Raw genomic sequence first — 57,264 nt, forward strand, 5'->3', positions numbered from 1 at the left:
GGTAATGACTCCAACTTATTGATAGTGTTTTATGTTCAGATAATGCCCGATGACTTTGTCATGCAGCTCCACCGATTTTGAGAACGACAGCGACTTCCGTCCCAGCCGTGCCAGGTGCTGCCTCAGATTCAGGTTATGCCGCTCAATTCGCTGCGTATATCGCTTGCTGATTACGTGCAGCTTTCCCTTCAGGCGGGATTCATACAGCGGCCAGCCATCCGTCATCCATATCACCACGTCAAAGGGTGACAGCAGGCTCATAAGACGCCCCAGCGTCGCCATAGTGCGTTCACCGAATACGTGCGCAACAACCGTCTTCCGGAGCCTGTCATACGCGTAAAACAGCCAGCGCTGGCGCGATTTAGCCCCGACGTATCCCCACTGTTCGTCCATTTCCGCGCAGACGATGACGTCACTGCCCGGCTGTATGCGCGAGGTTACCGACTGCGGCCTGAGTTTTTTAAATGGCGGAAAATCGTGTTGAGGCCAACGCCCATAATGCGGGCGGTTGCCCGGCATCCAACGCCATTCATGGCCATATCAATGATTTTCTGGTGCGTACCGGGTTGAGAAGCGGTGTAAGTGAACTGCAGTTGCCATGTTTTACGGCAGTGAGAGCAGAGATAGCGCTGATGTCCGGCAGTGCTTTTGCCGTTACGCACCACCCCGTCAGTAGCTGAACAGGAGGGACAGCTGATAGAAACAGAAGCCACTGGAGCACCTCAAAAACACCATCATACACTAAATCAGTAAGTTGGCAGCATCACCCATATTTTATTCTCGTGTATGACCAATGCTCTGGTACTTCCCCCAACCACTCAACACCAGAATCTTTCATCGGTACATCAGGATTTAGCCCTTTGGTCACCACATGGCTAATCACTGCGTGACGTTTTTCATTTAGCAGTTCAATCAGTTGCTGCTGCTTCTCGATCAGGTTGTCGATTTTTGCGGTTTCGTGATCAAGGAACGTCGCGATATTTAATTGTTCATGTAATGTACAGTTAGGAATTGGGATATTAACTAAATCTGATGAATTAATTGCGGGGTAACTTATTCCTACTGAGCGAGATACTACTTCTTTTATAAAACCACTTGCGCGTAAGCAATATGAGGCAAATCTGTTATCAAGATTAGAAGATGGTCTGATTACGGCAAATCCAGTGGATACAACCATATTAGCTGGCGGTTTAATGATAGGAGCGATAGCTTCTAGGTATGTTCTAACTGTCGAGATAATTATATCGCCATCTTTTACCAAGCGTCTTGCCCTTGATGGAGCCTTTGAAAACGACATGTTCTCTGTAGTTGTTATCCCCAGAGAAGAAGACACACTGCCTATGTCAACATACTCGATCTCGTAATCTTTGTCTGTTGAATCAGAAATAACTTGATCATTACAGGTGCAAAGAAATTTCAGTGGTACTGTGCTCCAGCGAGCGGGTAACGTTTGTAGCCACTCCACCCCAGAATCCTTATATTCTGAATACGCCTTATATTTAGCCATCAGGAATGTACCTCCCGCAGCAGTTGCATAATCTCGATGCTGACCGCATCTAAATCCGCATCAATCTCCTCCAGTGGGCGCGGCGGCTGATAAATATAAAAATGACGGTTAAATGGAATTTCATAACCGATAATCCCGATATCGCCGTCTTTCGCATCACGCTTATCGGCGTTGATCCACGCATCCGCCACGTGCGGCAGGACTTCCGCTTTGAAGTAGCTCTCGATTAGCTCGCTGGTGGAAATAGCCGGATTCAGCGGCACATTCTCGTTATCGCGCAGGTCGCCATCCTGCTCAAACTCAACAACTTTTCCTTGGTAATCAAACGCGCCGTACAGCGGCTGAGCGGCCTCTTTCAGCACCTTTTTCACCACCGGTTCGGCATTCGGATTTTTGCGGGTGATGGCGTCGATAAGCTGCTTGTTCTCTTTGGCATCCAGCTTCACGCCTGCGGTGTTGAGCGCGCCCTTCAGCGTCAGCTGGAACTGGTTAAAGTCGTTGCTGATGACCTCTTTTCCCCCCGCCTGAGCGCCTACCGCTGCCCGAATACGCCGCGCTTTTTCCATTAACTCTCGCTGGAATTGCCACAGTTTGCTGTCGAACAGGTCTTTGATTTGCTTCTCTTTCAGCTCGGCAAACTCAGCTTTGATAATGGCGCGGGCTTCGGTTGCCAGTGTGGTGAAATCACCATAATTCTCATCCCGCCACTGCGAGGCAAATACTTCGCACAGGCGTTCCATCGGCGCGTTAAACGGCTTCGGCGCGAAGCGCAAAGTAGCAATGGCCTCATCGGTAATCTGTGTCGACAGGCGTAGCGGACGCTCAATGGTTAACCGGCGGTAACCAAAATCGGTGTTGTTGAAGATTTTGCTGGCGAAAGTTTTTGGCGCTTCGCTTTTCGCGGTAGCAGACTGGCGACCGCGGCTGGATTTTTGCTCTGGTGCTTTTCCCAGACCCAATACGTCCAGCGTGGTCGCACTAACTGACTCAATATTCCCGAAGGTTCGGGTAATCAGCCGGATATCCTCATCGCCCATTTGATGACGCTTCGACCCCAGCGATTTGCGCATCTTGTCGCACAGGTTGCTGCCGTCAATCAATTGAACCTTGCCCTTACGTTCTGCGATCTTTTTGTTGGATAAAATCCATATATAGGTGGCGATGCCGGTGTTGTAGAACATGTCCGTTGGCAGGGCGATAATCCCTTCCAGCAGGTCGGCTTCAAGGATGTAGCGTCGGATGTCGCTCTCACCGCTGCCTGCGCCGCCGGTAAACAGCGGCGAGCCGTTGAGGATAATGCCGATGCGTCCACCGCCGTTTTGCGCATCGCGCATTTTGCCGATCAGGTGCAGCAGGAACAGCAGTGAACCGTCGGAAACGCGCGGCAGGCCGGGGCCGAAACGACCGCTAAAGCCTTTCTGTAGATGCTCGTCGTTGATCTCCCCTTCAATCTTTTTCCAGTCCACGCCGAACGGCGGATTAGAAAGCATGTAATCAAACCGATCGGCCGGAAGCTGATCGTTAGAGAGGGTGTTGCCGAGCTTAATGCGGCTGACATCCTGACCTTTGATCAGCATATCGGCTTTACAGATGGCGTAAGACTCCGGGTTTAACTCCTGTCCGAAAGCACGCATGACCGCATTCGGGTTTAGTTCGTGCAAGTATTCCATACCCGATGAGAGAAACCCGCCAGTACCGGCGGTCGGGTCGTAAATCGTGCGGATAATACCGTCTTTGGTTAACGCATCATCGTCTTCCATAAACACCAGTGAGGTGGTCAGGCGCACGATATCGCGGGGGGTAAAGTGTTCTCCCGCTGTCTCATTTGAGCTTTCAGCAAAGCGACGGATCAACTCTTCAAACACAAAGCCCATTTCATGGTTGGAAATCGCTTCAGGGCTCAGATCGGTGGCCGCGAATTTTTGTACCACTTTATACAGTAGATTCGCGTCTTCCAGTTGCCCAACAAACTCGCTGAACTTGAAGTGATCGAAGATCTCGCGGGCATCCGTGGAGAACGATTGAACATATTTCTCCAGGTTGGCCTTGATACCGTTTTGCCCCATTTTGCTGAGGTCCATCGGTGAGGTGTTGAAGAATGTCAGATTGTCCGCCGCTCGCAGGATCATTTTCTCTTGTGCTTCTTCCGGCAGGTTCATTGACTGGATTTTTTCGACCTGAGCAAGCACGGATGGTTTGCTGCTTTCGAGTACGCACTCCAGGCGGCGCAGAAGAGTGAAAGGGAGAATGATGCGGCCATATTGTGACTGTTTGAAATCGCCGCGCAGCAGGTCTGCTACCGACCAGAGAAAGGCGGCCGTCTGGGAAAAACTTCCTGATGTCATAAATACAATCCTGGCCTCTGCTGTGAGGCTTTTTTTCAATGGTTAGATAGTCTCCTTTTTACCAGAAATTCGTAAGTTGATCATTTATAAAGGTTTTTTATAATTTTCGGTGATTTTTGGGCATTAATGATCATCCTAATGAATGTTTTATGAGGGGGGAGAAAAAATAGCGTTCTCCGTCGGTAAGAGTGCGACAAACGGTTGGGAATATATGCCGGATGGCGGCTGCACCTTGTCCGGCCTGTGGGCGTAGGTTTTGAGACATGGTGGGGAATTGTAGGCCCGAAAGCTGCGCGCCATCGGGCAATCCAGAATGAGGGTTACTTCTTCAACCCCGCAAACGCTGCTCGGATCTCGTCTTCCGGCAGATTAATGCCGATAAACACCAGCAGGCTGTGCGGTTGTTCGTCGCCCCACGGGCGATCCCAGTCGGCGCTGTACAGACGCTGAACGCCCTGGAACAGCAGGCGGTTTGGCTCGTCTTCAATCCACAGCATGCCTTTGTAGCGCAGCAGCTTCTCGGCGGATTCCAGCAGCAGATTTTCCATTACCCGCGACACGTCACTGATGTTTACCGGGTAATCTAGCTCGACGACGATCGAGGAGATATCGTTTTGCTTGTCGGCGATAAAGTGGAAGCGTGGTTTGGCGCTGACCACGTTCTCCTCAAGCATGAAACCGTTGGTATCGAACAGCAGGGAGAGGTCGATATCACCATGCGTGACGGTATACACCGGGGCGCGGGCGTTGATGCGCGCCAGGCGCTCACGCAGTTTCTCGCTTTCACCCGCCACGTCGGTTTTGGTCAGCAGGATGCGGTCAGCGTAGCCCACCTGCGACTGGGCTATGGTGAACTGGTTCATCTGCTCGTCGGCATGTACCGCGTCAACCAGCGCAATCACACCGTCCAACAGGTAGCGTTCGCAAATCACTTCATGGGAGAAAAAGGTCTGGATAATCGGGCCGGGGTCGGCCATGCCGGTGCACTCGATCACCAAACGGTCGAAATGGATGGCGCCTTTGTCGAGGTTGTCGAGCAGATCTAACAGTGTGTCTTCCAGCTCACTGGAGCGTGTACAGCAAATGCAGCCGTTGGTCAGGGTTTTGATCTGCGTGGCGCGGTCGCCAATTAGCTGATCGTCCACCGAGACTTCGCCGAATTCGTTTTCGATAACGGCAATCTTATAGCCGTGCTGCTCGTTGAGAATATGGCGCAGCAGGGTGGTTTTACCCGCGCCAAGAAAACCGGTGAGTAGGGTAACTGCAATCGGGGTCATTCATTTCTCCTTCTAACAGCAACTGCTTCCGCCGCTACCGTAGCGGGCTTCCTGGCGCTCGCGGAAGAATTCTTCGTAGGTCATGTACGGCTTATCGGGATGGTTGGTCTTCATGTGCTCGACGTAGTTGTCGTAGTCCGGAATGCCAATCAGCATCTTTGCCGCCTGACCGAGGTATTTTTTTGCCTGACCTAAAGTACCAAACATAAACAATCCTGATAAGCGAAAAGCCCCGCCGAAGCGGGGCTGAATACGGTTAGTGATGTGAAGAGGTCTTCACGCCGCCTTCCGGCACCGGTACATACGGCGTCTCTTTATCAGAGCGACCGTTGATGGCGCGGGCTTTCTGCCAGGTACGGAACCCGTAGAAAATGATGCTGTACACCACCACCAGGAACAGAATACTCAGGCCTGCGTTGGTGTAGTTGTTGACGACGATGTGGTTCATGTTGGCAATCTGCTGAGCGGTCAGTTCGCCGCCGTTAGCAATCTTCTCTTTGTACTGATTCGCCATGAAGAAGAAGCCTTCCATCTGCGGGTTTGTGCTGAACAGTTTCAGACCCAGCGCCCAGGTGGTGCAGATAAGCAGCCATACAGCCGGAACAACGGTAACCCAGATGTATTTGGTGCGCTGCATTTTAACCAGTACCACGGTGCCGAGAACCAGCGCCACGGCAGCCAGCATCTGGTTAGAGATACCGAACAGCGGCCACAGGCTCTTAACGCCGCCCAGCGGGTCAACAACGCCTTGATACAGCAGGTAACCCCACAGGCCAACACAGCCCGCAGTACCGATGATACCCGCAACCAGAGAGTCGGTTTTCTTCAGGAACGGAACGAAGTTCCCCAGTAAATCCTGCAGCATAAAGCGGCCAGAACGGGTACCGGCATCCAGTGCGGTCAGGATGAACAGTGCTTCAAACAGAATACCGAAGTGGTACCAGAAGCCCATATCAGCCATCGGCAGCACTTTGTGGAACACGTGAGCGATACCAACGGCCAGCGTCGGCGCGCCACCTGCGCGGTTCAGAACGGACGGTTCACCGATGTCTTTCGCGGTCTGCAGGATCTGCTCAGGCGAAATGACGAAGCCCCAGGAACTGACGGTCGCCGCCGCATGTGCGGTTACGTCTTTCAACTGCGCCATAATCAACGGGGCGTTCTCGCCGCTCATTTCATGCAGGTTCGGCATGGTGATGCCAAGGCCCGCAGGCGGGGTGTTCATTGCGAAGTACAGACCCGGTTCGATGATGGACGCGGCAACCAGCGCCATAATCGCCACGAAGGATTCCATCAGCATGGCGCCGTAACCGATAAAGCGCGCGTCGGTTTCACAGGCCAGCAGCTTCGGTGTGGTACCAGAAGCGATCAGCGCGTGGAAGCCAGATACCGCACCACACGCGATGGTGATGAACAGGAACGGGAACAGAGCGCCTTTCCACAGCGGACCAGTACCATCAACGTACTGAGTCATTGCCGGCATTTTCAGTTCCGGGTTGAGGATAACAATCCCCACCGCCAGACCGACGATAACGCCGATTTTCAGGAAGGTAGCCAGATAGTCGCGCGGCGCGAGGATCAGCCATACCGGCAGCAGCGCAGAGATAAACGCGTAGCCGATCAGGGTAAAGGTAATGGTGGTGTCTTTAAAGGTCAGCGCCGGGCCCCAGTACGGATCGTGAGCAATCACGCCGCCGAAGTAGATAGACGCAACCAGCAGCACAATACCAATCACCGACACTTCGCCCACACGACCCGGTCGCAGGAATCGCATGTAGATCCCCATGAATAGCGCGATAGGTACGGTTGAGCAGACGGTGAACACACCCCACGGGCTTTCAGCCAGCGCTTTCACCACGATCAGCGCCAGTACCGCAAGGATGATGATCATAATTAAGAAGCAGCCGAACAGCGCAATGGTTCCCGGGATCGGGCCCATCTCTTCTTTGATCATCTCACCCAGAGATGCGCCGTTACGGCGTGAAGAGATAAACAGCACCATGAAGTCCTGCACCGCACCGGCCAGCACGACACCCGCCAGCAGCCACAGCGTACCGGGCAGATAGCCCATCTGCGCGGCCAGTACCGGCCCAACCAGCGGACCCGCACCTGCGATAGCGGCAAAGTGGTGGCCAAACAATACGTTACGGTTGGTTGGAACGTAGTTCAGACCGTCATTGTTGATGACCGCCGGCGTGGCACGCGTCGGGTCAAGTTTCATCACCTTTTGGGCGATGTACAGACTGTAGTAACGATAGGCCACCAGATAAACAGAAACTGAGGCGACCACGATCCACAGGGCACTGATGTGCTCACCCCGACGTAATGCCACTACCGAGAGGCAGAATGCACCGATGATTCCGAGAATCACCCAGGGTATGTGCTTGAATATCTTTTTCGTATCCATAGTAAAACCTGGTATCTAATTAATAATTGGCCGAAGCCGCGTGGGTTTGATCTTGTGTTTGAGGAGGTAAATTGACTGCTATGTTGGGGGGATCTTGCCAGAGAAATACGCGCGTAAAGTAAGGTAAATAAGTGAGCGGTTATATGTCAGCTTAAGCGGTCCCAAGTGTCAGTGAGCGGTAAGCAATGGGGGAGAGTGGGGGAATTTATGTGATTGAGATCACTAATAAACCCGCTTAGCGCTTTGGCAGACGGCGTGGATCGACGAATCGTCGATGCTGAGATCGATTCAACTAGCACAAATTTCATAAAGTTTTCCCTTTCCAGGCCGAAAATTCTGACATCTGTCTAGCGGAAAGAGAAAACATGTTAAAACGAATGAAGATTGTTACCAGCTTACTGCTGGTATTGGCGCTATTTGGCCTTTTACAGCTCGCCTCCGGCGGCTTGTTTTTTAACTCACTTAAGAATGACAAAGAGAACTTTACCGTTCTGCAAACCATTCGCCAGCAGCAGTCTGCGCTGAACGCCACCTGGGTTGAGCTGCTGCAAACGCGTAATACCCTGAACCGGGCGGGTATTCGCTACATGATGGATCAGAACAATATCGGCAGCGGTGCGACCGTTGCTGAGCTGATGCAGGTAGCCAGCACGGCGCTGAAATTGACGGAAAAAAACTGGGCGATTTACGAGTCGCTCCCGCGCGATCCGCGTCAAAGCGAAGCCGCGTTCCAGGAGATCAACCGCACCTATGACATCTATCACGGCGCGCTGGCGGAGCTGATCCAGTTACTGGGTGACGGGAAGATCAACGCGTTCTTTGATCAACCCACGCAGAGCTATCAGGATGGTTTTGAGAAGACATACATCAACTACATGCAGCAGAACGATCACCTGTATGACATTGCGGTAGCAGATAACAACAGCTCTTACAGTCAGGCGATGTGGGTACTGGTCTGTGTGCTGATTACCGTACTGGCGGCAATTATTGCGGTCTGGTTCGGCATCAAACTGACTCTTATCTCCCCAATGAACCGTCTGATCGACAGCATTCGTCATATCGCCAGCGGCGACCTGGTGAAGCGTATTGAGGTGGAAGGTTCCAACGAGATTGGCCAACTGGCGGAAAGCCTGCGTCATATGCAGGGTGAGCTGATGAACACCGTGGGTGATGTGCGTAACGGTGCCAACGCGATTTATAGCGGGGCCAGCGAGATTGCGATGGGCAACAACGATCTCTCCTCGCGTACCGAGCAGCAGGCTGCATCTCTGGAAGAAACCGCAGCCAGCATGGAACAGCTGACGGCGACCGTGAAGCAGAACGCCGAAAACGCGCGTCAGGCTAGCCATCTGGCCCTGAGCGCTTCTGAAACCGCGCAGAAAGGCGGGAAAGTGGTGGATAACGTGGTGCAAACCATGCGTGACATCGCTTCCAGTTCGCAGAAAATCGCCGACATTATCAGCGTCATCGACGGCATTGCCTTCCAGACCAACATTCTGGCGCTCAACGCCGCGGTAGAAGCTGCGCGTGCGGGCGAGCAGGGCCGTGGTTTTGCGGTGGTTGCGGGTGAAGTTCGTAACCTGGCCCAGCGTAGTGCGCAGGCCGCGCGCGAGATCAAGAGCCTGATTGAAGACTCGGTCAGTCGTGTGGATGTGGGTTCAACGCTGGTAGAAAGCGCTGGTGAAACCATGGATGAGATCGTCAATGCGGTAACCCGCGTGACCGATATCATGGGTGAAATTGCCTCTGCTTCTGATGAACAGAGCCGCGGTATCGACCAGGTTGGTTTGGCCGTTGCTGAGATGGATCGTGTGACGCAGCAGAACGCCTCGTTGGTGGAAGAATCCGCCGCCGCCGCTGCGGCGCTGGAAGAGCAGGCCAGCCGTCTGACCCAGGCCGTTGCCGTGTTCCGTATTCAGCATGACCAACAGCGCGCGCGTGACGTTGCTGCTGCTAAAACAGTTTCAACGGTCCAGCCGCGTAAAGCTGCGGCAACGGATGCCGGGGATAACTGGGAAACGTTCTAAGAGCCAGGCCCATCAGGCGATTTTTGCGCTCACTCTGTGTGCCCTCTGCTGAGGGCACTTTTACAAACTGGGTAAAAAAGTGGTGAGGGCCGGAATAAACGTCACCATCAAGAGTACGACCAGGAGCGCAATAAATAACGGTATCACTTCGCGAATAAATTCTGAAATTTTGGTTCCGGTGATCGACGTTGCCACAAACATAACCGTACCCATAGGCGGTGTCAGGCATCCCACGGCTAAATTTAGGATCATCATGACACCAAATTGAATAGGATCGATTCCCAGCATTTTTACTGTGGGCATCAGGAGCGGCACCAGGACGATAATCGCCGCATTCCCTTCGATGAACATACCAAGAAATAACAGTACCGCATTAACGATCAGAAGAAACAGATAAGGATTATCTGAGAATCCTGTCATCAGGACAGCAACATTCTGCGCAATTTGCTCATTGGTCAAAATCCATGCTAATGCAGAACAGGTCATAATGATGAGCATTACGCTTGCCGTTGAGCGTGCTGTTTCCAGTACAGAAGCAACGATATCTTTTAAGGTCATTTCCCGATAGAAAAGGGTACCGACGATAATGACAAAAAGTACGGCGATAGCACCCGCTTCTGTCGGTGTGAATATACCAAAACGAATCCCGCCAATAATCACCAGGATAAGTACCAGCGCTGATGTTGCGCCTTTTCCCGCCTCCCAAAGTTCACGGACGGTTGGGCCGTGGCTTCTCGCGGGCAAATAACCGCGCTTTTTCGATATCAGGTAGATGGCAGTCATCAATGCGACACAGCACAGCAGGCCGGGAATAATCGCCGCCATAAACATCTTGCCGATAGAAACATCGGCGACAAAGCCATAAATAATTAAAGCAATGCCAGGGGGAATAATCGGCGTTATTAACGATCCTGCGGCCGTTACTGCGGTAGAGAATCCTTTGCTGTATCCCAGTTTCGTCATTTCGGGTACCAGCATTTTTGACAACATCGCACAGTCGGCGAGGTTTGAGGCTGATAGCCCTCCCATCATGGTACTCAGCAGGACGTTGGATTGCGCCAGTCCGCCAGGGTAATGACCTGAGAGAACTCCCGTAAACTTTAACATCCGGTGAGTAATTCCCGTATAGTTGAGGAGATTACCCAGCAGAATGAAAAAGGGAATTGCCAATAGCGTGACGTTTTCACCTGCGCCGATGATGCGCTGAATCGCAATTAAGGGCGATATATCACCTGCCATGAAGAAATAAATCAGAATCGCAACCAGAACGCTGATGAAAATTGGCGTGTTCAATATGAACAGAAATAGTAAAACAATACAGGCAATGGCTACTGACATGCGACCTCCCTGTTTTTCATTTTTTTAATATCTTGCCAAAGATGTTGTAGACAGAAAATGACCATGATCCCAGCTCCGGTTGGCACGGCAAAGTCAATGTATAAATAAGAAACCCCGAGGATAGGGGTTATCTTATCCTCTGCGATTAAAGACAGCTCATAGCCCAAATAACCGAATGTAGATAGCGCTATAATAGAAATAATGTGCGTGAAGAGGGTGCAGATAAGCTGTAATTTTTCGGGTAGCATTGCAGTTAATGCATCGATACTCACATGCATACGCAACCGCATGGCAGAAGCGGCACCTAACATAATGAGCCATATATAACAAATAATGAGTACTTCTTCTCCCCAGATTAGCGGAGAGTTTAGCAACCAGCGCATGAAAACGGCCAGGATTGTTATCAGTACAATTCCGCTGGTTGCAACACCGGCTAATATATCGCTAAATCTGTTGAAAAAACCGAACATAGCAATTCCTTTAAAATGACATGTTTATCAGATAGGCGCGGTATCTCTTCGACCGCCTCTCTGTCAGTTTTATCCCGGTTCTTTGGGGGTTGCGCAGGTGATAAACCTGCGCAACCTGACGGTTATTTAGCAATGATTTCTTGCGTTTTCTCGTATAGAGCGGGGGTCCATTCCGGAAATTTCGTGTAGAAAGATTTTGAAGCGTTGCGGAATAACGTGCGATCGACTTCAACAACGGTAACACCCTCGTTTTTCATTTTTTCTATCAGGCTCTTCTCTTCTTTCAGGACCAGATTTGTCAGATACTGACCTGCTTTATTACCCGAGTCGATCAACGCGATTTGAATGTCAGGTGGCAGCTTTTTGTATGTGCGACTTCCCATGACCAGATTCGTCACATTTTCGACATGCCCTGTCAGGATAAGGTATTTGGCCGCTTCATAGTGTTTTTGTCCATATAACACGGGAATTGGATTTTCTGCGCCATCAATAATTTTTAAATTTAACGAGGTATAAACTTCTGCCAGTGGGAGTGGCGTTGGCGTTGCGCCCATCGCTTTCATCCCTTCAATCTGAATACGGTTATTCGGTACCCGGATTTTCAGCCCTTGCAGATCTTCCGGCTTATTAACCATTTTGTTGGTTAACATGTGACGGGAACCATATAACCAGTCTTTCGTGATGATATGGAGTCCCTTCGCATCCAGTTTGCTTTCCAAATCCTTGTACCAGTCCGACTGATTCAACTTGAAAATATCCTGGTAATCATTACCCAGATAAGGGCCAAACATGATGCCGAAATCCGGCACATAGTCAGAGAAGAAGGCACCATCGGCCAAGGTTATCAACGGGCTTCCCAGCTTCATTTGTTCAATTACATCTTTCTTCGAACCTAACTGAGAGCTGGGATAAGGGACTAATTCACCTTTTCCGGCAGTTTGTTCACTGAACAGGCGCGCCCATTCATGAATGGCTTGATCAAAAGGTTCTCCTGGGTTGTTTTCATAAGCGACTTTTAATGTATATTCAGCCGCGGCAAAGGCAGAACCCGTAAGGGAGGCTGTTGCGATTATTGAACCCATTGCAAATGCCAGTAACTTATTTCCTTTTTTTATCATTTTACTCATCATTGCTCTCCAGTTTCGTGGGAACTGCGGAATTAATTCACATTACGATAGGGGAATGATAGTCCGGTCAGGTTGATGCTTATTTTGTTATACTGCCCAACTCGCAGGTCTATTTTCTATGTGAAGATTTAGAGCCTATTATCTCATCACCACCAGGTGGCGTTTTTTGGGTGATTTTGTGGTAGTGGTAATGCTTTATTGTTTTTAATCGGTATTTAACCAGAGGTATTAATCGAGTGAACCATGGTCTGTCTGGCTGTTTGCAGATGTTGGCGTAAAGCGGTGGTGGCACCAAAATCATTACGGCAGATTAACGCGCTAAGAATGGTCATATGCTCATTGACCGCAATAATATTCCTCTGTTTAAGATCGCTTTCATCCCATTGATAATGAAAATGAAAAATAACCGAGATTATCTCCAGCGACTGGTCAAAGAAAACATTTTCTGCCGCGCTCAGCAGTAGCGTGTGAAACTCTCTGTCCAGTGAGGAAAACATACGATAGTTGTCACCAATCGTGTCTCGCAGGGTGCGATGATGGTCAAGAAGATCGCGGGCTTTCTGCCAGCGAATGTCATCGGCTGGAAGGTTAAGGAAACGTTGTAACGCGTGCGTTTCCAGCATTTCACGTAGTTCGAACAGTTGCTCGGCATAGGTCTGATCAAACTTTTTCATGCTCCACTGACCACGTTTTTCACTTTGGATTAGATTGTAACGTCCAAATTTTAAAAGAAACTCCCGGACAACGACTGGGCTTACGCCAGCCGCGCGGGAAAGCTGTAGTTCGGAGAAACTCTCGCCTGCGCGTAGCTGACGCTGGTTGATCATGGTGAAAAAAGCCTGCTCAAAAATCCGGTTTTGCTCAGTCATGGAGGCGGTGGTACAGGCGAAGCCATCATCATGATCGGGTTTACGGGCAATGACGTAATCGCTGCCGACCTGCGTCAGCACACCGCATTCGCTGAGATGGCTCAGCATGTGGCGTACCGTGGTGCGACTGATGTTGTACATCTCGGCCAGCGCACTTTGCGATGGCAACGGTGAAGGAATATGACCGCGTGCCATATCGTCAATCATCTGGTTAATCACATTGTGACGTAAGTTCTGCGAACGACTCATGGCTCCCTCCTTTTTGAGCATTAAAACCCGATTTAAAACATTTTAATGCGTTGAGTTTCACAAGTTATGTCACCCGTTTATTTTTAGAGGCTTTTTCCAGGATATCTGTTGCAACAGAAAATATGGGAGAGAATATGATGGCAACAATGAATGTCCTGGTGTGTCAGGAACCCAAAAAAATGCACTGGGAAACGCGTGAAATACCTATTCCGGGTGAGGGTGAAGCATTAATAAAAATTAAATCAGTCGGGATTTGCGGTACCGATATTCATGCCTGGGGCGGCAATCAGCCATTTTTCAGCTATCCACGTGTGCTGGGTCATGAAATATGTGGGGAAATTGTCGGGCTGGGCAAAAATATACAGAATCTGAAAAATGGTCAGCAGGTGGCGGTTATTCCTTACGTGGCCTGCCAGCAGTGTCCGGCCTGTCTGAGCGGGCGCACTAACTGCTGCGAGAAGATTTCGGTGATTGGCGTGCATCAGGATGGCGGCTTCAGCGAATACCTGTCCGTACCGGTCACCAACCTGTTGGATGCGCAGGGAATTGATCCGCAGGCGGCGGCGCTGATTGAGCCTTATGCCATTAGTGCGCATGCGGTACGCCGGGCGGTGGTGGCTCCGGGTGAGCAGGTGCTGGTGGTCGGTGCCGGTCCGATTGGTCTGGGCGCGGCGGCGATTGCCAAAGCCGATGGCGCACAGGTGGTGGTCGCCGATACCAGTCCGGCTCGCCGGGAGCATGTGGTTTCCCGGTTGGGGCTCCCGGTTATCGATCCGTCTGCAGAAGATTTTGATGCGCAGTTGCGTGACCAGTTTGGCGGTTCGCTGGCGCAAAAGGTCATTGATGCCACGGGCAATCAGCATGCGATGAACAACACGGTGAATTTGATTCGCCATGGCGGCAGCATTGTTTTCGTTGGGCTATTCAAAGGCGATTTGCAGTTCTCCGATCCGGAGTTCCACAAGAAAGAGACCACCATGATGGGCAGTCGCAACGCCACACCGGAAGATTTCGCCAAAGTGGGCCGCCTGATGTCGGAAGGCAAACTGACCGCCGACATGATGCTCACGCACCGTTACGCGTTTGCCACACTGGCAGAAATCTACGAACGGGATGTGATTAACAACCGTGAGCTGATTAAAGGCGTGATCACGTTCTGAGAGGGTAAATGCGATGAAGACATTGAATCGACGTGATTTTCCGGGGGCAAGCTACCCAACGCGCGTGATCCAGTTTGGTGAGGGGAATTTCCTGCGAGCGTTTGTCGACTGGCAACTGGATATCCTCAACGAGCAAACCTTTCTGAACGCTGGCGTGACCATCGTTCGCCCGATCAATAGTGATTTTCCACCGTCGCTGAATACCCAGGACGGGCTGTATACCACGCTTATTCGCGGTCTAAACTCGCAGGGCGAAGCGGTGAGCGAGGCGCGGCTGATCCGTTCGGTGAATAACGAAATCAATCCGTATCAGGACTTCGCGGCGTATCTGGCGCTGGCCCACAATGCGGATATTCGCTTTGTGTTTTCAAATACCACCGAAGCCGGAATTAGCTATCACGCGGCAGACCGGGTCGATGATGCGCCGCCGGTAAGCTTTCCGGCTAAACTGACGCGTCTGCTGCTGGAGCGTTTTAATCATTTTGAGGGCGCAGTGGATAAGGGGTGGGTCATTATCCCGTGCGAGCTTATCGACTATAACGGCGAGGCGCTCAAAACGCTGGTACTGCAGTATGCGCAGGAGTGGCAGCTTCCCCCGGCGTTTGCCGACTGGGTGGCGACGGCAAACACCTTCTGTTCCACGCTGGTCGACCGCATTGTCACCGGCTACCCGCGAGAAGAAGCCGCCGCGCTGGAAGCTACGCTTGGCTATCACGATGCGTTTCTCGATACCGCGGAGCATTTTTACCTGTTTGTGATTCAGGGGCCGCAGTGGCTGGCCGAGGAGCTGAATCTGGCGCAGTGCCCGCTGAACATTCGGGTAGTGAGCGATATTAAACCGTACAAAGAGCGTAAGGTCGCCATTCTCAATGGCGCGCATACGGCGTTGGTGCCGGTGGCCTGGCTGTGTGGCCTGGAGACCGTCGGCGAAGCGATGCAGGATGCCGATGTCCGTCACTTTATCGAGCGGGCGATTAGCGAGGAAATTATACCGGTATTGGATCTCCCGGCGGATGAACTGCGTGAATTTGCCGACGCGGTGAGCGGGCGTTTTCAAAACCCCTACATCCGTCACCAGTTGCTTTCCATTGCGCTTAACGGGATGACCAAATTCCGTACCCGAATTTTGCCGCAACTGCTGGCGGGCCAGCAAAATGGGCGCTGGCCCGTGCGGTTAACGTTCGCCCTCGCGGCGCTGCTGGCGTTTTATCGCGCAGAGCGGGAGGGAGAACGCTATCCGATACAGGATGATGAGCAGTGGGTTAGCCTGTATGCCAGTCTGTGGCCGCGAGTTGGCAAAGATTTAACGCTGCGTGAACTGGTGGATACTGTGCTCGGCGATGCGGCGCACTGGGGTGAAGATTTGACGTTGCTGCCGGGGCTTGCCGGGCAGGTGACGGCAAACCTGGAAATGATTCTGGTGCAGGGTATGCGCCAGACAGTGAAAAGTCTGGAATAAGGTTGCCATGCAGCGCCCGGTGTGGTGTTGGGCGCTGTTTTTTTTCAGACAATAAATGCGGCTGGCTGTAAGGCTGATAAGCGAAGCGCCATCAGCCATTTCATGTTACGAGCCCTGAGCGACCACTTTGATTTCAACCATCCCGATCCCCAGCTTACGCGGCGAGTGGCCGAGAATATTGCCCTCGTTGGTGGCGACCGGATCGGGCGGGACAATCACCAGCGTATCGGCATCTGCCGGGTTATCAAAATGCAAGGTTGTGGTAGTGACATCATGGCCTAACACCAGCGTCTGTTCCTCGCGGCCAACGCGCACGGGAATAGGACGATTGGCATTGTCGCCGAAGGCTTTCGCGGTGATGACCAGATCGAATTTCTTCGGCAGCGGGGCCTTGTACTCGATGGTCACCTCTTTGCTGAGCTGCGCATTGGACCAGCGCCCCCAGGATTCGGGGCGTGATATGCCGCTAAACTGTTTAACCTCTTCCGGCGCGCCCGCCACGTTGAAGACGAAGCTGTCGGCTTTGTAGCGAATGTCGTTATCGACAATTTTCAGCGTATCAACGTTACCTTTGTAGCGCTCCATGTCGATCACCGTGTCTTTAAACACGGTTTTACTTTTCCATTTAGCTTTGTCGACGTGCTGCACGATTTGCTGTCCGCCTAACTGGCCTTGCGATACGCACCAGTCGGTGGAGAGCGCCAGCTCCGGGGCCCATAGCTGCGCCATTTTGTAGCAGCGATCAACCCAGACAAAGTTATCTCGCGGCGCGAAATCTGCCAGTTGGAAGCGCAGCGGGGCCGAGTATTCGCTTTCCGGCAGCGGCTCGACGCGTTTGTCCGATACGCGCAGCAACAACGGCAGGCGGAAATGGCTGCCGGAGAAAGAGATCATGTTTTTGTCCTGGTCGACGGTGAACTCTTTCATCTCTTTCGGGAAATTCCACAGGCGGATGATATCGGGCTTCCACGCCAGCATTTTTTCTTTGATGTTCAGGAACACTTCAGACACGGATTCGCTCGACAAACTGCTGCGGCCAAGACCGATAAAGTTATCGCCACCGAGAATATCCAGTACCGTTGCCCCGTTATCCATCGTGTTACGCTTCACCGCCAGCGTCTCCTGCTGTGGCTGGTCGCCGCGCAGCACGAAGAACAGGTTGTTGCGATCCTGCTTGTTCAGATACTTCCATGCGGTGTTGTTCATCGCCAGATGATCGGAAGAAACCACGATAACGGTATCTTTGAACCACGGTGAGGCTTTGATCTTATTGATAAATTCGGCAATGTTTTCCTGGCTGCAGCTGACTGCGCTGAAGGACTGGTTGGCCTTCCCGTCGATGTCATAACGTTTACGGTTGCAGCTACGTGAGATAAATCCATCTGGATGATGGGTATCCACAGTCAGCGTAAACAGTGAAAAGCGTTGGCCCGAACGTGAAAGCTCTTCGAATTTTTTCCATGCTTCATCCAGCACGGTATCGTCGTAGAAGCCCCAGTCGTTGCGATAGGCTGGGTCCGCAACCACGCTTTTTAACTCTTCCGCACCGTAGAGATGATCAAAACCGTGAGATTTCAGGAACACGTCTTTGCCGGCAAAGCGCAGGTTGGCTCCCTGCACAAAGTAGTTTTGATAGCCGGAGTTTTTCAGGATATCGCCCAGACAGATATTGTTGGGGAAGAAGCTGGAGACCGACGCCGAGGCGTTGCCTTCAAACGGCGCAAATAGCGGAATACCACACTGGGAGGCGACCATGCCAGCGATGGTGTAATCGGTACCCGGCAGTTGCATGGTATTGCTGAAATCCAGACCTTCGTTTTTCAACGCACCGAGTTCCGGGGTCAGATCCGGGAACGCGTCGTTGTTAAAATAGGTGCGCTCGAGGCTTTCGCCATAGATATAAACCAGATTCAGCTTCGGGTTGGGAATCGTTTTTGACGGCTCTTTATAATAGGTTGGGAAATCCGGATCGCCATCGCGCGACTGCGACTTTACCAGTTCGGTTATTTGGTGAAACGCCGGGCTGGCATCTACGGAGGCCAGCGCCAGCAGCAGGGCCAGCAGACTGTAACCCACATGATGCGGATGATGGCGACGGCGGCGCAGAATCCAGCCGAGAGCGACAAAAACGGTCGTCAGGACCAGCGCAATCCCGACGCCAGGTAAGATATATTTTCCAATTCCCGCGCCGGTCAGGCTGTTGGTCAGCGTGTACAGAACTGCGTCATTGATACCGTCGCCGGTGAAATAGTCACTGGCATACAGCGTGATATTCAAGACAATAAAAATCCCCAGCACCGTTAACGTGGCAGCAAACCACCAGGTGTTGCGACCCGCTTTCCAGGCGTAAATCAGCACTGAAGCGAGAAACAGAGTAATGGAGATGAGTTCTGACAACGATCGATCCTCAGTAAACCGGGCAAACGCCAGGCAGGCTAATGATTTTGGGAAAGCACAATGTAATAGCGATGTTGCATTGCTGCAATTGTAGTGACATTAAATTACGTTGTTATTCAGAATTGGTTTAGATATGCGTGTTTTTTGCGGGGGATTTACTGATTATTTGACGTGTGAATTTTATGGGGAGCAGGTTGATGCCGCGCAGGGTATACGCGGCATGTCGTGCGTCAGGAAATGAAGTTCATACCCTGTTTTAACACCAGATCGCAGGCCTTGGTTTTTACCTGCTTCGCCAGCGAGCTGTTGCCAATTGTGTTCAGGTCCAGTTGTTGACCATCTTTGGCGTTGAGCAGCCCCTGAATGCCGTCCATATAGTTGGTGTCTTGTTTTTGCTCCGGAGCACTGAGGCCCAGTTTATCCAGCACCTGGTTTTTGACGTTCTGCGTGTCGGTGACCGAGGCCAGTTTCTGTTTCGCGCAATATTCCAGGATCCCGGCGGCGTTATTCATGCTGCTGGAGGTCAGCGACTGATTGCTGCCATTCAGTAGACTGGTCAGGGAAGAGAGCGACGAGCCGCCCTGCGAGCCGGAGCTTTGTTTGCTTAGTTCGCTGGCCGCGCTGGAGAGCGAATCCTGCCAGGAGGCGGCGAAAACGCTGGTCGAGATGAGCGTGCTGGCGGCAAGCGCACAGCACAGCAGACGTTTGGTTGTTTTCATCATTATATGCAACTCGTGTTATGCCTTTTCAGCGCAGTATAGCGCCGGCAGTCTTAGGAGTGGTCCTAATACGTTAATACTCTTTACCGGTTACCCGACTACGGTAGCTTTCCCAGTTAAAAATCACCCACAGGCTGTTGCCAAGGCGCATACGGTCCATTACCCGCTCGCCCAGCAGTTTGTTCATTTCATCCATATTGCTGTTGGTCAACATACCGGTCGGGCGTTTTGAAGACGAGCGGCGATCGACGATCTGGTTGATGATCACCTTTTCATAGCGGGATTCGGTCTGCACGCCGATTTCGTCGATCACCAGCAAATCGACATTGCTGAGATCGTTGAGTAGCTGTTCTTCGCTGGTTTCACGGTTGCTGAAGGTATCTTTCATGGCTGACATAATGTCCGCAACGGTGATAATCAGCACCGACTTGCCGCGCAGCAGCAGTTCGTTGCAGATAGCGGCGGCCAGATGGTTTTTGCCGGTGCCGGGCTTGCCAGAGAAAATAAAGCTGGCGATGTTGCCGTCAAACTCTTCAACGTACTGGCGAGCTTTGCTCAGGGCGTTCATCTGACCTTCGCATTCCACCCGATAGTTATCGAACGAACAGTTCTGATGCAGTGGACGAATACCGGAACGGTTGAATGTGCGCTGCATTTTCATAGCCCGGTTTTCACGGGCCAGCGCTGCGGCGCGAATTTCACCTTGCTCTTTTTGCCATGCCAGCAGCTCCTCGCCCGTTTTAAAGGCTGGCTCGACATTAGCCGGCATCATTTTTTGCAGACGTTTCATCAGGTCGCCAACGTTTTTCATCGTTATCCTCTAAAACCCGGTGGAATATGGTTGTCAGGCTCGCTGACACTGTTCACATCGCGCTTCGGCATTCCGCCATTGCTGGCCCGGCCAATCTGGATGCTGCGTGCCAGTTTTTGCTGCCACTGAATATGGTGAAAGACTTTGCCTTCGGCCTGCCAGTAGGCGACAAATGAGGCCAGTTCCTCGGCGGTGACCGGTTCTCTTAACGCCACGCCCCACAGGGCGGCCTGGCGCTGAAAGTCGGCATCGGGCTGCCAGTCAGCGTACATCGCAAATTTCCCCATTGGCACGACAACGGGAGCGGTTTGCGGCTCTTCATAAAATTGTGCATCCAGCGTCACATCGCTACCCGGGTGTGACAGTTTCTCTTCAAGCGCCAACAACTCGGCCAGTCGTGCAGGCGTCACCGCGTAAAATGCTGGCGCGTTATTGGCGAATACGGCTACGGCGCCGCCCGCAGACCTGGCCAGCACCGTATGGTGATCGTGTAGTAAGGCGTCAATGCTAGTGACGTCCGGCGTCAAAATTTTGCTGGGCATAATGTTTCTCAATACTGAACAACAACCGAGAAGGGGACTGCTTTTATAGTAACACAGAGAAGAAGGAGAGCAGCAGATGAGGGGGCGATTCCCCTCTCTGCGAGGGCTAACAAAGCGTGCCGCTAAACGCGCGGGCGTTTGCGATACAGCCATAATCCCGGTACGGATAGCCCGATGGAGAGCGCTCCGACAATCGATGAGGCTTTCAGGAAATTGGTCAACAGCGTGATCATCAGCGCTTCGCTGTAACCAAAATGGCCGATTTTTACCGCCGAGATCATGGCGGTATAGGCAGAGATCCCAGGGAACATGGGGATTACTGCCGCAACGGTGAAGACTTTCGGATGCGCCAGATACCAGCGTGACCACTGGATCCCAATGCAGCCCACCAGTAGCGACGCCATAAAGGTTGACCATTCGATATTAAATCCTGCGCTCATCATCACCATTCGTGAACCGTGGCCGAGTGCGCCGAGTAACGCGCACCAGGGGAGCGCCCGATGTGGTACGTTAAATACCATGGCAAAACCAAGCGCAGGTATTGCCGACAGGATCATGTCCTGCATTAGCGCCAAAATGAAATCGATCACGCCCATCCGCGCAGCCCCCATAAGGTCATCGACATGACTACGCCAATGCAGGTCGCCAGCGTCAGCAGACTGGCAATAGCCCAGCGAGCGAGCCCAGTATTAATGTGTCCCTTAAACATATCCGCGACGGAGTTGATCAACGGAAACCCCGGAACCAACAGCAGCACGCTGGCGGCCATGGCGATGGTTGGTGTGTGGTTAAACGTCGGCAAGGTCAGCAGCAGACCAGAAATCGAGGTTGCCACAAACGCAGTAATGCAGAAGTTGATTTGCGGGTGCAAATGCCGGGACGCCAGAATCTGGCGAATATACATTGCCACCATACTGGCGAAAAAGGTGATCACCGCGCCATCCCATCCGCCATTATTGAGTTTACAAAAGCAGGCGCAGGACAAGCCGACCATAAAGGCGACCAACCATCTTGGATAGCGCAGCGGCTTAATCTGGCTAAAGCGTTTCTCAACGCCTTTAACATCCAGCAGTTTGTGTTCCGCCAGAATAACGATGTGCTGCACCTCCGTCACGACGTGCATGTTAATTCCGCGATCCTGATTTTTTCGCGTTGAAGTCAGGCACTGCCCGTCTTTAATGGTGGTCAGGACGATGGCGTTAGAGGAGATAGCGCTTTCTACGCTATCCATGCCAAGCGCCAGCCCGAGGCGGGTGGATAGCTCGTCAACCAGCGCACTTTCTGCCCCATGCTGCAGTAAAAAAAGACCGCATTGAATACATAACCGTGTAACCGTTCGCTGTGACGACTGCTCTGTTTGCATGACTCGCTCTGACTGAAAAGGATCTCTTTGCGTGGCGGATGTCTTCTTTTTATCATGAAGCATGATCCTGTTGGCTCTGGCTAAGATCAATCTTTGCGTCGAAAAAAGATGCAGATTGTACGTCTGATGCGTTTGCATACCTCACTTGCTTATCAATAAAGACAGCGCTTATGAAAATGTAGTGCTATTTATCAGGATGGAAAATACGTAAGCAACGCTAACGATCTATTGTAGTTCTTTTAATTGTACAAAGAGTGTATTTATGAGTAATTATTGGCATGATGGTTCAATAGTTTGATGCTACTGGGATTGTAGCGGTGTAACTTTATTTATAAATAAAAGCCAAGGATAAACAATTCACCTCGTCTATTGTTTAGGGTTTCCTGTTAATTAATGTTTTTAATTTATCAGGGGATTTTTAATACGTGCGAATACGGACTGGTGAATGTGGAGGAGATATGTTGCCAGGACGCTGCAAAAACGCAATTATTATTAGTAAATTACCGATCGTACAAACCGGACTTAAAGGTGTAATGCAGGGGCAGTTCGCTGATTATGAACTTACCTACTGCCGCTCCGTCGAAGAACTGACGTTGCTGCAGCTGCGTTGTGCTGATTTGGTGATTGCTGATTTATCCGGAGACTGTAATCATCCACGTTCAGTCTGCGAACAGTATTATTCTTTATTATCTCAATACCGCGATATTCACTGGGTATTTCTCGTTTCTCGTGTTTTTTATCCGCTGGCCATTGAATTGCTGATGTGCCCTGTCAGTTCGCTGTTATCTGATGCCGAGACGATTGAAAGTTTGGTGAATGTTATTCACGCAGGAAATAGCCGTGCCGAGAGAATTAGCAAGTCGCTGCTCTCTCCGCCCGTGATGCCAGAATTAGCAGACCATAGCGCCCGCTCAATTGTACTTACCCTCTCGGAGAGGAAAGTGCTGAGACTCCTGGGAAAAGGTTGGGGAATTAATCAGATTGCGACATTGCTGAAGAAAAGCAATAAAACGATTAGCGCCCAAAAGAACAGTGCTATGCGCCGCTTGTCGATACATAGCAATGCAGAAATGTACGCCTGGATAAACAGTTCTCAAGGATCGCGAGAATTGAATTTACCTTCAGTTTATGGAGAAACCACGGAATGGAAAGCCGAAGCATCAAAAGAAACGTTGCGCTGGTAGAGAAGTGCGCGATGAGTAGCGTCGGTATTAAGAGCCTGTTTAATACCATGCCGGATAACCAATACGAACTTCATATCTTTTCGAGCCAGCCTGCATTTAGTCAGGTGATGTTAAAAACGTCGTTTTCGGCGGTTATTTTCTCCCTCTCTGCAATCAGAACCGATCGCAGGGCCGGGTTAGCTTATCTGACGGAATTGGCGGTAAATTTTCCGCGTATTCGCCGGGTGGTGATTGCTGATGATGACGCTGAAGCGCGATTAATCGGCTCTTTGTCGCCGTTGCCGTTAGATGGCGTTGTGAGCAAATCTTCTTCATTAACGGTACTGCAGGACGCGTTATTTACGGTATTGAACGGTCCCAACCGGGGAACCGAAGGTTCTAAAAACCATTGGTATATCAATCAAAGCCGTATGCTCAGTCCAACAGAACGAGAAATACTGCGCTTTATGTCGAATGGCTATTCAATGCCGCAGATCGCTGCTCAGTTAGAGCGGAATATTAAAACCATTCGGGCACATAAATTTAATGTGATGTCCAAGCTGGGCGTGAGCTCAGATGCCGGACTGCTGGATGCTGCAGATATCCTGCTGTACCTGCGTGCAGGTGAACCTGCACCTTTTCTACAGGCGGCTTCTTAACGGGTAATGTTAGATCGTTTCGTGCCGGGTTTCGTTATCGGCACGGAACGTGAATCATCCCTGACACACATCCACCCAGGTGGCGGAAGTCAGCTCAGCCATCCTTTCTGGCGTGATACGAACGGCGCTGTGGATGGCGCCTGCGGCGGGAAGCACTTCAGCGTAATGCTTCAACGAAACGTCGCAGTACACCGAAATCGGCGTTTCCAGTCCGAAAGGGCAAACACCGCCAACGGGATGGCCCGTCGCGTTAACCACTTCATCGCTACTCAACATCCGGGCTTTGGCACCGAAAGTGCTCTTTAGCTTTTTGTTATCCAGTCGGGCATCACCTTTGGCGACGACCAGAATAATGTCGTTCTTGACCTTCAGAGAAAGCGTTTTCGCGATCTGGCCAGGTTCGACGTTATGGGCTTTCGCTGCCAGATCGACGGTAGCTGTGCTCTGATCTAATTCGATAATCTCAATATCTGGTGCATATTGCGCTAAAAATTGGCGTACTGATTGCAAACTCATTCTTCTCTCCAAATCGCCTACAGGCAGCTCCATCCAGCAGAAAACCGCATGGCGTAATTTGTCATAGGGGCAAGCTCGCTGTAAATATTTTAATATAACAACATGGCAACATTGGCAGTTTTTCGATCATCTTCACAATCAAAGAAACCGGTTACAGTAACCGGTTGCAGAATGCTCAAATGGCGATTAATACTGAAGTTGTCACTTCCTCTGTATTACATAATAAGAGCCATCTATGAAACTGAACTCAAAATACAGTAGCGCTGGCGTTCCTCCCGGCACGGTTGCGAAAAGCAGTAATGGGCTTTACGTGGTGGTGTTGATACCAGCACGGTTGCAGGGTTTTGCACAACGGGAGAACGGCTATGTCTACTAATCATGCTGTGTTTAATGCGATTTTCCGCTTCGTTGAAAATTACGTCAGCCCTGTTGCCGGGCGCATCTCTTCACAACGTCATGTGATGGCTATCCGTGATGGGTTTATTTCGGCGATGCCCTTCATGATCGTAGGCTCGTTTCTGCTGGTTTTCGCCTATCCGCCTTTTTCTCCGGATACCACCTGGGGGTTTGCACGTGCGTGGCTGGATATGGCGAAACAGTTTGAAGGCCAAATCCTCACACCGTTTGATATGACGATGGGGATCATGTCAGTCTACATATGTGCGGCTATCGCTTATAACCTGGGCAAGCACTATGTGAAGTCGCATCAGCTAGATCCCTTCATGTGCGCGATGCTATCGATCATGGCTTTTTTGCTGATTGCTGCACCGAAAACTAAAGGCACGATGCCGGTTGATAGCCTTGGCGGTACGGGGATTTTCACTGCCATCCTGGTGGCTATTTACTGCGTTGAAATGATGCGCTTCCTGAAGGCGCACAACATCGGCATTCGTTTACCCGATCAGGTGCCGCCGATGATCAAAAACTCCTTCGATCTGCTGATCCCTGTGCTGGTGGTGGTACTGACGCTGTACCCGCTGAGTCTGGTGATTCAGTCGCAGTTTGACATGCTGATCCCGCAGGCCATCATGGCCATCTTTAAACCACTGGTGTCTGCAGCGGATTCTCTGCCAGCGATACTGCTGGCGGTGCTGATCGGCCATCTGCTGTGGTTTGCCGGTATTCATGGCGCGGCAATTGTGTCGGGAATGCTGCAAATGTTCTGGCTCACCAATCTCGGGATGAACCAGTCGGCGCTGGCGCAGGGCGCGCCTTTACCGCATATCTTTATGGAGGCGTTCTGGACGTTCTTTATTGTGGTTGGAGGTTCCGGCGCGACGATGGGGCTGGTGATTTGCTATCTGCGTAGCCGTTCGGCCCATCTACGATCGATCGGGCGTTTGAGCGTTGTCCCGAGCATTTTTAATATTAACGAACCGGTGATTTTTGGTACGCCGATTGTCATGAACCCGGTGTTCTTCATTCCCTTCCTGCTGGCCCCGATGGTGAACGCGGTGCTGGCCTGGGCGGCGATGAAGCTGGATTTAATTGGGCGGGTGATTTCAGTGGTTCCCTGGACGGCCCCAGCACCGGTTGGCGCTGCATGGGCGTTAGGCTGGGATTATCGTGCGGCCATTCTGGTTGTCCTGCTGGCACTGGTGTCTGCCGTCATCTACTTCCCATTCTTTAAGGTTTACGAAAAGCAGCTATTAGCGCAGGAAAAAGAAGAAGCACAGCGTATAGAAGAAGAAAATCAGCAGGTTGCATAACTGACGGGCGAGGGGCTACGGCTCCTCGCTTACTTCAGCGTGCAGTCACCGCATTGCTGGACATCGGGCAGGCGATAGCGCTGGCAGCAGGTTCTGCGCACTAACAGTCCCTCGCGCGGAACAACGGTACGCCACAGGGGATTATCCTGACCGCAGGAGAGTTGCTTCTCAAAAAAACAGGTCTGGCGCAGTGTGGTCAGCAGTTCTTCACCTAATAACGGCTTCATTTCCGTTAAATACCAGTGAATTAAATATCCGGTGTTGCTCCAGATAAGCTTCGCATTGATCTCGCCCGTCGCTTCCAGCGCCTGCACAACCGGCGTCAGCGCCGAGAGAATCAGTGTTTCCATGCGTTGCTGAGGAGACTGGGCCGTGACCTGGTGATCCTGATGCACGTCGATCCAGAAGCAGGCAGCACGGCCTGTTTCGTGGAATTCTACGTGCATGTGTTCAGGAGAGACGTCGATGGCCTCTTTTTGCGTCAGCAGGGCCACCATGAGCGGAGGCATCATCAGGCCGATATACCACTGCGCCCAGAGAGAAATCAGCGGCTTATTTTCGCGTGGCAGCGTGGGCTGATTGCGATAAATATGGTCTGAATAGACAGCCAGCAATGAACTTAGCGTCGTTGATTGCGTCCATTCATGTAGCGTCATCGCACCTGGCACGGGTGTTTCGTCAAGACGAATGAAGTCCAGCAGGTGCTCACGGGTGTTGGCTATCGTTGCGCGTACGGCAGCAGCCAGCGAGGGTATCTTTGCAGGCAGAGGGCTACGCCAGATGACATCTTCAACGATCGGTGCGGAACGATAAGCCATGTCGATATAAGGATGTTAATCTTAATGATAATGATTGCTAATCCTATAATTGACATTGAGCGATGGCAAGATCTTTGTCGCCATCCCGGGCGACACCGCACAGATAGCTCAGGCAGAAGGGCAGTTTACTCGCAGGTCATCGCTGACCAGCGTACTGTTGCGCCCAAGGCTCTTGGCCTCATAAAGGGCTTTATCCGCTCGGGCAACAGCGGCATCAATATCCTGCTCGACCAGAGGCGCAATACCAATACTCACGGTTACGTTGGTTGCCACGCTCTCGTTAAACATGTGAGGAATTTTAAGGTCGTACACCTTCTGGCGAATACGTTCGGCGGCAGCCTGGGCCTGCTGGGGATCGACCGCGGTCAGCAAAACCATAAACTCTTCCCCACCAAAGCGCGCCACCACGTCCCGGGAGCGCACGGAGTCACGAATCGCGGCAGAGACGCGGATCAGCGCCTGATCTCCCATCATATGACCGTAGTGATCGTTATAGGCTTTGAAATGGTCGATATCCAGCAGCAAGACGTAGTGCTTCGCGTTGCTCAAGGCCAACAGTGTATCGAGTCGGTGTTGCAGCCCCCGACGATTGTACAAACCGGTTAGCGGGTCGAGCATGCTGAGCCCGTTCAGGGTTTCCCGTTCTTCCAGCAGTTTATACATCAGCTGCTGGGCGAAGCCATCGTAGCGCTTTTGTATCACATGCTGGATGGCGATCCCGGCCATGGGCAGCGCCATAAAATAGATAATTCGCAAACCATGCTCGCTGCCATTCAGCCATAAACAGACGGCGACGGAAGGCAATGAGTGAAGCGTAAACGCGATGATATTATTGGCAAAAGCGATAGATCCAATAAACAGCACGCTGAGAAGCGCGATTAATGGAAAATAATAATCATTATGACCCAGTGCGTTATATTTCAGGAAAATATGTAATGCCCATAGCAAACCAAAAACGATTGAAATAAAAGGAAGATTAATTCTTTTATCCACATATTTCCTATGCCATGCCAGCAACAATGTACTCATCACGAGAATCAGCAATGCCGGTACTGACAACGCTTTGACGGCAAACAGGGGAAAAAAAAGCGTAAACAACGCGGAGACTGCGTTGAGTAGCAGAAACAATCGTAAAGAGAGTTGGTATTTTTTGGTGCGCAGAGCTCGCCAGGATTGTACTGTCATAGGTAAATATTGTTAGTTATCTGCAATGTACGAAGGTGTGTTGGTAAATAAAACAAATAACGAACGGGGTATCATTCGCAGAGGTTTTTATTGTTTTTAGTTGAAAAGCTAGCCGGCGAGCAATTTATCACCTTAAATTATTCATGTCATCAATCGTTAAGTAAAACTCATATAATTGATAGTGCCTCCCAGCTGACAAATGAGAAAATTTATCATATGATATTGGTTATCATTATCAATGTCATAGGTGGTACCATGTTGCAACGTACGCTGGGCAGTGGATGGGGTGTTCTGCTGCCGGGAATACTGATTGCCGGGATGGCATTTAGCGACCTGTCGGTCTACGTATGGAAGGCGATGATTGTATTAGGATTACTGTTGACTTCACTCATGCTGTACCACAAGCGTTTGCGGCATTTTGTCCTGTTGCCTTCATGTGCGGCGCTGATCGGCGGCATTGTTCTGGTGATGATGAACGGGAATCAGGGATGAACAAAACAGGGAAGAAAATCGAGAGGGAAATAAGATAATTGGTGCGAGGGGGGGGACTCGAACCCCCACATCCTAAGGACACTAACACCTGAAGCTAGCGCGTCTACCAATTCCGCCACCTTCGCACAGTCATCTTATTTTTTGATATCGCCTCGTTGGTGCGAGGGGGGGGACTCGAACCCCCACATCCTAAGGACACTAACACCTGAAGCTAGCGCGTCTACCAATTCCGCCACCTTCGCCCAGTGCGAGCAATATCAACGTGGATTATGGTGCGAGGGGGGGGACTTGAACCCCCACGTCCGAAAGGACACTAACACCTGAAGCTAGCGCGTCTACCAATTCCGCCACCTTCGCATACCATCGACACTCAAAAAAGTATCGTTACCACGGAGGCGCATTCTAGTGGTTTTCAACTTTTCGTCAATAGTTAATTGCCCAGGACGCGCTTAATTGATGTAAAAATGGGCGCTAAACGCAGGCCGTGTAAACGAAGTGCCACCCCGCATTTAGCAAACCCTGCCGGATGGCCGTTCTACTTCTTCGCCTGACGCGTCATGATGGTGCGATAGACCTTGAAGCGACCGGTCTGCGCGATAACTTCGTGGAAGCCAAACACTTCATCCAGTACCTTCGGATAAGGCAGGAAGGCGTTCGCCACGATACGCAGTTCACCGCCGCTGTTGAGGTGGCGCACTGCGCCGCGAATCAGCGTTTGCGCGGCATCGAGGCTGGTCTGCATCCCATCGTGGAACGGTGGGTTGGAGATGATCATATCAAAGCGACCCGTCACGTCAGAAAAGACGTTACTGGCGATTACGTCTCCTTCAATACCGTTGGCAGCAAGCGTTGCGCGGCTGGCTTCAACGGCGGCGGCACTAACATCGCACAGGGTTAAGCGCACTTTTGGCGAGTGGCTGGCTAAGGCGACGGAGAGTACACCTGCACCGCAGCCGACATCCAAAACTTTGCCTTTGGTGTGCGGCGTCAGCGTGGAGAGCAGCAGTTGGCTGCCAACATCCAGGCCGTCACGGCTGAATACGCCCGGCAGCGTTTTGATGGTCAGATTTTCGGTCTGGTATTCATCCCAGTATTTTTCTGCATCAAAGACCGGCTGTTTTTCCAGACGACCATGGTACAGGCCACAGCGACGCGCGCTGTCGACTTTGTTCAGCGGCGCGTATTCGGCCAGCATCTGCTCTGCGCTACGAACGCCGCTGCGGTTCTCACCAACAACAAAAATATCGGTGCCCACCGGTAACAGCGACAGAATGTTCATCAACTGGAACTGGGCTTCCGGCTTATTCTTCGGCCAGTAGTAGATCAGCGTATCGCTATCGGCAACGTCATCGGCCTGCGCGACGAGGCTAAAGCGAACGTTGTCACCCATCTGGCGGTTAAGCACCTGCCAGTGGTGAAGCTGCTGAGTGTGCGCACGGCTGGCGGCGCATTCAAAATGGGCAGGCAGGTCATCCTGCAAATCACCGGCAAACAGAATACGGCTTTGTTCGAAATCATCACTGTGGCGCAGCAAGACTTCACTTGCCGGGGTAAAAGCAGACATGGAGTGCTCCTTAAATTGTACAGCGGGGGATTATAGTTGTTTGATGGCACGGATTCGACAAATTTGCTATATTTGCGCCCCTGATAGACAGGAGTGTTTCGCTATGACATCCCGACGAGACTGGCAGTTACAGCAACTGGGCATTACGCAGTGGTCATTGCGTCGTCCCGGCGCACTGCAGGGCGAGATCGCGATTTCAATTCCTGCGCACGTCCGTTTGGTGATGGTTGCTGCACAATTACCCGCACTAACTGAACCGTTGATGAGCGATATTTTACGCGCATTAACCGTCAGCCCGGATCAGGTTTTACAACTGACGCCTGACCGTGTCGCCATGCTGCCGCAGGGCAGTCGCTGTAATAGCTGGCGGCTGGGAACCGAAGAGCCGCTGCTGCTGGAGGGCGCTCAGGTCGAGAGTCCTGCGTTTAATGAATTACGGGAAAACCCCGCGGCCCGCGCCGCGTTATGGCAACAAATCTGCGCATATGAACACGATTTCTTCCCTCGAACCGACTGATTTACCTGCAGCATTTCAGATTGAAAAACGCGCCCACGCTTTTCCGTGGAGTGAAAAAACATTTGCCAGCAACCAGGGCGATCGCTACCTCAATTTTCAGTTGAGGGTTGACGACGTAATGGCCGCCTTTGCGATTACACAGGTCGTGCTGGATGAAGCTACGCTGTTCAATATTGCCGTCGATCCTGACTTTCAGCGCCGGGGCCTGGGGCGTGAGCTACTGGAATACCTGATCGATGAGCTGGAAAAGCGTGGCATTTTGACACTGTGGCTTGAAGTGCGCGCCTCAAATGCTGCCGCTATCGCGCTGTACGAAAGCCAGGGCTTTAATGAGGCGACGATCCGGCGCAATTACTATCCGACGGCCGATGGTCATGAAGACGCCATTATAATGGCATTGCCAATCAGCATGTAAGACAAGGTGTAATGATGAAGAAGTGGGACTGGATTTTCTTTGATGCCGACGAAACGCTGTTTACGTTTGACTCGTTTACCGGCTTACAGCGGATGTTTCTCGACTATAGCATTACCTTTACCGCTGAAGATTTTCAGGACTACCAGGCCGTAAATAAACCGCTGTGGGTGGATTATCAAAACGGTGCGATTACCTCATTACAACTCCAGCACGCTCGTTTTCAGAGCTGGGCTGAACGCCTGAAGGTTGAGCCAGGCCAGCTTAATGACGCCTTTATCAATGCGATGGCGGAGATTTGCTCGCCGTTGCCAGGGGCGGTTTCTCTGCTCAATGCGATTCGTGATAAAACAAAAATCGGTATTATTACTAACGGCTTTACGGCGTTGCAGCAAATCCGCCTTGAGCGGACGGGGCTGCGCGACTATTTCGACCTGCTGGTGATTTCTGAGCAGGTTGGCGTGGCAAAACCCGATCCCCGTATTTTTGACCATGCACTGGAGCAGGCGGGCAATCCTGAGCGTTCTCGCGTACTGATGGTGGGCGACACCGCAGAGTCCGATATTCTTGGCGGCATTAACGCCGGGCTATCCACTTGCTGGCTAAATACGCACCACCGCGAGCAGCCAGCGGGCATTCAGCCGACCTGGACCGTGGCGTCATTAAGTGAACTGGAGCGGCTCCTGTGTAAACACTGATTGCCTCCCCCCCGTTGATGGGTAAAATAGCCGCAATTTTTCGTATTCAACTTGCACGGCCTGTTGCCGTGCTTACCTAAGAAGATTTGACTATGACGTTGTCTCCTTATTTGCAAGAGGTGGCCAAACGCCGCACTTTTGCCATTATTTCTCACCCGGATGCCGGTAAAACGACAATTACTGAAAAGGTACTGTTATTCGGACAGGCGATTCAGACCGCCGGTACGGTAAAAGGCCGTGGCTCCAGCCAGCATGCGAAATCTGACTGGATGGAAATGGAAAAACAGCGTGGTATCTCCATTACCACCTCTGTGATGCAGTTTCCATATCATGACTGCCTGGTAAACCTGCTGGACACCCCAGGGCACGAAGACTTCTCTGAAGATACATACCGTACTCTGACGGCGGTGGACTGCTGCCTGATGGTCATCGACGCCGCAAAAGGTGTTGAAGACCGGACCCGTAAGCTGATGGAAGTTACCCGTCTGCGTGATACCCCGATCCTGACCTTTATGAACAAACTCGACCGTGACATCCGCGATCCGATGGAGCTGCTGGATGAAGTCGAGAATGAGCTGAAAATCGGCTGTGCGCCGATCACCTGGCCGATTGGCTGCGGTAAGTTGTTCAAAGGCGTCTATCACCTATATAAAGACGAAACTTACCTGTACCAGACGGGTAAAGGCCACACAATTCAGGAAGTGCGCATTGTTAAAGGTCTGAACAACCCGGAACTCGATGCCGCCGTGGGGGAAGACCTGGCGCAGCAGCTGCGCGACGAGCTGGAGCTGGTGCAGGGCGCGTCTAACGAGTTCGACCATGAGCTGTTCCTCGCGGGCGAAATCACCCCGGTATTCTTCGGTACCGCGCTCGGTAACTTCGGCGTTGATCATATGCTGGATGGCTTAGTGGAGTGGGCGCCTGCGCCGATGCCGCGTAAAACCGACACCCGCGTTGTTGAAGCCTCAGAAGAGAAGTTCACCGGCTTCGTGTTTAAAATTCAGGCCAACATGGACCCGAAACACCGTGACCGCGTGGCGTTTATGCGCGTGGTGTCCGGCAAGTACGAGAAAGGCATGAAAATGCGCCAGGTGCGCATTGGTAAAGACGTGGTTATCTCCGATGCGCTGACCTTTATGGCCGGTGACCGTTCTCACGTGGAAGAAGCGTATCCGGGCGATATTCTGGGTCTGCACAACCACGGCACTATCCAGATTGGCGATACCTTTACCCAAGGCGAAATGATGAAGTTCACTGGTATTCCGAACTTCGCGCCGGAGCTGTTCCGTCGTATTCGTCTGAAGGATCCGTTGAAGCAGAAACAGCTGCTGAAAGGGCTGGTTCAGCTGTCCGAAGAGGGCGCAGTGCAGGTTTTCCGTCCGATCGCTAATAACGATCTGATCGTGGGCGCTGTTGGTGTGCTGCAGTTCGACGTGGTGGTTTCACGCCTGAAGAGCGAATACAACGTTGAAGCGATTTATGAGTCGGTCAACGTAGCGACAGCACGCTGGGTAGAGTGTTCTGACGTGAAGAAATTCGAAGAATTCAAGCGTAAAAACGAAATTCAGCTGGCGCTGGATGGCGGCGATAACCTCACTTATATCGCGCCGACCATGGTTAACCTGAATCTCACCCAGGAACGTTACCCTGACGTTCAGTTCCGCAAAACGCGCGAACACTAATCGACCTTCAGGGCACGGTATCCACCGTGCCCTACAACTTTTCCTGTCTTTTAAATCCCTTGCGGAATGTTCTTAAAACCTCTCGTTTTTCTTTTGTTTGCACGTTTTTTAGTCAATCTGGACTGCGATCACGAAATCCTGAACTATATTTAACAATGTGATGACATAAATGTCGGCGTTAAATGCTGTTTAGGCTGCCTGTTGCAGCTTCTATTGCTGATATTTATTCCACTTACAAGATTAGTTGCTGGCTCAAGCCGTTTTACGGCAGAGCGCAGCTTTTAGCAAACATACAGGAATACATCGATGACAATGACAGGACTTAAGATTTCTAAAACGCTGCTGGCCGTGATGCTGACCTCCGCTGTTGCAACGGGTTCTGCTTATGCAGAAAACTCCACGACGGATAAAACGCAATCCGGCGTCGAAAGTGCGGGGCAGAAAGTCGATAGCTCCATGAACAAAGTCGGTAATTTCATGGATGACAGCACCATCACTGCGAAAGTAAAAGCCGCGCTGGTGGATCACGATAGCATTAAGAGCACCGACATTTCCGTTAAAACCGACCAGAAGGTGGTGACGCTAAGCGGGTTTGTTGAAAGCCAGGCACAAGCCGAAGAGGCAGTTAAAGTCGCCAAAGGCGTTGAGGGTGTGACCTCCGTTAGCGACAAACTGCACGTACGTGATAGCAAAGACTCTTCTGTAAAAGGCTATGCGGGCGATACGGCAATCACCAGTGAGGTAAAAGCCAAGCTGCTGGCCGATGATATTGTCCCTTCCCGCAAAGTGAAAGTTGAAACCACCGATGGCGTGGTACAGCTTTCAGGAACCGTTGAATCACAGGCTCAAAGCGATCGCGCTGAGAGCATCGCCAAAGCGATTGATGGCGTAAAAAGCGTCAAAAACGATCTTAAAACTCACTAATTAGACTTAATTCGTCCTCCCGACGTTTGTCGGGAGGCGTGTTGTGCACCACACTGAAAATATCGCCGATGGGCAGCCTGAGTGCTCATATCAAGCGGTGACATTAACTATGGTAAAGGAGAAGCGCATGTTTCGATGGGGCATCATATTTCTGGTTATCGCGTTAATTGCCGCTGCACTGGGTTTTGGTGGACTGGCGGGTACCGCTGCTGGCGCAGCGAAAATTGTTTTTGTGGTGGGGATCATTCTGTTTCTGGTCAGCCTGTTTACAGGTCGTAAACGGCCCTAGCGACATCCCCTTTATTCTTCAAGTTAAAGGTGCGTTGGCTACGCGTGCTCGCCCGTATCACTTACCAGAGTAAGCAGATCGGGATTCACGCCCTTGCCGCCTTCTTGTGACTCGAATTATTTTGGGGATTAACCGTAAAGATAACTTGCTACTAAGCCAGTCCACCGGACTGGCTTTTACGGTTTTAGCATCAGGCAATTTGCGTTACTTTGTTGTTCTATTACAAAAACAACAGGAAGGCAGAGGTGGGGCAGAGAATACCCGTCACGCTCGGCAATATTGCGCCGTTATCGTTACGTCCGTTTCAACCAGGCAGTATGGCGCTGGTGTGTGAGGGCGGCGGACAAAGAGGCATCTTCACCGCTGGCGTACTGGATGAATTCATGCGCGCACAGTTCAATCCTTTTGATCTCTTCTATGGGACCTCCGCTGGTGCGCAAAACCTTTCAGCCTATCTTTGTAACCAGCCGGGTTACGGTCGTAAAGTCATCATGCGTTACACTACCCGACGTGAATTTTTTGACCCGGTGCGCTTTGTGCGCGGGGGAAACTTAATCGATCTCGATTGGCTGGTGGATTCGACTGCGTCTCAGATGCCGCTGGCGATGGATAACGCCGAGCGCCTGTTTGCCGCAGGGAAATCGTTTTATATGTGCGCCTGTCGGGGCGATGACTACACGCCTGGCTATTTTTCGCCGAACCGGCAAAACTGGCTCGATCTTATTCGTGCCTCCAGCGCGATTCCCGGGTTCTACCGCGCAGGGGTTGCGCTGGATGGTGTGAATTATCTCGATGGGGGAGTCAGCGACGCCATTCCCGTGCAGGAAGCGGCGAAGCAGGGGGCAAAAACGCTGGTGGTTATCCGCACCGTGCCTTCGCAAATGTATTACACCCCGCAGTGGTTCAAGCGTATGGAACGCTGGCTGGGCGAAAGCAGCCTGCAACCGCTGCTGAATCTGGTCCAGCACCATGAAGCCAGCTATCGCGCGATTCAGAGTTTTATTGAGAAACCGCCGGGCAAGCTGCGTATCTTTGAGATCTACCCGCCCAAACCGCTCCATAGCATGGCATTAGGAAGCCGTATTCCGGCGCTGCGGGAAGATTACAAGACCGGACGCCTGTGTGGTCGTTACTTCCTGGCAACCGTCGGCAAGCTGCTGGCGAGAAATGCGCCGCTGCCTCGTCAGACGCCGAAGATTGTGGTGCCGGGACCGGTCGTGGTTCCTCCCGCGCCGGTGGCTAACGATGCTCACGCGCCGGTGGTGACCAATGCGCCTCAGGCTAACGACACGACGTTTAATAATGAGGATTTGGCGTGAGTTATCGTTTTATTGATACGCATTGTCACTTTGATTTTCCGCCGTTTACTGGCGATGAATCTGCCAGTATTCAGGGCGCGGCTGACGTCGGCGTGCAAAGCATTATCGTTCCGGCCACCCAGGCGGCAAATTTTTCCCGTGTACTGGCGTTAGCAGAAAATTACCCTCCATTGTTTGCCGCCCTGGGGCTGCACCCCATTGTTATTGAACAACATAGCGATGACTGCCTGGAGCAGTTGCAGCAGGCGCTGGATAAGCGCCCGCAAAAGCTGGTGGCGGTAGGCGAGATTGGGCTGGATCTTTATCGGGACGATCCGCAATTCGATAAGCAAGAGCGGCTGCTGGAAGCGCAGCTTAAGCTGGCGAAGCGTTACGAACTGCCGGTGATCCTGCATTCGCGGCGCACTCATGACAAGCTGGCTATGCACCTGAAACGCCATGCTTTACCGCGAACCGGCGTGGTGCATGGATTTTCCGGGAGCGTGCAGCAGGCCGAACGTTTTGTGCAACTGGGCTACAAAATTGGCGTGGGCGGCACCATTACCTATCCGCGCGCCAGTAAAACCCGCGAGGTAATGGCGCAACTGCCGCTGGACTCACTGCTGCTGGAAACTGACGCGCCGGATATGCCGCTCAACGGCTTTCAGGGACAGCCCAATCGCCCGGAGCAGGTGGTCAGAGTCTTTAATGTCCTCTGCGAGCTGCGCCTGGAACCTGCGGATGTTATCGCTGATGCGCTGTATCGCAATACGACGGCGTTATTTGATTTTTAATTGCCGGACGACGGATACGTCGCATCCGGCAATTACAGGTACAGCGCCGGGAAGATCAAATTATCCACTCCGCGCTCGCGCAATCCTTGCGCCAGTTGCTCCACATCCTCAGGCGTGGCGCTCGGCCAGTCCTTCGCTTCGCCGTACACCCCGTGCGCATGAAAGGCATTTAGCCGCACCGGAACATCACCTGAACGTTTGATAAACGCCGCCAGCGCATCGATATGCTGTAGATAATCCACGTGGTCAGGAATAACCAGCAGGCGCAGTTCCGCAAGTTTTCCCTGCCCAGACAAAAAGGTAATGCTTTGTTTAATCAGCGTGTTATCGCGGCCAGTCAACTGTCGATGACACGCGCTATCCCAGGCTTTTAAATCGAGCATTACGCCGTCGCATACCGGCAGTAGTTTTTGCCAGCCGGTTTCGCTCAGCATGCCGTTGCTGTCTACCATGCAGGTCAGGTGTTGCAACTGCGGATCGGTTTTGATCGCGTTAAACAGCGCCACGATAAACGGCAACTGGGTGGTCGCTTCGCCGCCGCTGACCGTAATTCCTTCAATAAACAGCACCGCCTTGCGAATATGCTGCAGCACTTCATCAACGCTCAGGGTTTGCGCCATCGGCGTGGCCTGCTGTGGGCACATGTGCAGGCAGGTATCGCACTGCTGACATACGTCGGATTGCCATCTCACTTTCCCCGCACTCAGGCTCAGCGCTTCATGCGGGCAATGCAGGACACATTCCCCGCAGTCGTTGCAGCGTCCCATAGTCCACGGATTGTGGCAATTTTTACAGCGCAGGTTACATCCTTGCAGAAACAGAGCCAGGCGACTGCCCGGCCCGTCGACGCAGGAGAAAGGAATGATCTTACTTACTGAAGCGCATCTGCTGTTCATGGCTAATCACGCGAGGTTGTCGTTCCAGAATGCGCGTATTGCGCGCGGCTTCTTCGCCCAGCCAGGTGGTGTTGGTGCGTGAACCTTCGGCGCGATATTTTTCCAGATCCGACAGGCGTACCATATAGCCGGTGACGCGGACCAGATCGTTACCACTCACGTTGGCAGTAAACTCACGCATCCCAGCTTTAAACGCCCCGAGGCACAATTGCACCAGCGCCTGAGGATTGCGCTTGATGGTTTCATCCAGCGTGAGAATGTCGCTGATCCCAGCGTGATAATACGCATGATGCGGTGCGACGGTTTGCAGGTGAGTGATCGGATCCGGCTCATCGCCGTAGGGCAGACGCGCGCCCGGCGTGGTGCCGATGTCAGAACTGATCCCTGACTGTGCGTGCAGCATTGCGCGCTGCTTCCAGCCAAATTTCACCGGGCTACTTTCTACAAACTCCGCCAGTTGGGCGCTGATGCGATAGCCGAGCTGATTGGCGACCTCGTCTTTTCCGTAGCGAGCATTCTGCCCCGCCTTATCGCACAGCAGATTCACCGCCTCCGCCAGGCCATACATGCCGAACATAGGGACAAAACGTTCGGGATCAATCAACCCTTCCTGCACCAGGAAGCTATTCTCAAAGAAATGTGATTTTTCATAGAGGAATTCACATCGTGAATCAATGATGGCGATTTGCTGCTGGCAATAGTGCGGTAGGGTGCGCGTAAAGAAGTCATCGACAGAGGTGCTGCGCTCTGCGATGGCTTTCAGATTGAGCCTGACCAGCGTGCTTCCACCCCCGGCGAGCGGCAACGAGTTGTAACAGCTGACGACGCCATACTGACCTTTTGTGAAAATTTTATCATTTTCGGGGCCGTTGGAAATGTGCGGCTTACTGCACTCGCAGATATTTTGCGCCACGTTGAGCAGCAGGTCGTCAGGTGTAATTTGCGGATCATAAATGAACGTCAAATTAGGCGAAACCTGCTTTAACTCTGCGTCTGCGCGTAAAATTGCACGGGTGACAGGCGTATCAGCGGGGCCGATATTGGCATGCATAAATGCGTCTGGCAGGGTTCTGTCGAGATAACGCCAGAAACGTTTTATTCGAATATCGATCTCATCTTGTGTTAGAATTCTAACATACGGTTGCAACAGAACGTCGAGCTGGCCGAGATAGACCGGCATCGAGGTGACTGACGGAACGTGGTGATACAGGATGGTGAGTAAGGATAACGCGTCATCAAGATCCCTGGCTCCTTCCAGTTCCAGCCATGAGGAACCGTTAGCCAGAAAACGCGCGTAGTCGGGTAAAACATAGCGCGGTTTGAACGGGGCATGACCTTCATACATATCGCAGATCACCCCGTCATCCAGCGCCTGGCGAGCCTCAGCAGGTAGTTGCGGGTAAGGCAGCGCGTTTTCAGCCTCCAGTGCCAGGAAGTGGCGTTTCTGCTCAGGGCTGAGCACCGGACTGGTCACGATTTGTTGGCAACGCTGTTGCAGCGCGAGTTCGCTTGAAGTGGGCATCGTTGATTCCTTTTTATCCCGAAGGTGTAACGCCATTGTAGAAAGCAACGCCGCCACAACCTTTGATCCGGATGCGCCTGATGCCACCGCATCCCTTTTTGAAAGGTGATTTATTTGAAGTAGATCTCATTAGAGTAATGCAAATCTGTATGTGGTTTTCATTAACTGTGATGTATATCGAAGTGTAATAGCGAGCGGATGTTAGAATACTAACAAACTCGCAAGGTGAAATTTTATACGGCGATGCCGTTGGAGAATGTTATGACCGATTTAACAGCAAGCAGCCTGCGTGCACTGAAACTGATGGACCTGACCACCCTGAATGACGACGACACCAATGAAAAAGTGATCGCGCTGTGTCATCAGGCGAAGACTCCGGTAGGCAACACTGCCGCTATTTGCATCTATCCGCGTTTTATCCCTATCGCGCGTAAGACGCTGAAAGAGCAAGGCACTCCGGACATCCGTATTGCAACCGTGACCAACTTCCCGCACGGCAACGACGACATCGAGATTGCGCTGGCTGAAACCCGCGCGGCGATTGCCTACGGCGCGGATGAAGTTGACGTGGTGTTCCCTTACCGTGCCCTGATCGCCGGTAACGAGCAGGTTGGTTTTGATCTGGTTAAAGCATGTAAAGATGCGTGTGCGGCGGCAAACGTGCTGCTGAAAGTGATCATCGAAACCGGTGAGCTGAAAGAAGAGAGTCTTATCCGTAAAGCGTCTGAAATCTCCATCAAAGCGGGTGCTGATTTCATCAAAACCTCTACCGGTAAAGTGCCGGTAAATGCGACGCCGGAAAGCGCACGCATCATGATGGAAGTGATCCGCGACATGGGCGTTTCTAAAACTGTAGGTTTCAAACCGGCAGGCGGCGTGCGTACCGCAGAAGATGCACAGCAGTTCCTGGCGATTGCTGACGAACTGTTTGGCGCTGACTGGGCCGATTCCCGTCACTATCGTTTTGGCGCATCCAGCCTGCTGGCGAGCCTGCTGAAAGCGCTGGGTCACGGCGACGGTAAGAGCGCAAGCAGCTACTAATTACTCGTCATACTGCAAGCCGCAGGTGCGTTAGCTGCACTCCCTCACCCCAGTCACTTACTGTAGTAAGCGCCTGGGGATGAGCTTCCTTGCCGCTTCCTGCGACTCGAATTGTTTAGAGTAATCATTCATTGCAGTGGGTTTTCCGCTGCATTTAACCTGATTTATCGGGGGTTACCATGTTTCTCGCACAAGAAATTATTCGTAAAAAACGTGATGGTCATGCGCTGAGCGATGAAGAGATTCGTTTCTTTATCAATGGGATTCGCGACAACACCATCTCTGAAGGGCAAATCGCCGCCCTGGCGATGACCATTTTCTTCCACGATATGACAATGCCTGAGCGTGTTTCGCTGACCATGGCAATGCGTGATTCAGGAACCGTGCTGGACTGGAAAAGCCTGCAGCTGAACGGCCCGATTGTGGATAAACACTCTACCGGCGGCGTGGGTGACGTAACGTCACTGATGTTAGGCCCGATGGTCGCTGCATGTGGCGGCTATATTCCGATGATCTCCGGACGTGGTCTGGGTCATACCGGCGGTACGCTCGATAAACTGGAAGCCATCCCAGGGTTTGACATCTTCCCGGACGATGCGCGTTTCCGTGAAATTATTAAAGACGTGGGTGTGGCGATTATTGGGCAAACCAGCTCGCTCGCACCGGCGGATAAACGTTTTTATGCCACCCGCGATATTACCGCGACGGTGGATTCCATCCCGCTGATTACCGGCTCTATCCTGGCGAAAAAGCTGGCGGAAGGGCTGGATGCGCTGGTGATGGATGTGAAAGTCGGCAGCGGCGCCTTTATGCCGACCTATGAGCTTTCTGAAGCGCTTGCCGAAGCGATTGTCGGCGTGGCGAACGGGGCGGGTGTACGTACCACCGCGCTGTTAACCGATATGAACCAGGTACTGGCATCCAGCGCAGGTAATGCGGTTGAAGTCCGCGAAGCGGTGCAGTTCCTGACAGGTGAATACCGCAATCCACGTCTGTTAGACGTCACGATGGCGCTGTGCGTGGAAATGCTGATCTCCGGCAATCTGGCGAAAGATGATGCCGAAGCCCGTGCGAAATTGCAGGCGGTGCTGGATAACGGCAAAGCGGCAGAGATTTTTGGTCGCATGGTTGCGGCGCAGAAAGGCCCGACCGATTTCGTCGAAAATTATGCGAAGTACCTGCCGACGGCAATGCTCAGCAAAGCGGTATATGCTGATACCGAAGGTTTTGTCAGCGCTATGGATACCCGTGCGCTGGGAATGGCGGTTGTTTCCATGGGCGGCGGTCGTCGTCAGGCTTCGGACACCATTGATTACAGCGTTGGCTTTAGCGACATGGCGCGTCTGGGCGACAGCGTAGACGGACAGCGTCCGCTGGCGGTGATCCACGCCAAAGACGAAGCCAGCTGGCAGGAAGCGGCGAAAGCGGTCAAAGCGGCAATTAGCCTTGACGATAAAGCGCCAGAAATTACACCGACAGTCTATCGTCGTATTACCGAATAACTGTATACTGATCTGATCGCTTTTTTGCGGCGCAGATGTTGGAGAACAAGATGAAACGTGCATTTATTATGGTGCTGGACTCCTTTGGTATTGGTGCGACTGAAGATGCGGATCGCTTTGGCGACGTAGGCTCAGACACTATGGGACACATTGCAGAAGCCTGTGCGAAAGGCGAAGCTGACAAGGGTCGCAAAGGTCCACTGAATCTGCCTAACCTGACCCGTCTGGGCCTGGTGAAAGCTCACGAAGGTTCTACCGGTAAAATTGCTGCTGGTATGGACGGTAACGCGGAAGTGATTGGTGCCTACGCCTGGGCGCATGAACTCTCTTCCGGGAAAGACACGCCGTCTGGCCACTGGGAAATCGCGGGTGTTCCGGTTCTGTTTGACTGGGGTTATTTCTCCGATCATGACAACAGCTTCCCGCAGGAACTGCTGGATAAACTGGTCAAACGTGCCAACCTGCCGGGCTACCTCGGCAACTGCCACTCTTCCGGTACCGTGATCCTGGATCAACTGGGTGAAGAGCATATGAAAACCGGCAAGCCGATTTTCTATACTTCCGCAGACTCCGTGTTCCAGATTGCCTGTCACGAAGAGACTTTTGGCCTGGATAAACTCTACGAACTGTGTGAAATCGCTCGTGAAGAACTGACCGAAGGTGGTTACAACATCGGTCGTGTTATCGCGCGTCCGTTTATCGGTGATAAAGCGGGTAATTTCCAGCGTACCGGTAACCGTCACGATCTGGCCGTTGAGCCGCCAGCACCGACCGTGCTGCAGAAACTGGTCGACGAGAAAGACGGTCACGTGGTTTCCGTCGGTAAAATCGCGGATATCTACGCTAACTGCGGCATCACCAAAAAAGTGAAAGCTACCGGCCTGGACGCGCTGTTCGACGCCACCATCAAAGAGATGAAAGAAGCGGGTGATAAGACCATTGTCTTCACTAACTTCGTTGATTTCGACTCTTCCTGGGGACATCGTCGCGATATCGCTGGTTACGCTGCAGGTCTGGAACTGTTCGACCGCCGTTTACCTGAACTGATGGAACTGGTGGGTGAAGATGACATTCTGATCCTGACTGCTGACCACGGCTGTGACCCGAGCTGGACCGGCACTGACCACACCCGTGAGCACATTCCGGTGCTGGTTTACGGCCCGAAAGTGAAACCAGGTTCTTTAGGTCACCGTGAAACTTTCGCGGATATTGGCCAGACGCTGGCGAGCTACTTTGGTACATCGCCGATGGACTACGGTAAAAACATGCTGTGATACCCGTTGTCTTTCGCGCTGTAGATGCGTTGACTTCATTCGCTCACCCCGGTCACATAGGTAATCTATGTTCCCGGGGGTTCCGAATTCGTCGCCTTCCTACAACGCGAAATCCTTAGGGTATTTGAATTCGTTTTGTCGGTTGGGTAAGGCATTGCTACCCCCTCGACAAAAACAATAAATCAAAAGGGAACTGAAGATGGCAACTCCACATATTAATGCAGAAATGGGTGATTTCGCTGACGTCGTATTGATGCCGGGCGACCCGCTGCGCGCAAAGCATATTGCTGAAACTTTCCTCGAAGATGTTCGTGAAGTGAACAACGTTCGCGGCATGTTAGGTTTCACCGGTACTTACAAAGGCCGTAAGATCTCCGTTATGGGTCACGGGATGGGTATCCCGTCCTGCTCTATCTATACCAAAGAGCTGATCACCGATTTTGGCGTGAAGAAAATCATTCGCGTAGGCTCCTGCGGCGCTGTGCGTATGGACGTTAAACTGCGTGACGTGGTTATCGGTATGGGCGCCTGCACCGACTCCAAAGTAAACCGTATCCGTTTTAAAGATCATGACTTCGCAGCTATCGCTGACTTCGACATGGTGCGTAATGCAGTTGATGCGGCAAAAGCGCTGGGCGTAGACGCGCGCGTGGGCAACCTGTTCTCCGCTGACCTGTTCTACTCTCCGGACGGCGAAATGTTCGACGTAATGGAAAAATACGGCGTGCTGGGCGTGGAAATGGAAGCGGCGGGTATCTACGGCGTTGCGGCTGAGTTTGGTGCGAAAGCGCTGACCATCTGCACCGTGTCCGACCATATCCGTACTCACGAGCAGACCACTGCTGCTGAACGTCAGACGACCTTCAACGACATGATCAAAATCGCACTGGAATCCGTTCTGCTGGGCGATAAAGAGTAAGTGTTGTGATGCCCGGTAGCGCTGCGCTTACCGGGCTACAATCGATGTATGCCGGACCGCCATCCGGCATTTTCAGACCAGCGTTTAGCTCACTGCACTGGCAATCCACGCTGACAGCTCGCGTAACTCTTTCTCCTGCTGTGGGAAATCAACCAGCAGCGTTTCGCACTCCTGTTGCAGCATATCCGCACGGTACAAACACCCCTGCAGACGACCCGCCAGCGCTTCTAATGGCGCGGGATTGAGGCTGTCGGTAAAGACCTGCGTACGGGTGATATGACCTTTTTCCACGTCGAAATGCAGCTCAACGCCGCCCCAGGTGAAACGCTCGTCCAGAAGGTGCGAGAACGCAGGCGCCTGACCAAAATTCCACTCCCAACTGCTCTGACGGGCAAAGGTTTCGGCAAAGTTCGGCAGATCCGGGGTTTTGTCCGGCGAGATAATTTCCGCTTCGACACGTTCGCCGTAGTGGGCAAAAAAGGCTTCCGTGATGGCCTGACAGACCTGTTGATGGGTGATGCCCGGCAACAGCTCCGTTAGATTCGCTACGCGTGAGCGAACCGAGGTGATGCCTTTGGCGGCGAGTTTCTTTTTATCCGGATTGAGATAGTTTGCCAGGCGGCTGAGATCGGCGTTCAACAACAGCGTGCCGTGGTGGAATCCGCGGTCTTTCGTTTCCCGATAAGCAGAGCCGGAAACTTTGCGATCGCCGTCTGGCGTTTTCACGACCAGATCGTTACGCCCGGAGGCGTCGGCGTCTACGCCCAGCGCGTTCAGGGCATGGAGGACAATAGCGGTAGAGATGGTTTTGTCGTACTCCGGTTTACCGGCCATAAAGGTAAAGCAGGTATTGCCTAAGTCATGGAACACCGCGCCGCCGCCGCTGCTGCGACGGGCGAGCCGCACGTTGTCTTCTTCCATACGGCGGGTATTACACTCTTTCCACGGGTTTTGCGCCCGGCCAATCACCACCGTATCGGCGTTACGCCACAAGAACAGGACGCGCTGCGTGGCGGGCATCTGGCGAAAAATGCACTCTTCGACCGCGAGGTTAAACCACGGATCGTAAGAGTCTGAGATAAGCAGGCGTAGTGTCGTCATGGTCGATTTCCTTTCTGTTATTACTCTTTCTTCTCGTTGTCTTCTTCCTGTACCGGTTTGTTGGCGGTCAGCAGGAAAGGGGATTGCTGCCAGCGGGTGCGCTTGCCTTGCAATAAGGTACGGGTGAGCACCACGCCAATTGCCAGTGACAGAAGCAGCATTAGGCGTAAGATGTTGGTGGTGTTATCCACCTGCTTGGCTTCGGTGGCGAGCGTGTGGGTATCCAGCGTCAGGCGTAGATAGCCCAGCGGACCATTTCTTCCCTGAATGGGCTCGACAATCTGCTGGTTAAAATAGCCCCCGGCTTTTTTGCCGTCCAACGCCAGTCGGTCTCGAACGTTGACGCTCTCACCGGTGCGTGTAATCAGGTCTCCCTTTTCATCGTAGACGCCCGCATCCAGAATACGGCTACTTTCCGTGAGCTGCGAGAGTACCGCTTTAATGCGCTTTTCATCCGGCGTTTCGGTACGCATCAGCGGGGCGACGTTCAAGGAGACCTGGCGAGCCAGCGTGCGCGCCAGCTCTTCGAGCTGCGGATTACGCTGCTGTTGGTGGCTTTGACTAAACCAGGACGCGCCCTGCATCAGGGCAACGAGCAGCGCAAGGCAGGACAATACAATCACTGCACGATGAAGTCGGAATTTCAGTTTTGTGCGAGCCATATTCCACCTGCTGAAAATTTGAGACTTAATGTTGCCAGAAGCGCTGGTTACAGGGTAGCCTCATGCGTTATTTTCCCCTGATGATTCCGACCCGAACGATTTTACAGGAGCTTTAATGCCTAACATTACCTGGTGCGATCTACCTGAAGATGTTTCTCTGTGGCCAGGTCTGCCTCTCTCTTTAAGCGGTGATGAAGTCATGCCGCTGGATTACCACGCGGGCCGCAGTGGCTGGCTGCTGTACGGTCGTGGGCTGGATAAACAACGGTTAACGCAATACCAGAGCAAACTGGGTGCGGCGATGGTGATCGTGGCGGCGTGGTGCGTTGAGGATTATCAGGTGATTCGTCTGGCGGGCTCGTTAACGCCGCGTGCGGCAAAACTGGCGCATGATGCCAAACTGGATGTTGCGCCACTGGGTAAAATTCCGCATTTGCGCACGCCGGGTTTGCTGGTGATGGACATGGATTCAACGGCTATCCAGATCGAGTGTATCGATGAAATTGCCAAACTGGCGGGAACCGGCGAAATGGTAGCCGAAGTTACCGAACGCGCGATGCGCGGCGAGCTGGACTTTACCGCCAGCTTGCGCAGCCGCGTGGCGACGTTGAAGGGCGCTGATGCCAATATTTTGCACCAAGTGCGCGAAACGCTACCACTGATGCCTGGCCTGACTCAGCTGGTGTTAAAACTGGAAACGCTCGGCTGGAAAGTGGCAATTGCCTCCGGCGGTTTTACCTTCTTTGCCGATTATCTGCGTAACAAACTACGTCTGACGGCGGCTGTGGCAAACGAGCTGGAGATCATGGACGGTAAATTCACCGGCAACGTGATCGGCGATATCGTCGATGCCCAGTACAAAGCCAACACCCTGACCCGCCTGGCGCAGGAGTATGAGATCCCGATGGCGCAGACGGTGGCGATCGGCGATGGCGCCAACGATCTGCCGATGATCAAAACGGCTGGACTGGGTATAGCGTATCATGCCAAACCCAAAGTGAATGAAAAGACGGAGATTACGATCCGTCACGCTGACCTGATGGGCGTGTTCTGCATTCTCTCTGGCAGCATGAACCAGAAATGATTTAATTGCCTGATGGCAAAGTGACCGTAGGCCGGATAAGCGCCCACGCTGTCCGGTAAACGCGCTAACGAAAGAGGTAAAACGTGGCCAAAGCTCCAAAACGCGCCTTTGTTTGTAACGAATGCGGGGCCGATTACCCGCGCTGGCAAGGGCAATGCAGCGCCTGTCAGGCCTGGAACACCATTACCGAGGTACGCCTTGCCGCGTCACCAACGGTGGCGCGTAACGAGCGGCTCAGCGGCTATGCCGGGAATGCGGGCATCGCAAAAGTGCAGAAGCTGTCTGATATCAGCCTTGAAGAGTTGCCGCGTTTTTCCACCGGATTTAAAGAGTTTGACCGCGTGCTGGGCGGCGGTGTGGTGCCCGGCAGCGCCATCCTGATTGGCGGTAACCCCGGCGCAGGGAAATCAACGCTGCTGCTGCAAACGCTGTGCAAGCTCGCTGAGCAGATGAAAACCCTGTACGTCACCGGCGAAGAGTCCTTGCAACAGGTGGCGATGCGCGCGCATCGACTCGGTCTGCCGACGGCGAATCTGAATATGCTGTCGGAAACCAGTATCGAACAAATTTGCCTGATTGCCGAAGAAGAACAGCCGAGGTTGATGGTTATCGACTCCATTCAGGTGATGCACATGGCGGACATTCAGTCTTCGCCGGGCAGCGTGGCACAGGTGCGCGAAACCGCGGCTTACCTGACCCGCTTTGCCAAAACGCGCGGCGTGGCGATTGTCATGGTCGGCCACGTCACCAAAGACGGCTCGCTGGCCGGTCCAAAGGTGCTGGAGCACTGTATTGACTGCTCGGTGCTGCTCGACGGCGACGCCGATTCTCGTTTTCGTACTCTGCGTAGCCATAAAAACCGCTTTGGCGCGGTGAATGAACTGGGCGTCTTTGCCATGACCGAACAGGGGTTGCGTGAAGTTAGCAACCCTTCCGCTATCTTCTTAAGCCGTGGCGATGAAGTCACCTCCGGCAGTTCGGTGATGGTGGTCTGGGAAGGCACGCGCCCGTTGCTGGTGGAGATTCAGGCGCTGGTCGACCATTCGATGATGGCGAATCCGCGTCGTGTGGCGGTCGGCCTGGAGCAGAACCGTCTGGCGATTCTGCTGGCCGTGCTGCATCGTCACGGCGGCTTGCAGATGGCGGATCAGGACGTGTTCGTCAACGTGGTCGGTGGCGTGAAGGTTACCGAAACCAGCGCCGATCTGGCACTGCTACTGGCAATGGTTTCCAGCCTGCGCGACCGACCGCTGCCGCAGGACTTAGTGGTCTTTGGCGAAGTGGGACTGGCGGGCGAAATCCGTCCGGTACCCAGCGGCCAGGAGCGTATTTCGGAAGCGGCGAAGCACGGCTTTCGTCGGGCGATTGTTCCTGCCGCCAACGTGCCGAAAAAAGTGCCGGAAGGGATGCAGGTCTTTGGCGTTAAGAAGCTTACGGATGCTTTAAGCGTGTTTGACGACCTATAATAAAATACCCGTCGTCTTTCCGGCGGTATTGGGTATTACGTTTATTTTTACAGCAGGAGGCTCTTGTGTCATTTGATTATCTGAAAACTGCCATTAAGCAAAAGGGCTGTACCCTGCAACAGGTGGCAGATGCCAGTGGCATGACCAAGGGATATTTAAGCCAACTGCTGAATGCCAAAATTAAAAGCCCCAGCGCGCAAAAGCTGGAGGCGTTGCACCGGTTTCTCGGGCTGGAGTTTCCGCGCCAGCAGAAGAATATCGGTGTGGTATTCGGTAAGTTTTATCCGCTGCATACCGGCCATATCTATCTTATCCAGCGCGCGTGTAGTCAGGTCGATGAACTGCATATCATCATGGGGTATGACGACACGCGCGATCGCAGCCTGTTTGAAGACAGCGCTATGTCGCAACAGCCCACGGTACCCGATCGTCTACGCTGGCTGCTGCAAACCTTTAAATATCAGAAAAATATCCGTATTCATGCCTTCAACGAAGAGGGTATGGAGCCGTATCCACACGGTTGGGATGTGTGGAGCAACGGGATCAAAACGTTTATGCAGGAGAAAGGGATCCAGCCTAACTGGATTTACACCTCTGAAGAGTCAGATGCCCCGCAGTATCTGGAACATCTGGGGATCGAAACCGTGCTGGTAGATCCCAAACGGACGTTTATGAACATCAGCGGCGGGCAAATCCGTGAGAACCCGTTTCGCTACTGGGAGTATATTCCTACAGAAGTGAAGCCGTTTTTCGTACGCACTGTGGCGATCCTCGGCGGAGAGTCGAGCGGAAAATCGACGCTGGTGAACAAGCTCGCCAATATCTTTAACACTACCAGTGCGTGGGAATATGGGCGTGATTACGTCTTCTCCCATTTGGGCGGTGATGAGATGGCGTTGCAGTATTCCGACTACGATAAAATCGCCCTGGGACAAGCCCAATACATTGATTTTGCTGTCAAGTATGCCAATAAAGTGGCGTTTATCGACACCGATTTCGTTACCACTCAGGCCTTCTGCAAAAAGTATGAAGGGCGTGAACACCCGTTTGTGCAGGCCCTGATTGACGAGTATCGCTTTGACCTGGTGATCCTGCTGGAGAACAACACTCCATGGGTGGCGGATGGCTTACGCAGTCTCGGCAGTTCAGTTGACAGAAAAGCGTTTCAGTCGCTGCTGGTCGAGATGCTGCAGGAAAACAATATCAATTTTGTGCACGTTCAGGAGCCCGACTATGACGGTCGATTTCTGCGCTGCGTGGAGTTGGTGAAAGAGTTGATGGGCGAGCAGAGATAGCGTAAATGCCGGATGGCGTTGCGCTTATCCGGCCTACAAGTCGCACTAACCTCGTAGGCCGGATGAGGCGTAACGCCGCCATCCGGCGCTTAACGGTAATTACTTAGAAATACGCTTGTACTTAATACGCTTCGGCTCCAGCGCATCTGCGCCCAGCGTGCGTTTCTTGTACTCTTCGTATTCGGTAAAGTTACCTTCAAAGAATTCAACCTTACCTTCATCCTGGTAATCCAGAATGTGGGTTGCGATACGGTCGAGGAACCAACGGTCGTGCGAGATAACCATCGCGCAGCCCGGGAACTCCAGCAGGGCGTTTTCCAGCGCGCGCAGGGTTTCGATATCCAGGTCGTTGGTTGGTTCATCAAGCAGCAGCATGTTGCCGCCAACCTGCAGCAGCTTCGCCAGGTGCAGACGACCGCGCTCACCGCCGGAGAGTTCGCCTACGCGTTTACCCTGATCAACACCTTTAAAGTTGAAGCGGCTTACGTAGGCGCGGCTTGGCATCTCGGTGTTGCCGATCTTCATGATATCCAGCCCGCCGGAAACTTCTTCCCACACGGTTTTGCTGTTGTCCATGGCGTCACGGAACTGGTCAACGGAAGCCAGCTTGACGGTTTCACCCAGTGTGATGGTGCCGCTGTCTGGCTGTTCCTGACCGGACATCATACGGAACAGGGTAGATTTACCCGCGCCGTTCGGACCGATGATGCCGACGATGGCGCCTTTCGGTACGGAGAAGCTCAGGTCGTCAATCAGAACGCGATCGCCGTAGGATTTACGCAGATTGGTGACTTCAACGACTTTATCACCCAGACGTGCACCAGGTGGGATAAACAGTTCGTTGGTTTCGTTACGCTTCTGGTATTCGGTGTTGTTCAGCTCTTCAAAGCGTGCCAGACGGGCTTTACCCTTAGACTGACGGCCTTTAGCGCCCTGACGCACCCACTCCAGCTCTTTCTCAATGGATTTACGGCGAGCCGCTTCCTGAGACGCTTCCTGCGCCAGACGCTGATCTTTCTGCTCCAGCCAGGAGGAGTAGTTGCCTTCCCATGGAATACCTTCGCCGCGGTCAAGCTCCAGAATCCAGCCCGCAACGTTGTCGAGGAAGTAACGGTCGTGGGTAATCGCCACCACGGTGCCTTCGAAGTCGTGCAGGAAGCGTTCCAGCCACGCAACGGATTCGGCGTCCAGGTGGTTAGTCGGTTCGTCGAGCAGCAGCATGTCTGGTTTTTCCAGCAGCAGGCGGCACAGCGCGACGCGGCGGCGTTCACCACCGGAGAGATTCTCAATTTTAGCGTCCCAGTCCGGCAGACGCAGGGCGTCAGCGGCACGCTCAAGCTGCACGTTCAGGTTATGACCGTCGTGCGCCTGAATGATCTCTTCAAACTTGCCCTGTTGCGCAGCGAGTTTATCGAAGTCGGCGTCCGGCTCGGCGTACTTTGCGTACACTTCATCCAGACCTTTCAGCGCGTTAACCACTTCGGCAACCGCTTCTTCCACGGATTCACGAACGGTATGTTCCGGGTTTAGTTTCGGTTCCTGCGGCAGGTAACCGATTTTAATGCCAGGCTGTGGGCGAGCTTCACCTTCGATATCGGTATCAATGCCGGCCATGATGCGCAGCAGGGTCGATTTACCCGCGCCGTTCAGACCAAGAACACCGATTTTGGCGCCAGGGAAGAAGCTCAGTGAGATGTTTTTAAGAATATGACGTTTCGGCGGAACGACTTTGCCGACACGATGCATGGTATAAACAAATTGGGCCACGTTGGACTCGCCTCTTTATTTATCCCGTCATACTTCAAGCTGCAGATGCGTTGGCTGTGAGTTACTCGGCTCATCCATGAGCCTCGCCCTTGCGGGCCGCTGCTCCGCAGCGTTCAAATCTGTTCCTGACAGATTTGTTGTTCCCCCCAGTCACGCACTTTGTACGCTCAGGGGATTTACTCCCTCGCCGCCTTGCTGCAACTTGAATTATTTAGGGCTAATTATTGGTAAATAGTTATCAAAGGCGAAGTGTAGCCTTTTTCATTGCCCAATCCCAGCCAGCAGATCTCACTCGCAACAAAAGTAAAAAAGTGTCCGTGACGTGGCGCATTCTGCAATGTCTGGTTAGCATGAACTAATTAAGCGGCATGATGCTGCACAGACGTAACATGAGAAGAGGAAGAGCTTGTGGACAAAGCCAATCAATTTACCTGGCGCCTGCTGGCGGCCAGCGTATGTCTGCTGACGGTCAGTCAAGTGGCGCGAGCCGATTCCCTGGATGAGCAGCGCAGTCGCTATGCGCAAATTAAACAGGCCTGGGATAACCGACAGATGGATGTCGTAGAGCAGATGATGCCCGGCCTGAAGAATTATCCTCTGTATCCTTATCTGGAATATCGTCAGATTACTGACGATCTGATGAATCAGCCCACCATTACCGTTACCAATTTTGTGCGCGCCAACCCGACGCTGCCCCCCGCGCGTACTCTACAATCACGTTTCGTGAATGAACTGGCGCGACGGGAGGACTGGCGTGGACTGCTGGCGTTCAGCCCAGAAAAACCGGGTACCACGGAAGCGCAATGCAACTATTACTTTGCGAAATGGAGCACCGGGCAAACCGAAGAGGCCTGGCAGGGCGCGAAAGAACTGTGGTTGAGTGGGAAAAGCCAGCCGAACGCCTGTGACAAATTATTCGGCGTATGGCGCGCCTCTGGAACTCAGGATCCGCTGGCGTATCTGGAGCGTATTCGTCTGGCGATGAAAGCCGGGAATACCGGTCTGGTCACGGCGTTAGCTGGGCAAATGCCCGCGCAATACCAAACTATCGCTTCGGCGATCATCGCGCTGGCCAACGATCCGAATTCGGTGATGACCTTTGCACGCACCACTGGCGCGACGGATTTCACCCGACAGATGGCGGCGGTGGCTTTTTCCAGCGTGGCGCGTCAGGATGCGGAAAACGCCCGCCTGATGATCCCGTCTCTGGCGCAGGCGCAACAGCTGAATGACGAGCAAACCCAGGAGCTGCGCGACATCGTCGCCTGGCGTCTGATGGGCAATGACGTTACCGATGAGCAGGCCAAATGGCGCGATGACGCCATTATGCGCTCGAATTCCACCTCGCTTGTGGAGCGACGTGTACGCATGGCGCTGGGAACCGGCGATCGTCGTGGTCTGAATACCTGGCTGGCGCGTCTGCCAATGGAAGCAAAAGAGAAAGATGAGTGGCGTTACTGGCAGGCGGATCTGCTGCTTGAGCGCGGGCGTGAGGCGGAAGCCAAAGAGATCCTGCACCAGCTCATGCAGCAGCGCGGTTTCTATCCGATGGTGGCGGCACAGCGTCTGGGTGAAGAGTACGAGCTGAAAGTGGATAAAGCTCCGGCAAACGTTGACTCTGCGCTGACTCAGGGACCGGAAATGGCACGTGTGCGCGAGCTAATGTACTGGAACCTGGACAATACCGCGCGCAGTGAATGGGCGAATCTGGTCACCAGTCGCACGAAGTCTGAGCAGGCTCAGCTGGCGCGTTACGCGTTCAATAATCACTGGTGGGATCTGAGCGTACAAGCGACGATCGCCGGTAAGCTGTGGGATCATCTGGAAGAGCGTTTCCCACTGGCCTACAAGGATCTGTTTACACGCTACACCAGCGGTAAGGATATTCCGCCAAGCTATGCGATGGCGATAGCGCGTCAGGAAAGCGCCTGGAACCCGAAAGTAAAATCGCCGGTTGGTGCCAGCGGGCTGATGCAGATTATGCCGGGCACGGCGACGCATACGGTGAAAATGTTCTCGATTCCAGGTTACAGCAGCCCGAGCCAACTATTGGATCCTGATACCAACATCAACATTGGTACCAGCTATTTACAGTATGTCTATCAGCAATTCGGCAATAACCGCATTTTTGCGTCGGCGGCCTATAACGCTGGACCGGGGCGCGTTCGCACCTGGCTTGGCAATAGCGCGGGTCGTATTGATGCTGTCGCGTTTGTCGAAAGCATTCCATTCTCTGAGACGCGTGGCTACGTGAAGAACGTGCTGGCTTATGATGCGTACTATCGCTATTTCCTCGGTGACAAACCGGAGTTGATGAGCGACGCAGAATGGCAACGTCGTTACTGATCGTGTCGGTTGTGTTATGCTATCGTACTCGTTAAAGAGTACAAAAGGGGGAGGCAAGCACGCTTCCCCCCGCAACGATGGCGATAACTTATGACTCAGCAATCACCCTATTCGGCAGAGATGGCAGAACAGCGTCACCAGGAGTGGTTACGTTTTGTCGATCTGCTTAAACACGCCTATGAACAAGACTTACACCTGCCCCTGCTCAATTTGATGTTAACGCCGGATGAGCGCGAAGCGCTGGGCACGCGCGTGCGTATCATTGAAGAGCTGCTGCGCGGCGAGATGAGTCAGCGCGAGCTTAAAAACGAGCTCGGGGCGGGGATCGCCACCATTACACGGGGGTCGAACAGCCTCAAATCTGCACCGGTGGATCTGCGTCACTGGCTGGAGCAGGTGCTGCTAAAAAATGCCTGATGGCGCTTCGCTTTCAGGCCTAATTATGTGGAGCGGTTGTGGCCGGATAAGGCGAAGCCGCCATCCGGCACAACGCTATAAATACACTGCGTTATGAAACGGGCTGAGCGCCAGAATCACCGCCTGGTGGTAGACGCTTGAGCGCGTCAGCTTGCCCGCGGTAAAGACGCCGATAGCGCCCTCTTTACGGCCAATCTCATCAATACCCGTGTAGTCCGACATCACCGGACCGAGCGCTTCGCCCTGACGGACTCTGTCGAGAATGACAGCAGGCAATGGCAGCGTGGCTGAACGGGCTTCGCCGCGCTGGACGCCATTATCAATCACCACCCAACTGAAGGTCGCATCGTCGTCAATTCCCGCTTCAATAGCGACCCAAAAATCAGCCTGCGGGTGCAGACGGCGCGCATTATCAACGCGATTTCGTGCGCCAGTGCGCGTTTCCTGGTTTCCGAAAGGTTGTTCCGGCACGCCACTCTCGACGGCGACGGGTTCAATATGGCAGGATCCTTCCCCGAAAATCTCTTCAAATGCCCGCAGAATTGCCTGAATTTTGGCAGGATTGGTGGTCGCAGAGATAACCTTGTGCATAATTAAGCTCAGTTTGAAAATTCATCGCATCGCAGTATAACGGAAAAAAAGCATGTTACAGGTATACCTTGTTCGCCATGGCGAAACGCAGTGGAACGCCGAGCGACGTATTCAAGGCCAGTCAGACAGCCCACTGACCGCTAAAGGTGAACAGCAAGCCATGCAGGTGGGCGAACGCGCCCGCACTTTTGGTATTACGCATGTCATCAGCAGCGATTTAGGTCGTACACGACGCACCGCAGAAATCATCGCCCAGGCCTGTGGCTGTGATATCACCTATGACTCACGTTTGCGCGAGCTGAATATGGGCGTGCTAGAGCAACGCCATATCGATACGCTGACGTCGGAAGAAGAGGGCTGGCGTCGCCAGTTGGTGAACGGTACGGTGGAGGGGCGTATTCCGGAAGGGGAATCGATGCAGGAACTGAGCGATCGCGTCCACGCGGCGCTGGCATCCTGTCTGGAGTTGCCGCCGGGGAGTCGTCCGCTGCTGGTCAGTCACGGTATTGCACTGGGTTGCCTGGTGAGTACGATTCTGGGATTACCGGCATGGGCTGAACGTCGCCTGCGTCTGCGCAACTGTTCTATTTCTCGCGTCGATTACCAGGAAAGTTTGTGGCTGGCGCCGGGATGGGTAGTTGAAACGGCAGGGGACATCTCACATCTGGACGCCCCTGCGTTAGACGAACTACAGCGTTAGCGGCGAATCGGAATCAGGAATTCGCAGCGCAGGTTGATCGGGCGATCTCCCGCTTTGGCATCTTCTGCCGGGTAGTATCGCTCGATATCCTGCCCTTTACGGCGCGTCAGGTTCAGCATTGGCATGCATGTGCCGTAAACCGTCAGGATAAACTCCTGTACGCCGGTCCCCAGCCCTTCATAGGTAAACATCACATACTCGCCGCCCTGTAGCAGGATAGGCTGTGCCGACGGCACATAACCATTGGCCTGTTCCGGCGTCAGTGCTGTGGTGTAAAACACTTCCTGCTCATCATCTTTTTCGAGGCTCGGACGCGTTTCGTTCAGCCCGTACAGCACCGGTGGGATTGCAGGAGCCTGGCTAAGGAAGTCGCGCCAGAACTGAATTCGCATTTCATGACGGAAATCTGAAATCTGCTCCAGCGAGCAGGAATAGCTTTGCGTGGTGCCAAGCAGTTGCGTATCTTCCAGCGTGACAAACTCGTGCGCAGGCATGGCAAATTCACCCAGTCGCATAGGCGGGCGAATACCAAACGCGCTCCATTCCGGCGAACGGCGATACAGCGCAGGCGTCTGGGAAAACTGTTTCTTGAACGCGCGGGTAAAGGTTTGTTGAGAGTCAAAGCGATATTGCAGCGCAATATCCAGAATTGGGCGTGCAGTCAGGCGCAGCGCCACTGCGGATTTCGATAAACGACGGGCGCGGATATAGGCGCCAATAGCATGGCCCGTCACGTCCTTAAACATTCTCTGCAGGTGCCACTTGGAATAGCCTGCTTTTGCCGCCACATTGTCAAGCGACAAAGGCTGATCCAGATGACCTTCCAGCCAGATTAATAGGTCGCGAATAATGCCAGCCTGATCCATAAAATATCCTCATCCTTTCAACAACGAGTACCTGACGTCAGGTATGAGGATAATAGCATTTTTTGCTGTTTTAGCATTCAGTGTTTTTTTTGCTCATAAATGCTTTTTTCGATCATTCGAAAGCGTGATTATTGTAATCCTGTGATCTGTATACGTTTTATCTTAGAATGTCGAATAATTACACAGAGTAACTTTTAAAAATGGTAACAATATGAAATATAAGAGCTTAATCATTTCCTCAATTCTGCTGATGTTAGCGCAGGTCGCCCATGCGGAGCAGATTGGATCTGTCGATACGGTGTTCAAAATGTTTGGGCCGGATCATAAAATTGTGGTCGAAGCGTTTGACGATCCTGATGTTACCAACGTGACCTGCTACGTGAGCCGGGCGAAGACCGGCGGCATCAAAGGTGGGCTGGGGCTGGCGGAAGATACCTCCGATGCCGCCATTTCCTGTCAGCAGGTGGGGCCGGTAGAACTGAGCGACAGAATCAAGAACGGCAAAGCGCAGGGCGAAGTGGTATTTAAAAAACGTACCTCGCTGGTGTTTAAATCCTTACAGGTCGTGCGTTTTTACGACGCGAAACGTAATGCACTGGCCTATCTGGCCTATTCAGATAAAGTGGTCGATGGATCACCCAAAAATGCCATCAGCGCGGTGCCCATCATGCCGTGGCGGGAATAACAAGGAAGCAAAATGCAACAACCGTTGATCTGGTTGGTTGAGGATGAGCAGGGCATTGCCGATACGCTCATCTACATGCTGCAGCAGGAAGGTTTTAGCGTGGAAGCGTTTGAGCGCGGATTACCTGCGCTGGAGAAATCTCGCCAGCGTTGTCCTGATGCGATCATTCTGGATGTCGGACTACCGGATATCAGCGGTTTTGAACTGTGTCGACGCCTGCTGGAGCGGCATCCAGCGTTGCCGATCCTGTTTCTGACCGCGCGTAGCGATGAGGTGGATCGCCTGCTGGGGCTGGAAATTGGCGCGGATGACTATGTTGCCAAGCCTTTCTCACCGCGCGAGG

At 52.7% G+C, this 57,264-nt stretch carries 54 protein-coding genes, 3 tRNA genes and 1 pseudogene (1 of these 58 only partly in view); 28 read left to right on the top strand and 30 right to left on the bottom strand.

Annotated elements, in window-relative coordinates; all coding sequences use genetic code 11:
- Positions 1-15 precede the first annotated feature (15 nt).
- The 6 genes and pseudogenes from OGV65_RS00905 to btsT all read right to left on the bottom strand — a co-directional run bounded on the left by OGV65_RS00905 (position 16) and on the right by btsT (position 7,536).
- Positions 16-713 (bottom strand): IS1-like element IS1B family transposase gene (locus tag OGV65_RS00905; protein WP_095033700.1). Its coding sequence is split into 2 segments (ribosomal slippage): positions 16-464 and positions 464-713, totalling 699 coding nucleotides; the frame shifts between segments, so codons are not numbered across the junction.
- A gap of 56 nt (positions 714-769) precedes the next feature.
- Positions 770-1,507, bottom strand: a pseudogene (locus OGV65_RS00910) (restriction endonuclease subunit S); the annotation flags it as partial.
- Positions 1,507-3,852 carry a type I restriction-modification system subunit M gene (locus tag OGV65_RS00915; RefSeq protein ID WP_286454506.1) on the bottom strand — a complete coding sequence of 782 codons (2,346 nt, stop codon included), beginning with the start codon at positions 3,850-3,852 and terminating at the stop codon, positions 1,507-1,509. The pseudogene OGV65_RS00910 and the gene OGV65_RS00915, both read right to left, overlap by 1 nt.
- Before the next feature lie 320 nt (positions 3,853-4,172).
- Positions 4,173-5,129, bottom strand: a complete 957-nt coding sequence (gene yjiA / locus OGV65_RS00920; RefSeq protein ID WP_200108367.1) for a GTPase — start codon at positions 5,127-5,129, stop codon at positions 4,173-4,175.
- A gap of 12 nt (positions 5,130-5,141) precedes the next feature.
- Positions 5,142-5,336, bottom strand: a complete 195-nt coding sequence (locus OGV65_RS00925) for a YbdD/YjiX family protein (RefSeq protein WP_003830038.1) — start codon at positions 5,334-5,336, stop codon at positions 5,142-5,144.
- Positions 5,337-5,385: 49 nt separating this feature from the next.
- Positions 5,386-7,536 (bottom strand): pyruvate/proton symporter BtsT, encoded by a 2,151-nt coding sequence (btsT, locus tag OGV65_RS00930; RefSeq protein WP_003830033.1) that lies wholly within the window; start codon positions 7,534-7,536, stop codon positions 5,386-5,388.
- A gap of 365 nt (positions 7,537-7,901) precedes the next feature.
- On the opposite strand from btsT, the gene tsr reads away from it, so the two are divergent.
- On the top strand, positions 7,902-9,563 hold the full coding sequence (tsr, locus tag OGV65_RS00935) for a methyl-accepting chemotaxis protein (protein WP_259687767.1): 1,662 nt from the start codon (positions 7,902-7,904) through the stop codon (positions 9,561-9,563).
- Positions 9,564-9,623: 60 nt separating this feature from the next.
- On the opposite strand, the gene OGV65_RS00940 is transcribed toward tsr, so the two are convergent.
- The 4 genes from OGV65_RS00940 to OGV65_RS00955 all read right to left on the bottom strand — a co-directional run bounded on the left by OGV65_RS00940 (position 9,624) and on the right by OGV65_RS00955 (position 13,616).
- Positions 9,624-10,901, bottom strand: a complete 1,278-nt coding sequence (locus OGV65_RS00940) for a TRAP transporter large permease (protein WP_080859411.1) — start codon at positions 10,899-10,901, stop codon at positions 9,624-9,626.
- Positions 10,892-11,371, bottom strand: coding sequence for a TRAP transporter small permease (locus OGV65_RS00945; protein WP_080859410.1), 480 nt, complete (start codon positions 11,369-11,371; stop codon positions 10,892-10,894). The genes OGV65_RS00940 and OGV65_RS00945 overlap by 10 nt, the downstream gene beginning before the upstream one ends.
- Positions 11,372-11,493: 122 nt before the next feature.
- A complete protein-coding gene (locus OGV65_RS00950; RefSeq protein ID WP_228522537.1) occupies positions 11,494-12,501 on the bottom strand; it encodes a C4-dicarboxylate TRAP transporter substrate-binding protein in 1,008 nt (335 codons plus the stop codon).
- 212 nt (positions 12,502-12,713) lie between these two features.
- Positions 12,714-13,616, bottom strand: coding sequence for a GntR family transcriptional regulator (locus tag OGV65_RS00955; protein ID WP_080859408.1), 903 nt, complete (start codon positions 13,614-13,616; stop codon positions 12,714-12,716).
- A 137-nt stretch (positions 13,617-13,753) separates the two neighbouring features.
- Here OGV65_RS00955 and OGV65_RS00960 point away from each other — a divergent pair, with 137 nt between their 5' ends.
- Both OGV65_RS00960 and OGV65_RS00965 read left to right on the top strand, forming a co-directional pair.
- Positions 13,754-14,776 (top strand): zinc-binding alcohol dehydrogenase family protein, encoded by a 1,023-nt coding sequence (locus OGV65_RS00960; RefSeq protein ID WP_259688179.1) that lies wholly within the window; start codon positions 13,754-13,756, stop codon positions 14,774-14,776.
- A gap of 13 nt (positions 14,777-14,789) precedes the next feature.
- The gene (locus OGV65_RS00965) at positions 14,790-16,235 is read left to right on the top strand and encodes a tagaturonate reductase (RefSeq protein WP_259687771.1); all 1,446 of its coding nucleotides are present in this window, start codon (positions 14,790-14,792) and stop codon (positions 16,233-16,235) included.
- 105 nt (positions 16,236-16,340) lie between these two features.
- Here the strand turns inward: OGV65_RS00965 and opgB are convergent, their stop codons facing one another.
- From opgB to OGV65_RS00995, 6 genes are all read right to left on the bottom strand, one after another.
- On the bottom strand, positions 16,341-18,632 hold the full coding sequence (gene opgB / locus OGV65_RS00970) for a phosphatidylglycerol--membrane-oligosaccharide glycerophosphotransferase (protein WP_047500100.1): 2,292 nt from the start codon (positions 18,630-18,632) through the stop codon (positions 16,341-16,343).
- Positions 18,633-18,862: 230 nt separating this feature from the next.
- Entirely contained in the window at positions 18,863-19,354 is a 492-nt protein-coding gene (locus tag OGV65_RS00975; RefSeq protein ID WP_016151586.1) for a YjjA family protein, read from the bottom strand.
- A 70-nt stretch (positions 19,355-19,424) separates the two neighbouring features.
- The gene (gene dnaC / locus OGV65_RS00980) at positions 19,425-20,162 is read right to left on the bottom strand and encodes a replicative helicase loader DnaC (protein WP_016155623.1); all 738 of its coding nucleotides are present in this window, start codon (positions 20,160-20,162) and stop codon (positions 19,425-19,427) included.
- A 2-nt stretch (positions 20,163-20,164) separates the two neighbouring features.
- Positions 20,165-20,704 carry a primosomal protein DnaT gene (gene dnaT / locus OGV65_RS00985; protein ID WP_259687776.1) on the bottom strand — a complete coding sequence of 180 codons (540 nt, stop codon included), beginning with the start codon at positions 20,702-20,704 and terminating at the stop codon, positions 20,165-20,167.
- A gap of 122 nt (positions 20,705-20,826) precedes the next feature.
- On the bottom strand, positions 20,827-21,300 hold the full coding sequence (locus OGV65_RS00990) for a threonine/serine exporter (RefSeq protein WP_016151589.1): 474 nt from the start codon (positions 21,298-21,300) through the stop codon (positions 20,827-20,829).
- A complete protein-coding gene (locus OGV65_RS00995; RefSeq protein WP_016155624.1) occupies positions 21,291-22,067 on the bottom strand; it encodes a threonine/serine exporter family protein in 777 nt (258 codons plus the stop codon). Before OGV65_RS00995 ends, OGV65_RS00990 begins: the two co-directional genes overlap by 10 nt.
- A 458-nt stretch (positions 22,068-22,525) precedes the next feature.
- Here OGV65_RS00995 and OGV65_RS01000 point away from each other — a divergent pair, with 458 nt between their 5' ends.
- Together OGV65_RS01000 and bglJ are read left to right on the top strand one after the other, a co-directional pair.
- Positions 22,526-23,251, top strand: coding sequence for a helix-turn-helix transcriptional regulator (locus tag OGV65_RS01000; protein ID WP_016151591.1), 726 nt, complete (start codon positions 22,526-22,528; stop codon positions 23,249-23,251).
- Positions 23,212-23,889, top strand: coding sequence for a DNA-binding transcriptional activator BglJ (gene bglJ / locus OGV65_RS01005; RefSeq protein ID WP_029139757.1), 678 nt, complete (start codon positions 23,212-23,214; stop codon positions 23,887-23,889). The genes OGV65_RS01000 and bglJ overlap by 40 nt, the downstream gene beginning before the upstream one ends.
- 54 nt (positions 23,890-23,943) lie before the next feature.
- Here the strand turns inward: bglJ and OGV65_RS01010 are convergent, their stop codons facing one another.
- A complete protein-coding gene (locus OGV65_RS01010) occupies positions 23,944-24,405 on the bottom strand; it encodes a YbaK/EbsC family protein (protein ID WP_016151593.1) in 462 nt (153 codons plus the stop codon).
- Positions 24,406-24,640: 235 nt separating this feature from the next.
- On the opposite strand from OGV65_RS01010, the gene OGV65_RS01015 reads away from it, so the two are divergent.
- Both OGV65_RS01015 and OGV65_RS01020 read left to right on the top strand, forming a co-directional pair.
- The gene (locus tag OGV65_RS01015) at positions 24,641-24,781 is read left to right on the top strand and encodes a hypothetical protein (RefSeq protein ID WP_181221178.1); all 141 of its coding nucleotides are present in this window, start codon (positions 24,641-24,643) and stop codon (positions 24,779-24,781) included.
- Complete coding sequence (locus tag OGV65_RS01020; RefSeq protein WP_181221179.1) at positions 24,771-26,114, top strand: PTS sugar transporter subunit IIC; 1,344 nt, start codon at positions 24,771-24,773, stop codon at positions 26,112-26,114. The genes OGV65_RS01015 and OGV65_RS01020 overlap by 11 nt, the downstream gene beginning before the upstream one ends.
- Positions 26,115-26,143: 29 nt before the next feature.
- Here the strand turns inward: OGV65_RS01020 and fhuF are convergent, their stop codons facing one another.
- Entirely contained in the window at positions 26,144-26,932 is a 789-nt protein-coding gene (gene fhuF / locus OGV65_RS01025; RefSeq protein ID WP_047500102.1) for a siderophore-iron reductase FhuF, read from the bottom strand.
- A 108-nt stretch (positions 26,933-27,040) separates the two neighbouring features.
- Positions 27,041-28,117, bottom strand: a complete 1,077-nt coding sequence (locus tag OGV65_RS01030; protein WP_286454508.1) for a GGDEF domain-containing protein — start codon at positions 28,115-28,117, stop codon at positions 27,041-27,043.
- 216 nt (positions 28,118-28,333) lie between these two features.
- On the opposite strand from OGV65_RS01030, the gene OGV65_RS01035 reads away from it, so the two are divergent.
- Entirely contained in the window at positions 28,334-28,609 is a 276-nt protein-coding gene (locus tag OGV65_RS01035) for a DUF1435 domain-containing protein (RefSeq protein ID WP_019078313.1), read from the top strand.
- Between the two features lie 39 nt (positions 28,610-28,648).
- Here OGV65_RS01035 and OGV65_RS01040 read toward each other — a convergent pair.
- The 4 genes from OGV65_RS01040 to rsmC all read right to left on the bottom strand — a co-directional run bounded on the left by OGV65_RS01040 (position 28,649) and on the right by rsmC (position 30,173).
- Positions 28,649-28,734, bottom strand: a tRNA-Leu gene (locus tag OGV65_RS01040).
- Between the two features lie 31 nt (positions 28,735-28,765).
- Positions 28,766-28,851: transfer RNA gene (locus tag OGV65_RS01045), tRNA-Leu, on the bottom strand.
- Positions 28,852-28,879: 28 nt separating this feature from the next.
- Positions 28,880-28,966: transfer RNA gene (locus tag OGV65_RS01050), tRNA-Leu, on the bottom strand.
- A gap of 178 nt (positions 28,967-29,144) precedes the next feature.
- Positions 29,145-30,173, bottom strand: a complete 1,029-nt coding sequence (gene rsmC / locus OGV65_RS01055) for a 16S rRNA (guanine(1207)-N(2))-methyltransferase RsmC (protein WP_016151599.1) — start codon at positions 30,171-30,173, stop codon at positions 29,145-29,147.
- Positions 30,174-30,276: 103 nt separating this feature from the next.
- Here rsmC and holD point away from each other — a divergent pair, with 103 nt between their 5' ends.
- The 8 genes from holD to OGV65_RS01095 all read left to right on the top strand — a co-directional run bounded on the left by holD (position 30,277) and on the right by OGV65_RS01095 (position 36,787).
- Complete coding sequence (gene holD / locus OGV65_RS01060) at positions 30,277-30,690, top strand: DNA polymerase III subunit psi (protein ID WP_003837254.1); 414 nt, start codon at positions 30,277-30,279, stop codon at positions 30,688-30,690.
- On the top strand, positions 30,659-31,105 hold the full coding sequence (rimI, locus tag OGV65_RS01065; protein WP_286454510.1) for a ribosomal protein S18-alanine N-acetyltransferase: 447 nt from the start codon (positions 30,659-30,661) through the stop codon (positions 31,103-31,105). Before holD ends, rimI begins: the two co-directional genes overlap by 32 nt.
- 14 nt (positions 31,106-31,119) lie before the next feature.
- Entirely contained in the window at positions 31,120-31,800 is a 681-nt protein-coding gene (gene yjjG / locus OGV65_RS01070; RefSeq protein WP_016151600.1) for a pyrimidine 5'-nucleotidase, read from the top strand.
- A gap of 92 nt (positions 31,801-31,892) precedes the next feature.
- Positions 31,893-33,482 (top strand): peptide chain release factor 3, encoded by a 1,590-nt coding sequence (gene prfC / locus OGV65_RS01075; protein WP_016151601.1) that lies wholly within the window; start codon positions 31,893-31,895, stop codon positions 33,480-33,482.
- Positions 33,483-33,788: 306 nt separating this feature from the next.
- Positions 33,789-34,406, top strand: coding sequence for a molecular chaperone OsmY (osmY, locus tag OGV65_RS01080; RefSeq protein ID WP_016155629.1), 618 nt, complete (start codon positions 33,789-33,791; stop codon positions 34,404-34,406).
- Positions 34,407-34,533: 127 nt separating this feature from the next.
- The gene (locus OGV65_RS01085) at positions 34,534-34,695 is read left to right on the top strand and encodes a DUF1328 domain-containing protein (protein WP_003019081.1); all 162 of its coding nucleotides are present in this window, start codon (positions 34,534-34,536) and stop codon (positions 34,693-34,695) included.
- Positions 34,696-34,940: 245 nt separating this feature from the next.
- A complete protein-coding gene (locus OGV65_RS01090; RefSeq protein WP_047500108.1) occupies positions 34,941-36,014 on the top strand; it encodes a patatin-like phospholipase family protein in 1,074 nt (357 codons plus the stop codon).
- A complete protein-coding gene (locus OGV65_RS01095) occupies positions 36,011-36,787 on the top strand; it encodes a metal-dependent hydrolase (protein ID WP_103766858.1) in 777 nt (258 codons plus the stop codon). Before OGV65_RS01090 ends, OGV65_RS01095 begins: the two co-directional genes overlap by 4 nt.
- 32 nt (positions 36,788-36,819) lie before the next feature.
- On the opposite strand, the gene OGV65_RS01100 is transcribed toward OGV65_RS01095, so the two are convergent.
- Both OGV65_RS01100 and OGV65_RS01105 read right to left on the bottom strand, forming a co-directional pair.
- A complete protein-coding gene (locus tag OGV65_RS01100; RefSeq protein ID WP_103766857.1) occupies positions 36,820-37,683 on the bottom strand; it encodes a YjjW family glycine radical enzyme activase in 864 nt (287 codons plus the stop codon).
- A complete protein-coding gene (locus tag OGV65_RS01105; protein ID WP_047358374.1) occupies positions 37,655-39,205 on the bottom strand; it encodes a YjjI family glycine radical enzyme in 1,551 nt (516 codons plus the stop codon). Before OGV65_RS01105 ends, OGV65_RS01100 begins: the two co-directional genes overlap by 29 nt.
- 261 nt (positions 39,206-39,466) lie before the next feature.
- On the opposite strand from OGV65_RS01105, the gene deoC reads away from it, so the two are divergent.
- From deoC to deoD, 4 genes are all read left to right on the top strand, one after another.
- Complete coding sequence (gene deoC / locus OGV65_RS01110; RefSeq protein ID WP_016155634.1) at positions 39,467-40,246, top strand: deoxyribose-phosphate aldolase; 780 nt, start codon at positions 39,467-39,469, stop codon at positions 40,244-40,246.
- Between the two features lie 179 nt (positions 40,247-40,425).
- On the top strand, positions 40,426-41,748 hold the full coding sequence (gene deoA / locus OGV65_RS01115) for a thymidine phosphorylase (protein ID WP_016151609.1): 1,323 nt from the start codon (positions 40,426-40,428) through the stop codon (positions 41,746-41,748).
- 50 nt (positions 41,749-41,798) lie between these two features.
- The gene (deoB, locus tag OGV65_RS01120) at positions 41,799-43,022 is read left to right on the top strand and encodes a phosphopentomutase (RefSeq protein WP_016151610.1); all 1,224 of its coding nucleotides are present in this window, start codon (positions 41,799-41,801) and stop codon (positions 43,020-43,022) included.
- Between the two features lie 199 nt (positions 43,023-43,221).
- A complete protein-coding gene (deoD, locus tag OGV65_RS01125) occupies positions 43,222-43,941 on the top strand; it encodes a purine-nucleoside phosphorylase (RefSeq protein WP_000224864.1) in 720 nt (239 codons plus the stop codon).
- Positions 43,942-44,025: 84 nt separating this feature from the next.
- Here the strand turns inward: deoD and lplA are convergent, their stop codons facing one another.
- Both lplA and OGV65_RS01135 read right to left on the bottom strand, forming a co-directional pair.
- Positions 44,026-45,042, bottom strand: a complete 1,017-nt coding sequence (gene lplA, locus OGV65_RS01130; protein ID WP_115191024.1) for a lipoate--protein ligase — start codon at positions 45,040-45,042, stop codon at positions 44,026-44,028.
- Positions 45,043-45,062: 20 nt separating this feature from the next.
- Entirely contained in the window at positions 45,063-45,704 is a 642-nt protein-coding gene (locus OGV65_RS01135; protein ID WP_016155636.1) for a YtjB family periplasmic protein, read from the bottom strand.
- A 115-nt stretch (positions 45,705-45,819) separates the two neighbouring features.
- Here OGV65_RS01135 and serB point away from each other — a divergent pair, with 115 nt between their 5' ends.
- The 3 genes from serB (at position 45,820) to nadR (ending at position 49,549) form a co-directional block, all read left to right on the top strand.
- Entirely contained in the window at positions 45,820-46,788 is a 969-nt protein-coding gene (gene serB / locus OGV65_RS01140) for a phosphoserine phosphatase (RefSeq protein ID WP_003829946.1), read from the top strand.
- 83 nt (positions 46,789-46,871) lie between these two features.
- A complete protein-coding gene (gene radA / locus OGV65_RS01145) occupies positions 46,872-48,254 on the top strand; it encodes a DNA repair protein RadA (RefSeq protein WP_016151613.1) in 1,383 nt (460 codons plus the stop codon).
- 65 nt (positions 48,255-48,319) lie between these two features.
- Positions 48,320-49,549 (top strand): multifunctional transcriptional regulator/nicotinamide-nucleotide adenylyltransferase/ribosylnicotinamide kinase NadR, encoded by a 1,230-nt coding sequence (nadR, locus tag OGV65_RS01150; protein ID WP_016151614.1) that lies wholly within the window; start codon positions 48,320-48,322, stop codon positions 49,547-49,549.
- A 99-nt stretch (positions 49,550-49,648) separates the two neighbouring features.
- Here nadR and ettA read toward each other — a convergent pair whose 3' ends face one another.
- Positions 49,649-51,316, bottom strand: coding sequence for an energy-dependent translational throttle protein EttA (gene ettA, locus OGV65_RS01155; RefSeq protein WP_286454512.1), 1,668 nt, complete (start codon positions 51,314-51,316; stop codon positions 49,649-49,651).
- 408 nt (positions 51,317-51,724) lie between these two features.
- On the opposite strand from ettA, the gene sltY reads away from it, so the two are divergent.
- Complete coding sequence (gene sltY / locus OGV65_RS01160; RefSeq protein ID WP_047358370.1) at positions 51,725-53,662, top strand: murein transglycosylase; 1,938 nt, start codon at positions 51,725-51,727, stop codon at positions 53,660-53,662.
- Positions 53,663-53,752: 90 nt separating this feature from the next.
- A complete protein-coding gene (trpR, locus tag OGV65_RS01165; RefSeq protein ID WP_019078321.1) occupies positions 53,753-54,079 on the top strand; it encodes a trp operon repressor in 327 nt (108 codons plus the stop codon).
- A gap of 75 nt (positions 54,080-54,154) precedes the next feature.
- Here trpR and yjjX read toward each other — a convergent pair whose 3' ends face one another.
- Positions 54,155-54,670, bottom strand: a complete 516-nt coding sequence (gene yjjX, locus OGV65_RS01170; protein ID WP_016151618.1) for an inosine/xanthosine triphosphatase — start codon at positions 54,668-54,670, stop codon at positions 54,155-54,157.
- A 52-nt stretch (positions 54,671-54,722) separates the two neighbouring features.
- Here yjjX and gpmB point away from each other — a divergent pair, with 52 nt between their 5' ends.
- Positions 54,723-55,370, top strand: a complete 648-nt coding sequence (gpmB, locus tag OGV65_RS01175; RefSeq protein WP_016151619.1) for a 2,3-diphosphoglycerate-dependent phosphoglycerate mutase GpmB — start codon at positions 54,723-54,725, stop codon at positions 55,368-55,370.
- Here gpmB and robA read toward each other — a convergent pair.
- Positions 55,367-56,236 carry an MDR efflux pump AcrAB transcriptional activator RobA gene (robA, locus tag OGV65_RS01180; RefSeq protein ID WP_016151620.1) on the bottom strand — a complete coding sequence of 290 codons (870 nt, stop codon included), beginning with the start codon at positions 56,234-56,236 and terminating at the stop codon, positions 55,367-55,369. The two genes, gpmB and robA, sit on opposite strands and share 4 nt — an antisense overlap.
- Before the next feature lie 211 nt (positions 56,237-56,447).
- Here robA and creA point away from each other — a divergent pair, with 211 nt between their 5' ends.
- Both creA and creB read left to right on the top strand, forming a co-directional pair.
- Positions 56,448-56,921 (top strand): protein CreA, encoded by a 474-nt coding sequence (gene creA, locus OGV65_RS01185; RefSeq protein WP_016151621.1) that lies wholly within the window; start codon positions 56,448-56,450, stop codon positions 56,919-56,921.
- Positions 56,922-56,933: 12 nt separating this feature from the next.
- Positions 56,934-57,264, top strand: partial view of a two-component system response regulator CreB gene (creB, locus tag OGV65_RS01190; protein ID WP_286454513.1) — the start only. It continues 359 nt past the right edge of the window; only the first 331 of its 690 coding nucleotides appear in the window; it begins with the start codon at positions 56,934-56,936; its stop codon lies beyond the right edge, outside the window.

Origin of the sequence: Citrobacter sp. Cb004, from assembly GCF_030337065.1 — a bacterium.
Classification (GTDB): Bacteria; Pseudomonadota; Gammaproteobacteria; order Enterobacterales; family Enterobacteriaceae; genus Citrobacter; species Citrobacter braakii.

Excerpts from the sequence above, each read along its gene's own strand:
- OGV65_RS01135 (WP_016155636.1), bottom strand. The coding sequence starts at position 45,704 with ATGGCTCGCACAAAACTGAAATTCCGACTTCATCGTGCAGTGATTGTA.
- trpR (WP_019078321.1), top strand. The coding sequence starts at position 53,753 with ATGACTCAGCAATCACCCTATTCGGCAGAGATGGCAGAACAGCGTCAC.
- bglJ (WP_029139757.1), top strand. The coding sequence starts at position 23,212 with ATGGAAAGCCGAAGCATCAAAAGAAACGTTGCGCTGGTAGAGAAGTGC.
- OGV65_RS00945 (WP_080859410.1), bottom strand. The coding sequence starts at position 11,371 with ATGTTCGGTTTTTTCAACAGATTTAGCGATATATTAGCCGGTGTTGCA.
- holD (WP_003837254.1), top strand. The coding sequence starts at position 30,277 with ATGACATCCCGACGAGACTGGCAGTTACAGCAACTGGGCATTACGCAG.
- OGV65_RS00925 (WP_003830038.1), bottom strand. The coding sequence starts at position 5,336 with ATGTTTGGTACTTTAGGTCAGGCAAAAAAATACCTCGGTCAGGCGGCA.
- lplA (WP_115191024.1), bottom strand. The coding sequence starts at position 45,042 with ATGACGACACTACGCCTGCTTATCTCAGACTCTTACGATCCGTGGTTT.
- dnaT (WP_259687776.1), bottom strand. The coding sequence starts at position 20,704 with ATGCCCAGCAAAATTTTGACGCCGGACGTCACTAGCATTGACGCCTTA.
- OGV65_RS01105 (WP_047358374.1), bottom strand. The coding sequence starts at position 39,205 with ATGCCCACTTCAAGCGAACTCGCGCTGCAACAGCGTTGCCAACAAATC.
- OGV65_RS00955 (WP_080859408.1), bottom strand. The coding sequence starts at position 13,616 with ATGAGTCGTTCGCAGAACTTACGTCACAATGTGATTAACCAGATGATT.
- yjiA (WP_200108367.1), bottom strand. The coding sequence starts at position 5,129 with ATGACCCCGATTGCAGTTACCCTACTCACCGGTTTTCTTGGCGCGGGT.
- OGV65_RS00990 (WP_016151589.1), bottom strand. The coding sequence starts at position 21,300 with ATGGGCGTGATCGATTTCATTTTGGCGCTAATGCAGGACATGATCCTG.
- OGV65_RS00975 (WP_016151586.1), bottom strand. The coding sequence starts at position 19,354 with ATGATGAAAACAACCAAACGTCTGCTGTGCTGTGCGCTTGCCGCCAGC.
- OGV65_RS00950 (WP_228522537.1), bottom strand. The coding sequence starts at position 12,501 with ATGATGAGTAAAATGATAAAAAAAGGAAATAAGTTACTGGCATTTGCA.
- OGV65_RS01000 (WP_016151591.1), top strand. The coding sequence starts at position 22,526 with ATGTTGCCAGGACGCTGCAAAAACGCAATTATTATTAGTAAATTACCG.
- gpmB (WP_016151619.1), top strand. The coding sequence starts at position 54,723 with ATGTTACAGGTATACCTTGTTCGCCATGGCGAAACGCAGTGGAACGCC.
- OGV65_RS00915 (WP_286454506.1), bottom strand. The coding sequence starts at position 3,852 with ATGACATCAGGAAGTTTTTCCCAGACGGCCGCCTTTCTCTGGTCGGTA.
- serB (WP_003829946.1), top strand. The coding sequence starts at position 45,820 with ATGCCTAACATTACCTGGTGCGATCTACCTGAAGATGTTTCTCTGTGG.
- fhuF (WP_047500102.1), bottom strand. The coding sequence starts at position 26,932 with ATGGCTTATCGTTCCGCACCGATCGTTGAAGATGTCATCTGGCGTAGC.
- OGV65_RS01015 (WP_181221178.1), top strand. The coding sequence starts at position 24,641 with ATGAAACTGAACTCAAAATACAGTAGCGCTGGCGTTCCTCCCGGCACG.
- OGV65_RS01020 (WP_181221179.1), top strand. The coding sequence starts at position 24,771 with ATGTCTACTAATCATGCTGTGTTTAATGCGATTTTCCGCTTCGTTGAA.
- rimI (WP_286454510.1), top strand. The coding sequence starts at position 30,659 with ATGAACACGATTTCTTCCCTCGAACCGACTGATTTACCTGCAGCATTT.
- deoC (WP_016155634.1), top strand. The coding sequence starts at position 39,467 with ATGACCGATTTAACAGCAAGCAGCCTGCGTGCACTGAAACTGATGGAC.
- rsmC (WP_016151599.1), bottom strand. The coding sequence starts at position 30,173 with ATGTCTGCTTTTACCCCGGCAAGTGAAGTCTTGCTGCGCCACAGTGAT.
- OGV65_RS00940 (WP_080859411.1), bottom strand. The coding sequence starts at position 10,901 with ATGTCAGTAGCCATTGCCTGTATTGTTTTACTATTTCTGTTCATATTG.
- OGV65_RS01030 (WP_286454508.1), bottom strand. The coding sequence starts at position 28,117 with ATGACAGTACAATCCTGGCGAGCTCTGCGCACCAAAAAATACCAACTC.
- OGV65_RS01100 (WP_103766857.1), bottom strand. The coding sequence starts at position 37,683 with ATGAACAGCAGATGCGCTTCAGTAAGTAAGATCATTCCTTTCTCCTGC.
- OGV65_RS01035 (WP_019078313.1), top strand. The coding sequence starts at position 28,334 with ATGATATTGGTTATCATTATCAATGTCATAGGTGGTACCATGTTGCAA.
- robA (WP_016151620.1), bottom strand. The coding sequence starts at position 56,236 with ATGGATCAGGCTGGCATTATTCGCGACCTATTAATCTGGCTGGAAGGT.
- dnaC (WP_016155623.1), bottom strand. The coding sequence starts at position 20,162 with ATGAAAAACGTTGGCGACCTGATGAAACGTCTGCAAAAAATGATGCCG.
- deoD (WP_000224864.1), top strand. The coding sequence starts at position 43,222 with ATGGCAACTCCACATATTAATGCAGAAATGGGTGATTTCGCTGACGTC.
- yjjG (WP_016151600.1), top strand. The coding sequence starts at position 31,120 with ATGAAGAAGTGGGACTGGATTTTCTTTGATGCCGACGAAACGCTGTTT.
- yjjX (WP_016151618.1), bottom strand. The coding sequence starts at position 54,670 with ATGCACAAGGTTATCTCTGCGACCACCAATCCTGCCAAAATTCAGGCA.
- OGV65_RS01085 (WP_003019081.1), top strand. The coding sequence starts at position 34,534 with ATGTTTCGATGGGGCATCATATTTCTGGTTATCGCGTTAATTGCCGCT.
- tsr (WP_259687767.1), top strand. The coding sequence starts at position 7,902 with ATGTTAAAACGAATGAAGATTGTTACCAGCTTACTGCTGGTATTGGCG.
- deoB (WP_016151610.1), top strand. The coding sequence starts at position 41,799 with ATGAAACGTGCATTTATTATGGTGCTGGACTCCTTTGGTATTGGTGCG.
- OGV65_RS00995 (WP_016155624.1), bottom strand. The coding sequence starts at position 22,067 with ATGCAAACAGAGCAGTCGTCACAGCGAACGGTTACACGGTTATGTATT.
- osmY (WP_016155629.1), top strand. The coding sequence starts at position 33,789 with ATGACAATGACAGGACTTAAGATTTCTAAAACGCTGCTGGCCGTGATG.
- OGV65_RS01010 (WP_016151593.1), bottom strand. The coding sequence starts at position 24,405 with ATGAGTTTGCAATCAGTACGCCAATTTTTAGCGCAATATGCACCAGAT.
- deoA (WP_016151609.1), top strand. The coding sequence starts at position 40,426 with ATGTTTCTCGCACAAGAAATTATTCGTAAAAAACGTGATGGTCATGCG.
- creA (WP_016151621.1), top strand. The coding sequence starts at position 56,448 with ATGAAATATAAGAGCTTAATCATTTCCTCAATTCTGCTGATGTTAGCG.
- btsT (WP_003830033.1), bottom strand. The coding sequence starts at position 7,536 with ATGGATACGAAAAAGATATTCAAGCACATACCCTGGGTGATTCTCGGA.
- OGV65_RS00965 (WP_259687771.1), top strand. The coding sequence starts at position 14,790 with ATGAAGACATTGAATCGACGTGATTTTCCGGGGGCAAGCTACCCAACG.
- OGV65_RS00960 (WP_259688179.1), top strand. The coding sequence starts at position 13,754 with ATGGCAACAATGAATGTCCTGGTGTGTCAGGAACCCAAAAAAATGCAC.
- prfC (WP_016151601.1), top strand. The coding sequence starts at position 31,893 with ATGACGTTGTCTCCTTATTTGCAAGAGGTGGCCAAACGCCGCACTTTT.